The following is a 57671-nucleotide window of genomic DNA, read 5'->3' on the forward strand; positions in this document are numbered from 1 at the left end:
CACGCGCGATTCCGCTGCGCGCGCCGCCGAAACCCTGACCTTTTCCGATACCGGAGCCCAGCCTTGCAGCATCTGATCGACCGCGCCGCGCAGGAGACGTTCCTGCAGACCATCGACGGCGAACGCGTCGCAACCCTGTTCGAGGATGTCATCGATCCGTCGACCGGCACCGCGTTCCAGCAAACGCCGATCGCGACCGCCGCGGAGCTGGACGCGGCGGTCGCGGCAGCGCGCCGCGCCCAGTCTGGCTGGGCGGCGCTTGGTTGGGATGAGCGTGCGCGGCAACTCCAGGCGTTCGCCGATGCGATCGACCGGGAGAGCGAGTGGCTCTCCGCGCTGCACACGATGGAACAGGGCATGCCGTTCGCGCAGTCCGAGTTGTTCGTGCGGACGACAGCCGAGCGGATTCGGGTCATGTCGCGGTTCCGTGTTTCCGATCGGATCCTGATCGACGAGCCGGCGCGGAAAGTCGTCGAACGCTGGCACCCACTCGGCGTGGTCGCGGCGATCGCGCCGTGGAACGGGCCGCTGCTGCTCGGCATGGTCAAGGTCGTGACCGCGCTGATCGCCGGCAACACGATCGTCCTGAAACCGTCCGAACTGACTCCGCTCAGCACGTTGGAACTCGGGCGCATCAGCCTCGGGATATTGCCCCCCGGCGTGCTCAACGTAATCAGCGGCGGGCGTGAAACGGGTGCTGCGATGGTCGGGCATCCGGGGTTCGACAAGGTGTCGTTCACCGGCTCGACCCCAACCGGAATCGCGATCGCCAAGACGTCGGCCGCATTCCTGCGCCCGGTGACGCTGGAACTCGGCGGCAACGACGCGGCGATCCTGCTGCCCGACGGTTCGATCGACGCTCTCGTCGCGGCGGCGGCAATGACGGGATTCAGCAATTGCGGGCAATATTGCGCGGCGATCAAACGCATCTACGTGCCGTTCGACCAAATCGATGCGGTCGCCGAGCGCCTTGCCGCGGCGGCGAACGCTTATGTCATCGGCAACGGTTTCGAGTCTGGAGCGACGCTGGGCCCGATCCAGAACAAGGCCCAGTTCGACAAGGTCTGCGCGATCGCCGAGAATGCTCGCGCCGACGGTGGGGTCATGGTCAGCGGTGGTGCACCGCTCGATCGCCCGGGGTATTTTTTTCCGCCGACCGTCGTCACCGGCCTCACGGACGGATCGCGACTGGTCGACGAAGAACAGTTCGGGCCCGTGATCCCGGTGGTCGGCTATGACGACATCGACGCAGTGGTCGATCGTGTCAACGCCGGGCTCTACGGCCTTACTGCATCGATCTGGACGGCCGACACGGACGCGGGATACGCGCTTGCCGGTCGCCTGATCGTCGGGTCCGTCGCGATCAACCGGCACGCCGCCTTCGATCCAGCCATCCCGTTCCCGCTGATCAAGCAATCCGGCATGGGAATCGATTATGCGGACCACGGCATCAAGGGCACCCTGCGGCTTCAGGTGATCACCACAATCCGGTCGTGAAGCCGAACCGCAGCGCTGCAGGTATACCGATCGGGCCGGGTATCCAGCGCTTCCCGATGCGTAAGTCGTTGAGTGCTCGCGCCAAAAGCCCAGATTAGGCAAGCGTCAGACCCCGATCTGGTTTGGTTACGTTTCGTTAGCCGTCGTCGTCGATCACCGTTGCAACGCTGAAAGCGCGCGGTTTTTTCGAGAGGCGGTAATTTGGATCGGCTGGGGTATCACGGCTTCACGGCCGCAGAATACGACAACGGCTCGCACGATGTTTCCTCGCGGGAACTGCCGGCCGAGATCGCCGCCAGTACAGCTGGCATGGACGCTGCGAGCGCGGCTGCGGAGGCGCAGGGCGACGACGAAGAGGATGCGCGGTACGCCGTCGATCTCAGCCCGCAAATAAACTGGACCGCCGCACCGGACGGCAAGATCGAACGCGTAAGCCCGCGCTGGGCCGAGATCACCGGTACGGAACCGGCGGCTGCACTCGGCGACCAGTGGCTCAAGACGCTTCACCCGGACGATGTCGCGAACACCGCGTCGGCCTGGAAGGCATCGCTCGAGACGCAGGCACCGATCGATGTCGAATATCGGTTGGCGACACAGGCTGCCGGATACCGCTGGGTGCGTGCACGTGCCGCGGCGCGGCTCGATGCATCGGGACGCGTGGTGCGCTGGTACGGAACACTCGAGGATGTCCACGACCGCAAGCTTGCCGAACAAGCGCTGCGGGAGAGCGAGGAGCGCTTCCGACTGGCGGCACAGGCGGCGGGTATCGGCATCTGGGATTACAACGCGGTCGACGATCGCCGCGAATGGTCCGACGAGTTCAAGGCGATGCTCGGGCTCCCGCTGGATACGCTATCCTCGGTCGATACCGCGCTGGCCCGGGTTGTGATCGAGGATCAGCCCAAGCTGCTCGCGCTAATCGACGCAGTTGCGGATGGCAACACCGGACATCGGTTCGAGACGATGGTGCGGATCCGTCGCGCCGATACCGGTGAAGAGCGGTGGATGAAGACGGGCGGATGGCGCATCGAGCCGCCCTCCGGTCGACTGGACCGGGTCCTCGTGACGATCCGCGATGTAACTGAAGAGCGGACCGTCGAGGCGCGTATCCGCTGGGCGGCGGATCATGACGCGATGACCCGTTTGCCCAACCGTGTCGCCTTCGGAGATCGCCTGGAGCGCGCGATCGCTGCGGCCAAGCGGGATCACACGACGGTCGCACTCGTCCTGTTCGACGTCGATCATCTGAAGGAAACCAATGACGGGATCGGTCACGATGCCGGCGATCTGCTTTTGCGGACGCTGGCCAGCCGACTCCAGCAGGTCTTCGGCCCGCAGTGTACGGTGGGCAGGCTGGGTGGCGACGAGTTCGCCGCGATCCTGGACCTCGCGGACGAGGAGGCATTGGTCATCCAGCTGCAGGTCGCGCTGGATGCGCTGCGCGAACCTTTTACGTATGAAGGACGCATCGTCGACTGCCAGGCGACGGCGGGGGCCTCGTTATTCCCCCAGCATGGTGCCGACGCCGCCGAAATGCTGAAAGCGGCCGACATCGCGTTATATGCGGCCAAGGCCCGTAACCGCGGCGGCTTGCTGACGTATCGACCGGACATGCGCGCGGACCTGCAGCGTCGGTCGTCGATGATCAGCGTCGCGCGCGATGCTGCCCGTGACGATCGTATCATGCCCTATTATCAGCCCAAGGTCGTGTTGGGCAGCAACCGCATCTGCGGCTTCGAAGCGCTGCTGCGCTGGCATCACCCGACGCTGGGTGTGCAAGCGCCGGCCACGATCGCGGCCGCGTTCGAAGACCTCGATCTGGCACTGGGAATCAGCGAGCGGATGCTGGCCCGCATCGTTGGCGACATGCGCCGCTGGCTCGACGAGGGCGTCGAGTTCGGACGTATCGCCGTGAACCTGTCGCCTGCTGAATTCCGCCACGAATCCCTCGTCTCCCGTGTCCTCGAACGGTTGCATCGTGCCGGCATCGCGACGTCGCGAATCGAACTGGAGGTGACCGAGACGGTATTCCTCGGTCGTGGCGCGGATTCGGTTGCGGAGGCGCTGAACGCCTTCAGCCGCGAAGGCGTGACGATCGCGCTCGACGACTTCGGAACGGGATATGCCTCGCTCACGCACCTCAAGGCGTTCCCGGTCGACGTCATCAAGATCGATCGGAGCTTCGTGAGCAGTCTGGATAGCGATCCCGACGACGCCGCAATCATCGATGCGGTCGTCGGACTCGGTCACCGATTGGGTATGGAAGTCGTTGCGGAAGGCGTCGAAACGGCGGTGCAGGCGCAGTATCTGCTCGATCGCGGATGCGACTATGGCCAAGGATATCTGTTCGGCAAGGCGCTGCCGTCCGATGGCGTACGGCATTTACTGCGGCACCAATGATCCGCAGAGCACCACCAAAACGGCGTTCGCTCGCCTAGTTTTGATCAAGTCCCGCAGCACGCCGCCTTCGTGGTTTCGGGGATCGACGCGTGCGGATTTGCCCGGCGCCGTCCGAGACTGCGGGGCCGCACGGCAACGCCAATCGTGAGATGCATGCGCCTCGCGCGGCTTCGACAGCCTGACAGGAGGCGCGGTGGTGTGAGCCCGCGCGATCGGGTGGCGATCGACGACCGCTACGTCGGGGGGTGGCCGGCCACCGACATGCCATCTTCAGACGGCAAAAAAATGGCCGGAGCAAACCGGCCGAAGTTCTTAGGAGAGGATGCCTGAAAGGCGCCCTCCTGCTAGCCGAGCGGCGGTGGTAGCGCAAACATAGAATAGGGGGATGGGTGTTGCGTTTTTTGCAACGCGGTCATTCACGGCGTCATGCCGAGCGGGTTTGTTGTCCATCGCCACAGGCGGACTTACCGGATCTGCGAAGACCCGTGCGCCAACCGGTCATTGCATGGGAAATTGGCCTCGTTCTTGTGGCCGGTCGGGCCCTCGCATTCGCCCTGGCCGACGCCGCCCCAACCGATACCGTCCAGCCAAGCCACAAGGGAGCAAGATCATCGACCTGCGTCTCGCTCGTCACCTAAAAGAACGGTCCGGAGTACGTCGCGCCGTTGGTCAGTTGGGCGGTCATCGTTCCATCCCGCGGCGCCTCAGCCTTCCAGTCGAAGACCGCCGATTCTCCGGGAACGCTCGAATCGCGTGTGCTGGATCCCACGGTCGAACACCCAACAAGGAGTTCGCGCCCGATCACGCTGCCGTCTTCTGGTCGGCGGACTTGGCAACCTTATGCGCTCGGCTGACATGCGGCCTAGCTGATCGTTGCAGGCATTCGTCGACCACGGTCTTCGAACAGAGCGGATACGCGGGTGGAACCATAGTGCCGCCGGTTGGCCGTGTCGACACAAGACCGGCGGCGGCAATGAAGCCTGTCGGTGAGTGGCGCGCAAAATGGCTGGCATTCGAGCGTTCACCCGGGGGCGGACGCGATTTCGACGCCACAGAATTGCTGACCTGCAACAATGGCAAGGTATCGGCGCCAGCGGCATGGCCGGGCAAAGCCATCGCCGATGGATCGATACCGCGTGGAAGAGATGTCCGAATTGCTGGTTCGGTGCGACAGACCGAAATGGTGACCCCTACGAGAGGGGTCTATGAGTAGTAAAATCGGCGGAAAACCGTCGTTTTTGTACCCATGCCGGATGGTCTCTGTACCCATCTTTTGTACCCACCGGGGGGAAATTCCGCCGATGTTCGCGACCTCCCTTGAGGACAGATCCTCATCTGCGTCAACCGACTTCGACGTGCGAACACCACGGAGCGACTTCCAAGTCTGCTCCTGGCGAAACCGGGCGTTATTGTGAGGACGGCGGTGCGGAACGGAGTCGAAACGCAAGATGGACCGCCCTCAGCGCAGAGCCCACACGCGGTAACAGCCGCGCTAGTAGATCGACACTGTTACCGATCACCTTGACCAAGTGGTTCACCGGAAGGGAGCGAGCCGAAACTTGCAAGCCGGTCTCGGATCAAGGCTTCGGCTTCGAGCATTATGCGGTCGATCAGCCGCTTTACGCTTGGAATGTCGTCGATCAGGCCAGCAACCATCCCGCAGCTCCAGGCTCCCGCTGATAAATCTCCGTCGACCATCACGCGGGGGTAGACGCCCATGACCTCGTCCCGGATGTCGTCGATGGTGAGTGCGACACCCTTGGTACGCTCGATTTCGACGATGCGGTCCACGCCCGCGTTCGCCAATACCCGTTCGGTGTTGCGCAGCGAACGCATGATCAGGCGAGTGTCGAGTTCTGTGGCGTCGAGAAGCGCCTGTTTCACGTTTTGGTGAACAGGGGCATCTTGCGTCGCGATGAATCGGGTGCCCATATTGATGCCGTCGGCGCCGAGCGCCAGTGCTGCAACGAGGCTCCGAGCGTCCGCCATTCCCCCTGACGCAAGGAAGGGAATAGAAAGCTGGTTGGCCGCAAGCGGCAACAGGATGAAATTTGGAACATCGTCCTCGCCGGGGTGTCCGCCGCATTCGAATCCATCGATACTCACCGCATCGCATCCGATATTTTGCGCCTTGAGCGCATGGCGGATCGACGTGCATTTGTGCACGACCTTGATTCCTGCCGCTTTCAAGGCCTGCATATGCTCGGCCGGATTGCGACCTGCGGTCTCGACGACCCGCACGCCGCCTTCGGCAATCGCAGCGATATACTCGGCATAGGGGGGATCCGAGAATGTCGGAAGAAAGGTGAGGTTCACGGCGAACGGCTGGTCGGTCAACGTCTTGCATCGCGCGATCTCGGACGCCAGGCGCTCCGGAGTTTTTTGCGTCAATCCCGTGATCGTCCCAAGTCCGCCTGCGTTCGAGACTGCAGCGGCGAGTTCCGCCAGTCCGACGAAGTGCATCCCGCCCTGCATGATGGGGGTCTTGATCCCGAGCAGTTCCGTGATTCTGGTCCGCATCGTGTTCGTTCCTCGAGGGTGATGCCTTTGGTCAGGCTCCACGCATGCTCCAATCTCTAGTGCCCGACTCCGCGAAGTTCGACGCTGGCGAGAGCGTAGTCGGGAAAGATCGCGGCTACGATCGGGTGGAAGGCGCTGAATGGTGCATCCACCATCGTAATGGCACTGTCCCCGTCGTGTAAGAATACCGGTCTAGGCGGTCCAACATAGCTTCTGGAGCATGTGTTGAGCTGGCTGCGTGACATCGATCGCTGGTTTATCGCTGAGGTGCTGCCGCACGCGGCAGCCTATCGGGCAAAGGCGGCGTATCTGTGCGGTCGCGACAATGCCGAGGATCTGGTTCAGGACGCCTATGCGCGCGTCCTGAAGGCGCCGGATCATCGTGCTATCGTGACGCCGCGGGGCTTCGTCATGACGATCGTGCATAATCTTGCGCTCGAGCGGCTGCGCCGGGCGAACGTCGTGCGGATCGATCTGCTGGCGTCGCTGGATATGCTGGAGGTCGCAGACCCGGCGCCGGATGCGTTTGCAATCGCCTCCGGTCGATCCGAGCTGCAAAGCCTGCTCGATCTGATCGACGCGCTGCCGCCGCAATGCTCGCGCGTCCTCCACATGCGCAAGGTCCAGGGCATTCCGCCGGCGCAGATTGCCGAAACGCTTTCCCTATCGGTCTCGACCGTGGAAAAGCATATCGCTAAGGGGCTGGCGCTCATCACGAAAGCCAGGCGCGAGAGCGAGGCCCAGGTGGAGGAAGCGTGTCCGGCCCTGTCGATATCCCGCAACGTCATGTCGACCTGACCGAGCAGGCTGCCGGATGGCTGGCCGCGCTCGACGCGGGATCGGCGGATGTCGCGGCCTTCGAGGCTTGGCGCAACGCCAACATCCGCCATGCGGTGGCGTTTGCCGAGGTGGCCGGTACGTGGCGCGATCTCGACGGCGTGCGAGGCGCGCGCGGCGAGATGCAGCCTGCGCACGCCTGGCCGGATACCGTCGAGCAGCCGAACCGGCGCCGGGTCCTCCGCGCCGCCGGCTCGGTCTTCGCCGTCGCGGTGGTCGGCGGCAGTGTCGCCTACCGTGCCGCGGCGCGCGACACGGCGGAGACGCGGGTCGGCCAGCGGATGGCGGTCGCGGTGACGCCCGGCATCACGCTCGACCTCAATACCGACAGTCGCGTCCATTGGCGCGAAGGCACCCCCGCGCGGCTCTGGCTCGATCGCGGGGAGATCGCGGTTCGGCTGGCGGCGGACAATCGCCTGCACTTGCTGACGCCGGGGGGGCAGTTCCGGCTCGATCCGGGGGCGTACAACGTCCGGCTGCGCGGCGCGGGATGTGAACTGGCGGTGCTAGCGGGCGGGGTTTCGGATGGCTCGGCCAAGCGCATCGGCGTGGGCGACGTCGCGCTGATCACCGCGGGACAGGTTAGTATCCAGGCGCGCGACGATCTCGCCACCGTCACCGCATGGCGGCGCGACACGCTGGTGCTCGAGGGCGAGAGTCTCGACTATGCGGTGGCCGAGATGAACCGGTATCTGCCGGACAAGATCGTCATCGGCGACCCTGCGCTGTCGCGCCTCCGCCTGGGCGGGAGCTTCGCGACCACCAGGCCCGTAGAATTCCTGCGCGCGCTGCACAGTTCGTTCGGCATCCGCGCGACCGCCGGCCCGTCCGGGGGGATCGTCCTGACCCGCGCGTAGATTTTATTTTCGGGCGCGATGGCGGTTTGTCCGCGCTCATCAATCCCTGCTTCGACACACGGTTCGATGCGGGGATTACATGTTCAAGTTTCTGACGACGACGGCCATCGTTGCGGTGGGGGTGGCGGCGATACCCGTTGCCGCCATCGCACAGGCGCAGGCACCACGCGTCGCGTTCGACATCAAGGCATCCGACACCGCTGCCGCGCTCAACCATTTCGCGCGTCAGGCCGGCCGGCATGTCAGCTTTCCGTACGACGCCGTCGCCCATCGCCGGGCAGCCGGGCTGCGCGGTCGGTTCACGCGCGGCGAGGCGCTGCGCCGTCTGATCGCCGGACAGGGGCTGACGATCGCCGAGGAAACCGCCTCGCTGATTGCGCTGAAGGCTACCCCTGTCGAACCGCCCCAGACCGCGATCGAAACCGCCGCGACCGAAACCGCTGCCACCGAAGCCGCCGCAGGGCAGGATATCGTCGTGCTCGGCCAGGGTCAGTCCCGCCAGGTCCAGACGGTGTCCGCCAAGGCGATGGCGAAACTGACCGGCGGCTCGTCGCCGCTGCGCTCACTCGGCCGGTTGCCCGGCGTGAATTTCGATTCCTCCGACGCGCACGGGACGTATGAGGCCGCGACGCAGCTCTCGATCCGCGGCTTCCTCACCGACCAGATGGGCTTCACGCTCGACGGCGTGCCGCTCGGCAACATGCAGTACCGCAACAACAACGGCCTTTCGATCAACCGGGCGCTGCTCAGCGAGAACAACGGCGCCGCGACGCTGTCGCAGGGCAGCGGCGCGCTCGGCACCGCATCGACCAGCAACATCGGCGGCACCGTAGATTTCACCTCGATCGACCCCACCGACAAACTCGGCATCGATGTCGAGCAGAGCTATGGCAGCGCCAATTCGTGGCGCTCCTTTGCTCGCGTGAACAGCGGCGACCTGCCGTGGGGCGGACGGCTGGCGGTGTCCTATGCGCATGACCGGCAGGGCAAGTGGCGCGGCTGGGGCAAGCAGGTGCAGGATCAGGTCAATGCGAAATATGTCCAGCCCCTGGGCGATGCGGTCAAGTCGACGACGTTCCTGAACCTGATCGATCGGCGCGAAGACGATTACGGCGACGTCTCGCTCGCGCGCCTCAAGGCTTATGGCTACAAGTTCGACAATATCCGCGATTTCGCGGTGGCCGAGCAACTCGCCACGATCGTCCAGAATGGCGGCACGCCACCGGCGCCGTTCGTGTCGGCGGACGACGCGATCTATCAGGGCGGCGGCGTACGGCGCGATCTGCTGGCATACGAGAAGCTGGACTATGCGATCGGCCCGCGGCTGTCGGGTTTCACCACCGGCTACATCCATCTCGACAAGGGCATCGGCACGTATGCGAGCCCGTACAGCGCGACGCCCGCGGCGTTTGGCGGCTCGCCCGTGTCGGTGTCGGCGCTGCGCTACGCCATCAACCGCAAGGGCGTGATCTCGCGCCTGAAGTTCGACACCGGCGATCACAAGATCGAAGGGGGTATCTGGTACGAGCGCAATGCCTTCGATCAGGGTTCGTATCTCTACGGCCTGCAGAAGGGCGTCGCGCCGAGCGAATTCCAGAAATTCTACACCAACCCGTTCAAGACCAATTTCTACAACGAGTACGTGACGAACACCGTCCAGCTCGACATCAGCGACACGTGGCAGGCGACCAGCGCACTGCGGTTGAACGCGGGCGTCAAGGGCGTGGTCTCGACCAACCGCGCGCACAGCGTCGTCAGCACCAAGCCGATTGACGGTTCGATCCAGGCGAAGAACTGGTTCCTGCCCACCGTCGGGGCGCTTTATACGCTGGACGAAAACAACGAGGTGTTCGCCGATTACACGCGCAACATGGCGGCGTTCGTCGCGTCGACCTCGAGCGGCCCGTTCTCGAGCAGCTCGCAGGCAGGGTTCGATTTCATCCGCAGCGGCCTGAAGCCCGAGATGACCAACACGTTCGAGGCCGGCTACCGCTTCCACGATCGCGATCTGCAGATGTCGTTGACCGGCTATTACGTGAAGTTCTCCAACCGTCTGCTCGCCTCGTCGATCAGCGCGACGCTCGTCGGCAACCAGAACGTGTTGCAGAACGTCGGCAGCGTCTCGTCGCGCGGCGTCGAGGCGGCGGCCAACTGGAAGTTCGCGCCCGGCTGGTCGCTCTACGGCAGCTATGCCTATAACGACGCGACCTATGACGACGATGTCCAGCCGCTCGGCGGCGCGGTCGTCGCCACCAAGGGCAAGCAGGTCGTCGCGTCGCCCAGGAACGTCGGCAGTGCGGAACTCAATTACGACGACGGCACGGTGTGGGGCGGGGTCAATGCACATTACCGCAGCGCACGCTATTACAGCTATCTCAACGATGCGAAGCTGCCCGGCGCGGTCAACGTCAACCTGTCGGCAGGCTATCGGTTCAGCCGTATGTTCGATGTCCAGTTCAACCTGGTGAACGTGTTCGACAAGAAATACATCGCCTCGACCGGCACCGCCGGGTTCGTCACCTCCGATCCGAACGGCACCTATACGACGCTGCAAACCGCCGCGCCGCGCCAGGTATTCGGCACCGTTCGGGTCCACTTCTGATCTTCGCCGCGCATCGCGAACGCCCCCTCTGCCTCCTGTCGACAGGTGCCTCATGGAACGCCGCAATATCCTGAAGCTCGCGCTCGGCGCGCCGCTTGTCCCGTTGGCAGCGCGCGCCGGGGGACTCAAGCCCGCCCGCGACAGCTTCAGCTTCGCGTTCGTGGGCGATTGCCACATCCGGCCGGAACTGGGCGCGGATCGTGCCTGCGCGCAGTGCTTCGAACAGATCTCCGCATCGCCGGTCGATTTCGTGATCCAGGGCGGCGATCATGTCGAGGATGCGCTCGAAACGGGGCGGGCGCGCGCGACGCTGCTGATGGATCTCTATCAGCGCACCGAACGCGCACATCTGCGCAAACCGATCCATCACGTCATCGGCAATCACGACTGTCTCGGCGTGTTCCCCAAGAGCGGCATCGATCCATCCGCCCCCGATTACGGCAAGCAATTCTACATCGATCGTTTCGGACCGCGCTATTACGCCTTCGATCACAAGGGCGTACATTTCGTCGTGCTGGATTCGATCGGCATGACCGCGGACCGGAATTACGAAGGCCGCGTCGACGCTGACCAACTGGGATGGCTGCGCGCCGATCTCGCTGCCCAGCCCAAGGGTATGCGGATCGTCGTGGTGACACACATCCCGCTCGTCACCGCGATGCGGTGTTACGAGCCCGAATCCTGGCTCGATACCCCCCACAACTGGACCTTCGTCGTCAACGGTCGGGAGGTGCTGCGCATCCTGCGCGACTATGATGTGCTGGCGGTGCTTCAGGCGCACAGCCACGTCTACGAGCGGATCGAGCTCAATGGGATATCGTTCATCACGACCGGCGCCGTCGCCGGTGCCGACTGGCACGGATCGTTCCTCGGCACGCCCGAGGGCTACACCGACATTACGATTTCAGGACGCACGGTGGAGAGCCGGTACAGGACCTATGGCTTTACCAGCGTCGATCAGCGGAACGTGCCAATCTGAGCACACCGCGTGAAGGGCTGTATGGGCTGTCCAAACCGTACCTCTCCGCCCGTGCACCGGCCCGAAATCTTCGAGCCGCGTGACCGCGACGATACGCAGAGGTTTTCACAACTGCCTGAGGGTGCGACCGAGCCTGTGGGAAATGCACAGTGATTTTGCGCTGTCGTTTACCATCGTATGTCCTCCGTCTACGAGCAGCGGCTGCCGGCTGTCCGTTTCGGGTCACGGTGAGACGGTCTGACGATATGTGGTATCGGGACCCAAGAGCTTGAGCACTCGAGAGTTTATACATTGCCCGGTCGCCATGGGCGTGGAGAAGGATCCAATTTTTGCGCAACCTGGACTTCACCTCCTGGCAGAGCCTTCTGGCGACGCTGTTTGGCCTTGCCTTGGTCACGCTGCTCGGTGTCGGTATTCGCCTGCTGACGCAAATGACGTTCCAGCAGCGCCGCGAGCGAATGAATCGGCAGATCAACGAGCGTCTGCGCACCTTGATCGCGGCCTACAAGGTCTTGGGTGGATCGTTCACAGGCGACCTCACCGTCGATCCGGCCCACAAACGGGACCTCAGAAGCTCCGAACTCCACGCACCTGCCGAGCCGATGGCCCAACTCGACCTCAGCGCCGAGACCGCTTCGAAGTCCGACCGGACGCGAAGGATCCGGGACGCCGTGGAAGCCGCGCTTTCCGACATCATTCTTCTTGGTACGGAAGAGCATGTCAGGCTCGCCGACAAGGCAGTTCGGGAACTGGTCGCCGGGCATCCGGTGCACACGCATGATCTCGTGGTGTCGCTCCGCAATTTCGTTCGCGAGGCCCTCGACCTCGATCCCATACCCGAAGACCTCAGGATACCGATGCAGGGCCCGACACGGCCAGTGTCATCGGGAGGAGGGGCTAAAAACGCTGGCGGAAGAAACGAAGGCGCGAAAACTGGTGGTGGTGGTGGCGGCGGGATGGGCGCGGGAGGATCGGGTGATGCGCATATTGGAGGTCTGGAAACGTCCCATGCGGACCTGCATCATCAGGCTGACCCAATCCTACCATCAGGCTATGCCCAGTAGAGTCGCATCGGATTGTCGATCAACAGCTTGTGTTGGAGCGCGGGGGTCGTCGCGATGCGCGGTATGACGTCCACCAGTGCACCATCGTCAGGGGCGTGCGTGGTCATGTTGGGGTGCGGCCAGTCGGTGCCCCACAGGACGCGATCGGGGAAGCGCTCGACCAGCGTCCGCGCGAAGGGCACGACGTCGTCATAGCCAGGCGGACCCACCATCGACAGGCGTTCGGGGCAACTCACCTTGGTCCAGACATTCTCATGCTCTTCCATCAGGCGGATAAATCGCCCGAACTCGGGGCCATCGACGGGTTGCGTCACGTCCGGGCGCCCCATGTGATCGACGACGACGATCGTCGGCAACGACGTGAAGAAGTCCCAGCGCTCGGCGAGATCCGCGGCCTCGAAATAGATCACGACGTGCCAGCCGAGCGAAGCGATCCGGTCGATGATCGCGCGGTAATACGCGTCGGGCTTCGGATCGACGAGACGACGGACGAAGTTGAAACGCACTCCGCGCACGCCGGCCGCGTGAAGGTTGGACAGTTCCGCATCGCTCACCGTATCGCGTACGGTCGCGACGCCGCGAGCGCGGTCGCCGGCGGTCCGCAGCGCATCGACCAGCGCGCGGTTGTCCGCCCCGTGACAGGTCGCTTGGACGATGACGTTGCGGGCGAAGCCGAGATGGTCTCGTAGCGCAAACAGCTCGTCCTTGCCGGCATCGCACGGCGTGTATTTCCGTTCCGGCGCGTAGGGGAACACATCGCCCGGCCCGAACACGTGGCAATGCGCATCAACCGCGCCCGCGGGTACGGTAAAGGCGGGCTTGCTCGGGGCGGGGTGATAGCAGATCCAGGCAGGATCCATCGTGAACTCGGACATTACAGCCCCCGTGCGGCGAGCTGCGCGTCGAGGCGTGGGTAGACACGGCGGGCGTTGCCCTCGAATACCTTGCGCTTGTCGGCGTCGGAGATGTCCAGCGCGTCGACATAACGCTTGGTATCGTCGAAATACTGGCCGGTCTCGGGATCGATACCGCGCACCGCGCCGACCATCTCGGACCCGAACAGGATGTTGTCGACGTCGATCACCTTGAACAGGAGGTCGATGCCCGGTTGATGATAGACGCAGGTATCGAAGAACACGTTCTTCATGACGTGCTCGGCAAGGGGCGGGCGCTTCAGCATGTCGGCAAGCCCGCGATAGCGTCCCCAATGATAGGGCACCGCGCCGCCGCCATGGGGAATGATGAAGCGCAGGTCCGGGAAATCCCGGAAGAGGTCGCCTTCGAGGAATTGCATGAACGCGATCGTATCGGCCGCGATGTAATACGCGCCGGTCGCGTGCATCGCCGGGTTGCAGCTGCCCGAGACGTGGATCATCGCAGGAACGTCGAGCTCGACCATCTTCTCGAAGAACGGATACCATGCGCGATCGGTCAGCGGCGGGGAATCGAACTTGCCGCCCGACGGGTCGGGGTTGAGGTTGCAACCGATGAACCCGAGGTCCGTTACGCACCGCTCGAGCTCGTCGATCGAATGCGCGATCGAGATGCCGGGGGATTGCGGCAACTGGCATACGCCGGCGAAGGTTTCGGGGTACAGGTCGATGACCCGCTTGATCAGGTCGTTCGAGCGCCGGGCCCAGATGTGCGCGACCGCCTCGCTCCCGACATGCGGCGCCATCGCCGAGGCGCGCGGTGAGAAGATCGTCATGTCCGCCCCGCGCTCGCGCAGCAGGCGCAGCTGGTTCGCCTCGATCGTCTCGCGGATCTCGTCGTCGGATATGGCGGGGTAGGTCGGGTCTATGTCGCCGCCCGTACCGATCGCCGCGACCTGCGCGTCGCGCCACGCATTGTGGCGGGCGGGAGCGGTTGTGTAGTGGCCGTGGCAGTCGATGATCATGGCTGCGTTCCCAGGATGGCGAGGGTTGCCGTCCGCCTTGTCGGCGACGTGATGCGGGGTATCTAAGCGCGCCAAGCCTGTCAGGCGTATCGAAACGGCTGTCCGTCCATTGCTTTTCCTGAAGTCCACTCGGCGCAGGTGGATCGGAAGATGCTCAGGAACTCATGCTGAAGTTGGGTCGGTCGCCAATCCTGGCGGGTCGTCATCCCGATCTGCCGGCGCAACGACGAGCCGGCTCCGGCGATCTCGCTTAGCAGTCCGGCGCGGTCCTCGAGCAGGAACTGATCGCGTGACATGAGCGTCAGCCAGTCGTCCTCAAGCATTAGCCCGCGCACCACCATCACCGACCCGCACTCGATCCGCGGCCGTGGCGGTTCGAGCCCCTGTTCCTTGAACATCTGTTCCCACCGGCGCCGTACGGGAGCCCCCGGCGCGGCGATAACCCACGGAAAATCCAATAGTCGTTGGAAGACGAAGCCCGGTTCGTCCAGCAGGGGGTGGCCCTTGCGTCCCACGATGACGGGGTCGTCGTCGAACAGGGGTTCCTGCACGACGTCAGCCACTGGCAGGGGGTCGCGCATCGCCCCGACGACCACGTCGATGGCGCCTTCGCGCAGCGCCGAGAGCACTTCGATATAGGGCCCTTCGACGACATCGACAGAGGCCACCGGGTAGAGGCGAGCAAAGCGTGCGAGCGCCTGCGGGAGCAGGATTGCGCGCGCCAGAGGCATGACGCCGACCGTTATCCGCCCTGCGCCTTCCGAATGCAGTGCCGCGAGTTCATCGAAGCCCGACTCCAGTTCTGCGCGAGCCAGTCGGGCAAATCTCAGCAACCGTATCGCCGCCGCGGTTGGCTGTACGGTTCGTCCCTGCCGGGCCAGCAGAGCCACTTCGAGCAACTGTTCGAGATCGCGCGCCGCGCGGTGAACGGCGGGCTCCGATAATCCGGTATGCCTGGCGGCCAGCGCGAAGCTGCCTGCGTGGTCGACCGCCATCAGCGCGAGCAATTGGCCCAGCGTGATCCGCCTTTCGACGTTGGGCAAGGGCGGCAGGCGCGCCCCGCGCCGCACGCTCCGCCCGCCTTGCGCGACATACGCCAGCGCATGCTCAATCCGGCCGGTCATCAGGCGTCCGGCCTCGGTCACGACCACGCCTCCGGGTTGCCGGTCCAGCAGCCTGTGCCCAAGCACCGTCTCGACCTTGGCAACGGCCTGGGTGAGCGCAGGCTGCGACAGGTTCATCGCTTGCGAGGCCGCGCTGATGCTTCCCAGGCGTGCCGCGGTGGCGACCGCATCGAGATGGCGCAGGTTGAGGTCGCGAAGACTTGGCATGCTCAGACCTCAGCACAGCTTATGCCTTGTGCGCAAATCCGTTTTGCGTTTGGACCGTCGTCGGTTCCTAGGGAGGGTAACGAAAAAAGGATCGAGGATCAGAGATGCCCAGCGTCGTCACTCATATCGAACGTGCTGAACCGTCGGTCATCGACGGCCTCGCCAAGGTCGGCGTCGCCACGGTGCACGAGGCACAGGGCCGGATCGGCCTGCTCGGCAGCCGCCTTCGTCCGATCTATGCAGGCGCGCGGATCGCCGGGTCTGCGGTCACCGTCTCGGTTCCGCCAGGCGACAACTGGATGATGCACGTCGCCATTGAACAAGTGAAGGATGGCGACATCCTCGTGGTCGCGCCGACATCGCCCTGTGACGACGGTTATTTCGGCGACCTGCTCGCCACGTCGGCGATATCGCGGGGCTGCCGCGGGCTCATCATCGACGCCGGCGTTCGCGACGTCCGCGATCTCACCGAAATGCGTTTTCCGGTCTGGTCGAAGGCGATCTTCGCGCAGGGCACCGTCAAGGAGACGCTGGGTTCGGTCAATGTGACCTTGGTGTGTGCGGGCGAACGGATCGAGCCGGGCGACGTGATCGTGGCCGACGACGACGGCGTCTGCGTCGTGCGCCGCAAAGATGCGGCAGCGGTGCTTGCGGAGGCGCAGGCACGCGAGGCGCGCGAGACGGAAAAGCGCGATCGGATGGCCAGCGGCGAACTCGGGCTCGACATCTATGCGATGCGCGAGCGGCTTGCCGCCAAGGGGCTGAAATATGTCTGAGCACCCGAACGCCATCCGCGCGATGTGGATGCGTGGCGGCACATCAAAGGGCGGGTTCTTCCTCGCCGCCGACCTCCCCGCCGATCCGGCTGCGCGCGACGCGTTCCTGCTGCGCGCGTTCGGTTCGCCCGATCCGCGCCAGATCGACGGGATGGGCGGCGCCGATCCGCTGACGTCGAAGGTCGCGATCGTGTCGCGCTCGACCGAAGTCGGCGCCGATGTCGACTATCTGTTCCTCCAGGTGTTCGTCGACCAGGCGATCGTCAGCGACGCGCAGAATTGCGGGAACATGCTGGCCGGGGTCGGGCCGTTCGCGATCGAACGCGGTCTGGTCGAGGCAGGGGACGCAAAGACGAAGGTTTCGATCTTCATGGTCAACACCGGCAACCTCGCAACTGCGACGGTGCAGACCCCAGGCGGCGGCGTCACCTACGACGGCGATGCGCGGATCGACGGGGTTCCCGGCACGGCCGCACCTGTCCCGCTCGCCTTCGCCGATATCGCCGGCTCGAGCTGCGGGGCGTTGCTGCCGACGGGCAACGCAGCCGATGTCGTCGATGGCGTCAACGTGACGCTGATCGACAATGGCATGCCCTGCGTCGTGCTGCGCGCGGCCGATGTCGGCATCACCGGCTGCGAGGACCGTGCAACGCTCGATGCTGACGAGACGTTGAAGGCCAGGATCGAGGCGATCCGGCTCAAGGCCGGTCCGTTGATGAACCTGGGCGACGTAACTGATCAATCGGTGCCCAAACTGATGCTGGTCGCCGCGCCCCGTAATGGCGGCGCGATCAGCGTGCGTTCGTTCATTCCGCATCGCTGCCACGCCTCGATCGGCGTGCTGGGCGCGGTCAGCGTCGCTACCGCCTGTCTGATCGACGGATCGCCTGCGCATGGCCTCGCGGTCGTGCCGGACGGGCAATCGAAATCGCTCGACGTCGAGCATCCCAGCGGTGCGACCGGCTGCGTGATCGATCTGGACGAGAACGGCAACGTCGTCGGTGCGGCCATGCTTCGGACCGCGCGAAAGCTGTTCGACGGAAATCTATTCGGCTGAGAACGCCGGCACGTCACAACGAAAGAAAAACGATGACGGACCTAGGAGAGACTACCAGGAAAGCAGGCCGCTTCGGCTTGGTCGGCCAGCTCTGGTTCCAGGTGCTGGCGGGAACGGTGCTCGGCATCCTGCTCGGCCATTTCGCGCCTGCGACCGGCGTGGCGATGAAGCCGTTCGGTGACGCCTTCATCAAGCTCATCCGAATGATGATCGGACCGGTGATCTTCGTCACCGTCGTCCACGGCATCGCCGGCATGAACGACATGAAAAGCGTCGGGCGCGTCGCACTGAAATCGATCCTGTATTTCGAGGCGGTGACGATCCTGGCGCTGATCTTCGGCTTGGTGATGGTCGATCTGTGGCAACCGGGCGCGGGTATGAACATCGACGTCGCGGCGATCGATACCGCCTCGATCAAGACCTATGTCGCGACCGCGCACGACCAGACGATCACCGGCTATTTCATGGGCATCATCCCCGACACCTTCGCCAGCGCGCTGACCGAAGGCCATGTCCTGCAGGTGCTGTTCGTTTCCGTGCTGTTCGGCATCGCGATCGCGGCGATCGGCGAGCGCGGCAAGCCGGTCTACACGCTGATCGACAGCGCCTCGCAAGGGTTCTTCCGGATCATCGGCTACATCATGTATTTCGCGCCGCTCGGGGCCTTTGGTGCGATAGCCTTCACGGTCGGCCAGTTCGGCACGGCATCGCTCTGGTCGCTCGGTGAACTGATCATCGAGTTCTTCGTCGTCTGCGGGCTGTTTACCGCGATCGTGCTGGGCGGGATCGCGCATTGGTGCGGGGTCAGCCTGTGGCGCCTGCTCGGCTATCTGTGGGACGAGATCGTCATCGTCGCCGCCACCACCTCGACCGAAACCGTGCTGCCGCGTCTCATCCAGAAGATGCGCAAGGTCGGTTGCGAGGAGAGCGTCGTCGGCTTCGTCATCCCGGCGGGCTATTCGTTCAACCTCGACGGCACCTGCCTGTACCTGACGACCGTCGCAGTGTTCCTGGCGCAGGCGACGAACACGCACCTCACACTTTGGCACGAACTCTGGTTGATCGCTGTTCTGTTGCTGACGTCCAAGGGTGCGGCGGGTGTTGCCGGCGCGGCGTTCGTGGTGCTCGCGGCGACGCTCAACACGACGGGCACGATCCCGGTCGCCAGCATCGCGCTGATCCTTGGCATCCACCGCATCCTCGCCGAGGGGCTGACGTTCGTGAACCTTGTCGGCAATGCACTCGCCACCATCGTGATCGCGAAGTGGGAGGGCAAGCTCGACGAACGCACGCTCGCAGCGATGATCGGAAATGCGCGGCTACGCGCGAAGTACCCGGTGGCCGCCTGAAGGCCACGCGGCGATCACCGACGAGTGATCGCCGCCACAATCACCGCCCTACGATAACAGCCGGCCGCGTTCGCATGCGGCTCGGCAGGAGACCGTCATGTCCATCGCTATCGCCATCGCGCTGACCGCCGCGGCTCAATCCGAGCCGTCCCAGTCTCAACCGTCTCGGGCGGTCACTGCGCCCACCGATGCGGCCGTACCGACGGCGGACACGAACGACAGCGTAGCGCGAAGCATTCCCGACAGGCGACATCCCCCAATCTTCTACCCCAATACTAGGCAGGGCCCCGCCGACCAGGCTGTGTCCTCCGGTATCGCGCGTTTCCAACGCGACAATCCGATCGGCAAGGAACTGCGTGCGCTGAGGGCCGCAGGGGTCGACCTGGTGTTCGATTTCGTCGGTAACGTCGCCGCCAACCCGGTTGGCGGTGTTCGTCAGGGCAATGCGGAATCGCATTGGGTCTCGACCGCGGCGGACATCGATCTCGAAAAGCTGATCGGGCTGTCCGATACCAAAATCCATATTCAGGGCGCCTGGTTCAGCGGCGACAGCCTCGGTCGCGATTCGATCGGCAACTCGATCAGCTTCCAGCAGACCTGGCGGCCGGTAGCTGGCCCGCGGCTGACCCAGTTCAACATCGAGCATGATTTCGGCAAGCTCAACATCCTCGTCGGGCGCGGGGCGGTGAACAGCTACTTCAACAATTCGCCGTTCAATTGCGTTTTCATGAGCAATACAAGCTGCCTGACGGCGTATGGCGGGATCAGCGACATCGGCATCACCGCGTTTCCCAACTCGTCGTGGACCGCCAAGGTGCGGTACGCGATCGCCAAGCGGTGGTATGTCCAGACCGGCGTGTTCGAATACGACAACGACCTCAACCTGAAGGGCAAGGGCGGCCTCGACTTTTCGCTGGGCAAGGGCACGGGCGTGCTTATCGCCAACGAAGTGGGCTATCAGACGACGTTCGCAGACGAACGGCTGCCGCGCCGTTACAAGGCCGGCGTCTATATCAACACCGACGGCGGCCAGAGCCCGTATTACGACCGCAACGGCGTTTCGTCCGTGGTGTCAGGACTTCCCCGAGTTGCACAAGGTGGCGACCGCGTCGGTCTGTATGCGATGGCGGACCAGACGATACAGCGCGCCGCCGGCAAGAGCACGCGCAACCTCGCGCTGTTCGGGCGGATCTTCTACAATGTTGGCAACGCCGCCCAGCTCGACTGGTTCGCCTCCGCCGGTTTCGTCAAGACCGGCACGCTCAAACACCGTGACGCCGACACGATAGGCTTCCTAGTCAGCAACACGCATTTCAGCAATCAGCAGATCGATTATCTCCGCGATCTACGTACGAAGGCCGGCGGGACCGGTTCGCCGAAGTCGAACGAGATCATCGGCGAGATCAATTATGGATTTGCGGCCATGCCTGGCGTCAGGATATTGCCCAATATTCAATATGTCATCAATCCCGATCCTATTTACGCACCAACCCGTAAAACCGACATTCCGTCAGCGATCGTTCTGGGGTTGCGCTTGGATGTACGCCTTGCGCAGGTTTTCGGCGGTTTGTGACAATCGCCAGATGCGAGAACAAGATCGTACTTTTCTGATCCACGCGTGCACATTGGACGGCGGCGTTTTCTTCGCGCGGCCGTCAGACACCATCGCCTTTCGTTTCGGTCGACCCTTCATGCTGCCAACGTCGATGGCGATCTCAGCCAATTGCGTTGATTTGCCAGCTTATCGTCAGTCACATGCGCTCAGTCGACCGCTCGTCAGCGTCAACACCCGGTCGGCCGCGGCGATCGTCTCCTGGCGGTGGGCGATGATGATGCGCGTGATACCCATCGCGCCGATCGCGGCGTTCACCGCGCGTTCGTGCGCGATGTCGAGATGCGCGGTACCCTCGTCCATCACCAGTATCCGGGGTTGGCGGTATAGCGCACGAGCGAGTAGCACGCGCTGCTTCTGGCCGCCTGACAGGGCCTGACCCATGTCGCCGACCAGCGTCTCGTATCCCATCGGCATGCGCAGGATGTCGTTATGGATCGATGCCGCGGTCGCCGCTGCGAACACGCGCTCCAAGTCGACTGGCGCATCGAACAGCGCGATGTTGTCGGCGAGGCTGCCGCCCAGCAGGACGTCGTCCTGCAACACCGCCGCGATCTGCGACTGATAGCTTCGGCACCCGAACCGCGCGAGCGGCAGGCCATCGACCAGCATCTCGCCGTGATCGGCATCGATCAGACCCAGCAGCAGCTTCACCAACGTCGACTTGCCGCCACCAGACGGGCCGGTGATCGCGACATGCTCGCCGCACGCGATGCTGAGATCGAGACCGTCGAGCACCGGCGGTTCGCTCGGTGCGTAGCGATAGCTGATGTTACGCAGGTCGATCGTGCCCTTCAGCGGCGTCGCGATGTCGGCGTTGGCGCCAAAGCTGCGATCCTCCGGCGACAGCGCGATGTCCGACAGGCGCTCGAGATGCAGGTTGAGCATCCGCAGCGAGATCGCCTGGTCAACCAGCGAGATCGCCTTCTGCAGGAACTGCGTCTTGTACGCGAGATAGGCGAAGACCATGCCGATGCTGAACCCGTCGCCGTTCATCACCATGCCAACCGCGATCCAGAGGGACACGATCGTTTCCAACCCGAATATCAGGACGTTGGCGGTGTTCTGCCACACCTGGATCCGACCGACCCGGACATCGGCGTTGACCGCGTCTGTCAGCCGGGTCTGCCACAGCGTGTGATGCTGTTGCTCGCGGCCGAACAGTCGCAGCGTCGTCATCGCCCGCAACGCCTCGATCAGCATCGTCTGTTCGCGACCGTGCGCGACGATCGCGGCTTCGCGGCCCGAGCGCTCGAACGAGAACGAGACCAGTCGGACCCCGACATAGAGCATGAATGCAATGACCGCGACGGCCGCCAGCAACGGGCTGTAGAAGAACATCAATGCGAGCGTCAGCAGCGCCATCGTACCATCGACGACACTGGCGATCGCATCCTGCGTCAGCATCGTCTGGATCGGGCCGACCGACTGGAAGCGCGATAGGATGTCGCCGACCTGCCGCCGCTCGAACCAGTCGACCGGCAGGCGGAACAGCCGCCGCGCGAGATTGGACGCGAGTCCGAAGCCGAGCGACGCCCCCGCGGTCAGCAGGACGAACGAGCGCAAAAGGGTCGCGCTCGCATTGATCAGCGTGAACAGACCGAAACCGAGCGCCAGCACCGTCAGCAGGTCATGGTCGAGCCCGGGAACCGCGGTGTCGAGCGCGATCTGCATGTAATAGGGCGAGGCGAGGACGAACGCCTGGAGTAGCAGGCTCAGCACCATGACCTGAGCCAGCGCGCGTTTCAGCCCCGACATCTTCTGCCAGAGCTGGCGGAGGCGCAGACGTTCGCGGTGCTCGCCAGGCGCGAAATAGTCGCTCGGCCGCAACTCCAGCGCGACGCCGGTAAAGTGATCCGAGACTTCGGCTATCGCCATCCAGGTCGAACGGCCATCGGGATCGTGGATCAGCGCACGACCGTGCCGGACGCGCTCCAATACGACGTAATGGTTCATGTTCCAGTGCAGCACCGCAGGCAGCTGGAGATTTCCGAGTTGGTCGAGCGGTAGTGTGACCGGTCGTGCGGTCAGCCCGATCCGGTCGGCGATCACAATCAGCGACCGGAGTGTCGCACCGCGGGTCGACGTGGCGAAACGGCGGCGGATCGATCCGAGATCGATGTCGAGCCCGTGATACCCAGCGATCATCGCGATGCAGGCAAGCCCGCATTCGGCGATTTCAGTCTGCCGCACGAGCGTCACGCGCGAGCGGGTGAGCATGTCGAGATTCATCGTCCCGGTCACCGCTGCCGGACCGCATAGACGGGCGCGAACAGCCATTGCAGCAACGTCTGCCGTTCGATGACGATGCGCGCGGTCAGCGTCATGCCCGATACCAGCGGTGCCTGCCTGCCGAAGGCGGACAGCGCGGTCCGATCGAGCGCAACGGTCACCGGATAGACCGGGACGACCGTGCCGTTCGTGCCGGTGCGGTTGATCGTGCTGCCGGCGACCATGAGGACGCGTCCGCGGACCGTGCCGAACCGCTGATAGGGAAACGCGTCGATCGCCAGATGCACGGCCTGCCCGCGCTGGAGGAAACCGATCGACGACGTCGGCGCGGACAGAATCGCGCGCAAGTCCGCACCGTCGGGGACGATCGTCATCAGCGGTGTCTGCGGTGTCGCCGGCTGGCCGGGGCGAGCGGTCAGCGCGGTGACGCGGCCGGCGATCGGTGCGCGCAATGCATAGGACCGGGCGCCGCTGGTACTGGCGGCTTCCTGCGCGACCTGCGCGCGGGTGGCGGCGAGGTTGGCGTTCTGCGCGCGTGCCTGGGCGCCGACTTGAGCGGCGGTGCGCTGTGCTTCGACCAGCGCCGAGCGTTTCGACGCGGCGGTCTGGACGAGTTGCGACAAGCCCTGTTTGCGCGATACCAGCGCCTCTTCGCGAATTTGTAGATCATGCCCGCTGATGAAGCCGCGGACAGCGATGGCGCGCGCGCGGTCGAGGTCGCGGCGGGCGGAGTCGACCAGATCCTTCTGGAGGTCGATCTGCGATCCGAGCTGCGATACTTCGGCGACGAGCCCGGTGCGCTGCGCCGCGAGCTGTTCGAGCTGGGCCCCGGCGGCGGCTGTGGTTGCGGCGGATTGCGCGGCGAGGCTGCTGTCCTGCTGGCCGATCGCCGCCTCGATCCGGGCCGCGGTGGACCGGCCGCTGACGGCGTCCTCCTCGGCGCGGACGATGGCGAGCGTCGTGCCCGCCGCAACATGCTGGCCATCGGCGACCGCGACGTCGGCGAGCACGCCCGCGCGGGTCGGGACGATCAGCGAGACACCCGAGGCGGGCATGATCTCGCCGCTGACGGTCTCGCTGCGCGAATAGGGCGCAAACGCGAGGAAAACGAGTGCGACGAGCACGCTGGCGGTCATCAGATAGCCGATCCCCTGCCATGCGACGGGGACGAATATCGCCACGGTGCCGTGGAGTCGGTCCGCCCTATGCGGCGACGCTTCTGTCCTGAACACAACTTGCTTTCGGAAGGGATCGGTAAGGGAGTTCGGTCGGGTCGCGGCGTCGGTCGGCACGCAGGCAAAGCCCCGGCAGCCGATTATGGCTGCCGGGGCCCTGGACGATACGACCGGCGCCGGCCGGTCGTATCGCGTGGCTTACTTGCCGAACGTGATCGAACCGGTGCGCTGCACGACTTCGGCAGGAACCTTGAACGAATAGCTGCCCGACTTGCCGCCGAACGAATAGTCGGTCGTCAGCGTGCCGTCGGCCGCCGCGGAGAAGGTGACCGAACCGCCGCCGTTGACGAGATCGAGCATGTCGTTGTTGATTTCGGTGATGTTGGTCATTGTACTGTCCTTTGGTTGGGGGAAATTGGAGAACGTACCCGGGGGAAGGCCGCTCTTCTTGCTTTTGCCAAGGATCCGAAAACCCTAAGATCGTGACGCGGCCGGCGGTTAAAGTCGCCCGATCCTGCGCCTGGCAGGCAGATCGCAGCACCGCGTGGAAATTTGTTGCGCGTTTGGTGGACCATCGATGAAGATCGCCGACGAACCGGTCGCGTTCAGTATGCGCAGTCTTCCGGGAAAGCGCGGCAGTGCCGCTCGGCCATGCGACGATCCTGGGCGCGTTCGTACGCGACGCGGCGCGCATAGTTGCGATCCGCTTCGCTTGAGCTTGTCGTGCTCCAGTCGACGACCTTGCCGGTCGCCTTGAACGGCAGCGCGGCCAGATCGGTCGCGGTCCGGGTGACGCAACCGCCCGCGGCGAGCGGTACGGTCATCGCCAATATCAAATAGAATTTACGCATACGATCTCCTGTGACGCTCGCAAGCTACGGGCCGATCGTCGAGCATTCATGGATGTTCGGTGGGCGAATGCCCGAGGCCAGCGCGCTGCGCGCTAATCAGGCGGGGCGGGGGCGTCTCGACGTAATATCCATCGATGTTCAGTCAAACCTACACGCACCGTGTGCATTCATCCTACGAGGCGAAGGTGCTCTTGTTCCCGCCGCCGCCGCCACGACCAAGTCGATCTACCAAGGGAGATACTCGTGAACGTCAGGCGCCACCCAGTCGCTTCGCTCTACCCTGCGGCTACGGGATCGGAATTATGATGGATGGCTCGACCAGCGTTATGTGGGTCAGATACGGCGCAGGGGTCCTCATTTGCCTCGGCTCCCTCCTCGTAATGCTTCGTGCAGCGGTTTCGATGTGGCGCGAGGCTCGCAAAGAAGCGCAGTGCGACCGGAAACAGCGTTGGCAGAGTGACGAGACGTTACCGCAATGACGGACGATTCGATTCAGCTTTGCGCCACGAACGTTGCTCAGTCGGGGCGCAGGCCGCGCATAATGATGTCCAGCGCGCTCTCGGTCCCGTTGTCGTCGAAGCCGTCCTCTGTGATGTCCTTGTTCGCCGCAGCGGTGACCATGCGCATGACGAGGCGCAGATCTGCCGCATTGAAATCGGAACGCACGAGGCCAAAAGCCCGGGCGTTCGCCGCCACCTGCTCGTAGATGATGGCAGCCTCCATTTTCAACGGCGCCAGCAATTCGAGATCGCCCGTTTCGGCCATCATCTGCACGGCCCCGACCACGCCCTGGCTCGAGGCCGCGTGCTGCGTCAGAAGGTGGTGCAACAGGACCGGCGCGCGGCGATGTTCAGTCACGAACTCGGCGAGACGGTCGAGCTGATGGCGAAAGACGGCCGCGACCAGCGCGCTGCGGTTGGGGAAATGGCGATACAGCGTGCCGCGTCCCAGCCCGGTCTCTTCGAGCACCTGTTCGAGCGGTGCATTATACCCGTGGAGCGTGAAGATACGGGCCGCCGCTCCGATCAGTTCCTCGCGATGTAATCGGGCGTCGGTCCGCATTCATCACCCCTGCCACGAGAATTAAACGGACACAACTTGTCCGCTTATTAATGTTGAGCTAATGCGCCGCCGTGGTCGTCACGCAAAGCGCCACGAATTCAGGAGATTATGCGTGGGCCGTCGTCGTAATTATGCCGTTCCGGTGCTGTTAAGCCTCGTGCCGCTGGTATCCGGATGCGGGGAAAAATCCGAGCAGCCGAAGGCGCCGCCACCGCCCGTCGTCGAGGTCGTGGTGTTGAAGACCGAGCGCGTTCCCAACATCGTCGAACTCCCCGGGCGCATCCAGGCCGTCCGTACCGCAGAAGTGCGCGCGCGGACCGACGGGATCGTCCAGCGCCGGGTGTACGAGGAGGGAACCGACGTGGCCGCCGGCGCGCCGCTGTTCCAGATCGACCCGCGCGATTATCAGGCGCAGGTCCAGTCCGCGCAGGCGACCTTGCTGCGCGCGCAGGCGACGCGCGGAAATGCGGCCTCGGTCGTGCGCCGCTACACGCCGCTCGTGACCGAGCGCGCGGTCAGCGGACAGGAATACGACAAGGCGCGCGCAGATCTTACGGAGGCGGAGGGCCAGGTCGCCGAAGCGCGCGCCGCGCTTGCCCGTGCGCGCCTGCAACTGAGCTTCACGACGATCCGCGCGCCGATCGCCGGCCGCGTCGGTCGTGCCGAAGTCACCGAAGGCGCACTCGTCAGCGGATCGCAGGCGACGCTGATGACGCGGGTCGACCAGATGGCGCCGGTCTATGCAGTCTTTACCGCGTCGAGCGCGGCAATCCTCGACGGTACGCGACAGATCCGGGCGGGCGATCTCAGCGTCGGGTCGCAGGCGAGTGTGACGGTGAAGCTGGTGCTCGAAAACGGCCAGGACTACGGGCTGGTCGGTCGGCTCGACTTCACCGCCGCCTCGGTCGATACCGAGACCGGCAGCCAGCTGGTCCGCGCGCGCTTCGCCAATCCGCAGAACCTGCTCAAGCCGGGCCAGTTCGTCCGCGGGCGGATCGAGGCGGGGACGATTCCCAACGGTCTGATGCTTCCCGCGCGCGCGGTGCAGTTGAAGGGCGAACAGGCCAGCGTCTCGATCCTCGGCAAGGACGGCACCGTCGTCAATCGCCCGGTGACGCTGGGCGAGATGGTCGGCAGCCGCTGGATCGTCCGGTCGGGCGTGAAGCCCGGCGAGCGCGTGATCGTCGAGGGCTGGGGGAAGATCCGCCCCGGGCAGAAGGCAAAGCTCAAGCCCGTCGCCGCAAACCAGGCGGGGCGCTGAACCATGGATCGCTTCTTCGTCTATAAACCCGTCTTCGGATGGGTCATCGCCGCGTTCATCGCGCTGGCCGGCATCCTGTCGCTGATGAACCTGCCGGTCGAGCAATACCCCTCGGTCGCGCCACCGTCGCTGACGCTGTCCTACACCTATACGGGCGCCGATGCCGAGACGCTCGACCGCAACGTCACCGCGGTGATCGAGCGCGAGATGAACGGGATCGAGGGCTTCCTGTACATGTCCGCCGCGAGCCGGTCGAACGGCACCGGCCAGGTCATCCTGACCTTCCAGTCGGGCACCGATCTCAACACCGCGCGCAGCCTCGTCCAGAGCCGTCTCAACCGCGCCGAACCGCGCCTGCCGCAGGCGGTGCAGCAGATGGGCGTGCAGATCACCGACAATTCATCGGGCTTCCTGATGATCATGGGCGTCTATTCGACCGACAATTCGCTCTCCGCGCTCGAAGTCGGCAATTATGCCAGCAACAACATCGTCAACGAGCTGCGGCGCGTGCCCGGCGTTGGCGACATCGTCCTGTTCGGGTCGCAATATGCGATGCGGATCTGGCTCGATCCGACCAAGCTGGCCGGTTATTCGCTGTCCGCATCGGACGTGCTGACCGCGGTGCAGGAACAGAACAGCCAGGTCGCGGGCGGTGGTCTGGCCGAGCAGCCGATCACGCGCGAGGCGGAGTTTACGGCCAAGATCGTCACGCAGAACCGGTTCGCCACCGCAGAACAGTTTCGCGAGATCATCGTCCGCGCGGGCCAGGACGGCTCGACCGTGCGGCTCGGCGATGTCGCGCGGGTCGAGCTCGGCGCCGACAATTACGGGTTCAAGGCGCGTCTCAACGGGCGCGAGATCGCCGGCATGGGTGTGCAGCTTGGCGCCGGGGCCAACGCGGTCGCGACCGCCGAAGCGATCAAGACGCGGATGAAGGAGCTCCAGGCGAACTTCCCGCCGAGCATGACCTGGTCGATCGGCACCGACACCACGCCGTTCATCGACGCGTCGATCCACAGCGTCATCACGACGCTAATCGAGGCGATGATCCTGGTGTTCGCGGTGATGTTCCTGTTCCTCCAGAACTGGCGCTCGACGCTGATCCCCGCGGTGGTCGTGCCGATCGCGCTGTCGGGGGCGTGCTTCGGGCTTTACGTGTTCGGCTTCTCGATCAACACGCTGTCGCTGTTCGCGATGGTGGTGGCGATCGGCATCCTGGTCGACGACGCGATCGTCGTGGTCGAGAATGTCGAGCGGATCATGGCGGAGGAAGGCCTGCCGCCGCGGCTTGCCACGGTGAAGGCGATGGGCCAGATTCGCGGTGCGATCATCGGCATCACGCTGGTGCTGATCGCCGTGTTCGTGCCGATGGCGTTCTTCCCCGGCTCGACCGGCGGCATCTACCGCCAGTTCTCCGTCACGCTTGCGGTGTCGATCTTCTTCTCGGCGGTGCTGGCGCTGACGCTCACGCCGGCCCTGTGCGCGACGTTGCTCAAGCCGCACGCGGACGATCACGGCGAGCCGCGCGCGGGCATTCTCGGTGTGCCGAGACGGTTCGGGAATTGGTTCAACGACAAGTTCGGGCGTGCGACGGAGAAATATGCCGGTGCGGTCGGCACGATGACCAGCGCGCCGATGCGCTGGCTCGCGGTGTTCGCGGTCGTCTGCGTCGTGACGTTCGTGCTGTTCACGCGGTTGCCCGGCGGCTTCCTGCCGAGCGAGGATCAAGGCTCGTTCCTCGTCAATTACGACGCGCCGGTGGGCGCGACGATGCAGCGCACCGAACAGGCGGTGATCCAGGGCGAGGCGTATCTGAGCAAGCAGCCGCAGGTCCGCAACGTCATATCGGTGCTCGGCTACAATTTCTTCGGCCAGAGCCAGGGGGCGGCGATGTCGTTCGTCGACCTCAAGCCGTGGGACGAGCGCAAGGGCGATGGCGATACGGTCGAGGCGATCATCGGCGGCGTCCAGAAGGCGGTGTTCGGCATTTCGCAGGCGAGCATCATCGCGCTCAATCCGCCGCCAATCTCGGCGCTGGGCAACGCTATCGGCTTCTCGATGAAGGTCGAGGATCGGTCGGGCACCGACCGCGCCGGGTTGATCGCCGCGCGTGACGCGATCGTCGCGGCGGCTTCGAAGAACCCCCTGCTGGCTGGCGTCCGGCCGGAAGGACAAGGCGATGCACCTGAACTCTATGTAGATATCGACCGGGTCAAGGCGCGGGCGCTGGGCCTGTCGATCGCCGGGGTAAACAACACGCTCGCGATCAATTTCGGGTCGTTCTACGCCAACGACTTCAACCGCGACGGCAACACGCTCCGCGTCTACCTACAGGCGGATGCGAAGGCGCGCATGACGCCGCAGGACGTGCTGGCGCTCCGTGTGCCGGGTCCGGAAAAGCAGATGGTGCCGTTCAGCGCGTTCGCGCGCGTCTCGTGGCGCTCAGGGCCGATCCAGCTCGATCGGTTCAACGGTTATCCATCGCTGACCATTTCGGGTCAGGCCGCTCCGGGGCAGTCGTCTGGCGCCGCGCTCGAAGCGATGGAGGCGATCGCCAAGCAGTCGCTTACCGGGTCGTTCGCGTATGAATGGACCGGTACCGCCTTCGAGGAGAAACAGGCGGGCGGACAGATCGGGCTGTTGCTCGGCCTCTCGATGGTGGTCGTGTTCCTGTTGCTTGCGGCGCTCTACAACAGTTGGGGCATCCCGCTCGCGGTGTTGCTGGTGGTGCCGTTCGGGGTGCTCGGGTCGGTGCTGTTCACGATGTTCCGCGGGCTATCGGCAGACGTGTATTTCAACATCGGCCTGATCACGATCATCGGCCTTGCTGCGAAGAACGCGATCCTGATCGTCGAGTTCGCGATCGACGACGAAGCGCATCACAAGGGTGAAGGCCCGGAGAAGGTCCGCAATGCCACGGTCGAGGCTTCGAAACAGCGACTGCGACCGATCCTGATGACCAGCCTCGCGTTCATCCTCGGCATGGTGCCGCTGGTGATCGCAAGCGGTGCGGGGGCAGCCAGCCGTAAGGCGGTCGGCACGGGCGTGATGGGCGGCATGATCGCCGCGACAATCTTCGGAATCTTCTTCACGCCGGTCTTCTACCTGCTCGCGCGAAAGTATCTGAGCAGGACACGCGATCCCGAAGGCGAGGATTCCCGCTGGGCCGCCGAAAACGACAAACGGGATGGGGACACGGTCCATGCGTAAGATCCTTCTCGCGGCGACTGCCGGCTTCACCGTCGCGCTGTCGGGGTGCAATTTCGCGCCGGCCTACCGCCAGCCGGTGGCGCCCATCTCCACGGCGTTCCCGACCACGCCGCAGTCCGCGTATTCGCAGGGACTGCTTGCAACCGATCTAGGGTGGAACGACTATTTTCTCGACTCGCGGCTGCGGTCGCTGATCGCCACCGCGTTGGAGCGCAATCGCGATCTCGCGCAGGCGGTGGCACGGATCGCCCAGGCCCGTGCGAAATACCGCATCCAGGATTCGCAGCGTTTGCCGACGATCGAGGCCAATGGCGGCGCGAACCGATCGGTCCAGCCGGCCAACGCGCTAGGTGTGCCCGGTGCGGCCGGCGGGGGCGGCACGTCGTCGGTCGACTTCACGCAATATTCGGCCAACGTCGGCGTCGCGTCGTTCGAACTCGATCTGTGGGGTCGGTTGCGCAACCTGGCGCAGGCCGAGCGCGAGGCGTGGCTTGCTTCGATCGAGGGAGAGCGGACCGCGCGGCTCACGTTGATCGGACAGGTCGCCGCGACCTATTTCAACATCCTGACCGGCGAGGATCGGATCGCGCTTGCGGAACGGACCCTGGCGGGCCGGCGCGAAGGCGTCCGGATCGCGCAGAAGCGGCTCGACGCAGGCGTGACGTCGACGGTCGATTTCGATCAGTCGATGCTGCTGCTGACGCAGGCGCAGACCGAACTCGCGGAGATCAAGCGGACCACGGCGCAGTCGCGCAACCTGCTCGACGTCCTGATCGGTGGCCCGTCTAGCACAGTGTTGCCCGCCGCACGGCCTGTGCTGCAACCCAGTCAAGTGCGGGATATCGCACCGGGTCTGCCGTCATCGTTGCTGACGGCGCGGCCGGATATTTTGGAAGCCGAGCATAATCTTCGCGCGGCGAACGCCAATATCGGCGCCGCCCGCGCGGCGTTCTTCCCGACGATCTCGCTGACCGGAGCCTACGGCTTCCTGTCGCCCACGCTGGGCAATCTGTTCAAGGGAAGCAGCGAGGCTTTCAATTACGGCGGCACGCTGAACCTGCCGATCTTCGACTGGGGACGGCGCACCGCGCAGGTGCGGCTCAACCGCGCGCAGGCCGACGAGTTGGTCGCGGCGTATCAGCGGACGGTGCAGGGCGCATTCCAGGAGGTCGCCGATGCGCTTGTCGCCCGCCAGCATTATGCCGAGCAGATCGCCGCGCAGACTCGCACCGTGGAGGCACAACTTCGTTTGGCCCGGACTGCGCGGCTGCGCTACGACAACGGCATCGCGATCTATCTCGAAGTGCTGGATGCCGAGCGTAACCTGTTCTCCGCCGAACAGTCGCTGCTGCAGTTGCGGGCAACGGATCTGCAGAACAGCGTATCGCTATATACGGCGCTGGGTGGTGGTGTGCGGACGGGTTAGATGGAATTGGAACCCGGCTCGCTAAGAAACGGTCCTCGATCAATCCTCCACAATTATCAACGATAGCTCTCGGCGAAAGGACGACCATGGCAAGCCGAGTATTGATCGTGGAGGACGAGCGAGAGATCGCGGAGCTTCTGACCACCTACGCCGAACGCGCAGGATTCGAGGTGCAGCAGGCAGGCAACGTCAAGGACGCGATCCGCCTGCATTCGCAGTTCCAGCCAGATCTCGTACTGCTCGATTTCGGGTTGCCCGGGGGTGATGGCCTCGATGTCCTGACCGCGATCCGTCGACGCGCTGATACCCCAGTCATCATGGTGACTGCATTCGACGACGAGGTGACCAAGCTTTCTTCGTTACGGCTTGGGGCGGATGACTACGTCGTCAAGCCTTTCAACCCGTCGGAGGTGGTCGAGCGGATCCGCGCCGTACTTCGGCGAACGCTGGGCGCATCGGGGCGTCGAACACTGGTGGTCGGCGCGCTGACTATAGATCTGGAAGCACGCGTGGTGACCTGCCAAGGGCAGACCACCGGTGGCCCGGTCCGCGTATCACTAACACCGTCCGAATTCGAGATTCTGGCACACATGGGTCGTCAGCCGCGCCGCGCCTTTTCCCGCGCTGAACTACTCCAGGCGGCATCACCTGACAGCGATGCCTACGACCGGGTGGTCGACAGTCACCTGTCGAAATTGCGCCAGAAGCTTGGATCTGCGGGCTGCGCAGACATGATCGAGCCGGTACGGGGCGTGGGGTATAGGCTATGGTCCGAATACTGAACCGTATTGTCACGCGGATGGTGTTGCTCGCAGCGCTGATGACTGGGCTGACGATGTTCGTCGGGCTTGGCGGCTATTACGCGGCAATGTACTACCGGTTCGACAACGTCGCTCGACACATGCCGCCCAAGGCACGCGCGGAACTCGACTGGCTCGTCCGATCGGGACAGCGCGGCAGCGACCGCTATTACGACCTGTTCAACCGGTATGGCGACGATGGCCCGCGAATTACCGATCTCGGCTTCATCGCCTCGATCGGTCTGATTTCGATTCTCGCCGGGGGGGGCATCGCCACCGTGGTTGCGCGGCGGATCAGCCGACCAGTCACTGCCGTGGCGCGGGCCGCGGCACAGGTGTCTGCGGGCGACCGGTCGGTCCGCGTCGATCCTCGGGGCGGATCTGGCGAGACCGGCGAACTCATCGCGAGTTTCAACCGGATGGCGGCGGAAATCGAGGCGTACGAACGCGAACGGACCGTCCTCACGGCAGGCATCGCGCACGAACTGCGCACTCCGCTGACGATCCTGAAGGGCCGGCTGCACGGACTTGCGGACGGCGTGATCGATCCCGCCAAAGGCGAGGCCGACAGGTTGCTCCGGCAGGTCGAACAGCTCTCCACGCTGGTCGAGGATCTGCGGACTCTGGCCCATGCGGATGCGGGGGAACTGGAACTCGAGCGCAAGCCCATCGATCTAGCAGATGTCCTGCGCGCTGCGGTGGCTGATCTGCGGGCGTCGAGCGCGCTGGTGCCGGTGGCGTGGACGGAGATGTACGTCCCCGCCGTCGTGCTGGGCGACCGGGTACGATTGACGCAAATCTTCACCAACATCCTAACCAACGCCGTGAAGCACGCCCCGCCCGGAAGCCGGATCGCGGTGTCGCTGGTCAACGCGAACGGGCGGTGCGTTGCGAGCGTGATCGACGAGGGCGACGGCTTTGCGCCCGAGGACGAACACCGGCTTTTCATCCCGTTCTGGCGCGCCGGCGCAGACAAGCGTGCGGGCAGGCCCGGTAGCGGCATCGGCCTCACGCTCGCAGCCAAGATGGTCGAGGCCCATGGCGGTAGGATCGCCGCCAAGAACCGTGCCGATCGATCGGGCGCGTGCTTTTCGGTCTCCATTCCCGCGGCGTAAGGGGTCAGAACGTCGCGACGACTTGCGGAAGGTCGATCGTCGTGCGGATGCCGGGCTGCGCGGCACACACCGCGGCGACCGAGTTGACGGCGCGGTGCGCAGTGTAGCCGGGCATCACCGCCGCATAATCCTCCATCGCGACGGGGAAGGTGATCGCGACCTCCATCGGCGTGTCGCCGGCGACCGAGACGTGCCAGCCGGTCTCGCGCAGCGTCCAGTCGCGGTCGAGGTCGGTGGCGCAATACCAGTGCGCGCGGAAGCGGAGGACCGGTTTGCCGTCGTGCAGGCCGTTGATCGTGATACGTTGGGCAGCGACGGTGCCGGCCTTCAGGACACCTGCGGCGATGGGCGTGTCCTTGGTCACGACCGCGACCTCGCCCTCGACACTGGTCGTATCGAACGGCAGGCCGATCGCATCGGCGACCTGGTTCAGTGACGCGAGGAAACTGTCGCGGACATGCGCGAGCTTGGCGTCGTCCATCGGGCCGGGTGCCGCGCCGAAACCCATGACGTCGAAGATCATCGCCGGGCTGTCGCGGCGGGATACGTCGGCGAACTCGTCGATCGTCAGGCAATCGAGGCGGCGTTGCAGCGACAGCAACGGCAGGACGAGCGCTTCGGTGACGAACCCCGGGCTGCTGCCAGTGCTGTAGATCGAGGTTCCGCCGGCTGCACACGCGGCCTCGATCTGCGCGAGGATCGCCGGGTCCATGGTCGACGGGTGGTGGAATTCCGACCGCGTGGTGACTACGTTCTTGCCCGATGCGAGCAACGCGCAGACTTCGTCGTAATCGCAGCCCTGCCGCATGTAGAGCACGCAGTCCGCGTCGAGGCTGAGGATGTCGTCGATCGCGCTGGTCGCGATAATGCCGGTATCGGAAAGGCCGCACAGGTCGCCAGCGTCACGTCCGGCCTTGTCGGGGGAGCCTACGTAGATACCGACCAGCGCCATGCGCGGGTGCGCGATCACGCCGCGCAACGATTGCCGGCCGATGTTGCCGACCGACCATTGAATCACACGAAGGATCGGTTCGGGCATCGCTCTTTTCCCTTATTGCGGTCGCCGGTGCTGTCAGTCCCCTTGGCGAAGGCGGGGGCCCTTTGGGGGACAGTTTTTGTGAGGTCCGCGCATCGTTACTACGGCCTCTCCAACTGGGCCCCGGCCTCCGCCGGGGGGCATGGTTTCTGCATCAGCGTAGACGACCAGCCGCGCATTTACGCAGCGGCCAAACTCGGACCCTGATCATTGCAGGGCTGATCCCGAAGCCGGTCGGAGGTTGTCAGACGTCCGTTCCAATGCCGGCATCCGCTTATTGTTCTCCCGCGAAGGCGGGAGCCCAGTCTGGGCCCCGCCTTCGCGGGGAAACAGGGTTTGTTTGCCGGATGACTATAATCAGAGCCGAATGCCCATCGGCCCTAAAGCGGCTTGCTCATCAGATAGGGCAGCGTGGAAGACGCGATCGACGACCGTTTCCCGCCGGGATGGATAACCGTGACACGCCCTAAGCCCGGTGAGACGACGACGCCGACGACATCGTCGACCCATTTGTGCAACGCCGCACGGCTCCATTCCAGTTCGCTACCGTCGATCGTCGCGACGCCGGAGGCTTCGAGTTCCTCCTCGAGTTCGATCACGCGGTCGGTGACGGCGCGGAGCGCTTCGTCTGGTGCTTTGGTCATGCTTGCTCCCTTGCGGCCCGCCGTTGCTCCAACGACGGGCCGGTATCGCCTCTGATCAGAACGGCAGGTTGTACATCCGCACCGCGTTGGTCTCGAGCACCTTCTTCTTGATGCTGTAGTCGTAACCGCCGAGCGACTTCTGGATGTGCTTCTGCACGCCGGGATAGAGCGAGGTCGGATGCGGGAAGTCGGTTTCGAACATCATGTTGTCGAAGCCGATCGTCTCCAGCAGCAGCTTCGGGCCGATCGTTTCGAACCAGAAGGTGCCGAAGAAGTGATCGTGGAAATACTCCCACGGCGTCTTCCGCAGCACGCCACCCGCGCGGTTCGGCAGCATCTCCTGGAACTGGTGCTCGAGCGCCTCGACCGCGAACGGAATCCAGCCCATGCCGCTCTCAATCAGGCCTATCTTGAGGCCGGGATGCTTGTCGAGCCGGCCGCTGACCATCCAGTTGCCAAGCGTCGCCACGTTGCCGATCGAGAACATCGTCGCGACCACCGACAGCGTCTGCTCGAACGCAAACCCTTCCCATGTCAGCGTCGTCGGATCCATCGCCGCGTTCAGGTGGAAGTTGATCGGTGTGCCCGTGCTGCTGCACAGGTCGAGGAAGTCATCCCAGTATGAATGCATGTACGAGGGAACACCGACGCGCTCTGGCGTGTCGGGCAGCACGAAGCCCTTGAGCCCCATGTCGATGCAGCGACGCGCTTCCTTGTCGAGCGCGGCTTTGTCCCACAGCGGCAGATGCGCCATCGTGAACAACCGGTTGCCCGAGACGCGCTGCCGCTCGACGGCCGCGTCGTTGTACATCTTGATGATCTCGACCGCGAGCTCGTTGTCGCCGAGCGACATCAGCGACCCGGCCTGCGTCACGCCGGAGTTATGGTAGCAGATCTGCGCATAGACGCCCATGTCGTCCATCGCCTGCAACCGCGGCTTGACCTCATGGCCGCCCGGATGCGCCTCGTCCAGCGTCGGGAAGGCAAGGCGGCCGAGCAGCTTGTTGTTGTCCTTGCTGATGACGTTGCCGCCCATCGACCCGAAATCGCGGTCGCCGACGAACCAGCGGTCAACGTCGTTGACGCGGCGGACGACGGGAACACGGTCCTTGAACTTGGCGGGTGCCTGCGAGGTGAAGAGATCGGGCGCTTCGGTCAGATGCGTGTCGGTGTCGACGATCTTGATGCCGGCCAGATCCTCGGCAAGTCCGCCGGACTGCGTGGCATAGTCGACCTCGCGGATCACGCCGCCACGGGTATAGCCTTCCGCCGACCAGTATTTCCGTGCGTCGCTAGCCAGATCCTTGGTGTCGTTATCCGCCATGATGTCCTCCATCCAATCCGTTTTTTTCGGTCGATCCGTTGATCTGGTTCGTACCGGCTTTGTCTCGGGCTTATCTCGGGCGTCTCGTTGGAAACGCAGTATCAGTGACATACGCGCATCGCCGGGTGGCTATCCACCCTGAGACGGTGGTGCCGTGCAAAGTCCGCCCCGGCGATGGACCGGCAATTGGCCGCTGGGCGGGCACCGTGCGGGCGATGCCTGCCGGGCTTCATTGACGGCGTAAGGACCGCCCCGCAAAACGCCGACCATTCCACGGAGCAAGACGCATGACTTTCACGCTGACGGATCGGACGCTGCTGCGCGAGCAATGCTATGTCGACGGCGCATGGATCGGGGCCGGTGCGATCGACGTGACGGATCCTGCGAGCGGTGAGGTCCTGGGTGCGGTTCCGTCGCTGGGCGCGGACGAGACGCATGCCGCGATCGCTGCCGCCGAGGCTGCACTGCCGGCGTGGCGCGCGAAGACGGCCGGCGAACGATCGAAGCTGTTGCGGCGCTGGTTCGAGCTGATGATGGCGGCGCAGGACGATCTCGCGATGATTCTGACGCGCGAGCAGGGCAAGCCGCTCGCCGAAGCCAAGGGCGAAATCGCCTATGCCGCGTCGTTCGTCGAATGGTTCGCCGAGGAAGCCAAGCGCCTCTATGGCGAAGTGATCCCGAGCCACCGCGCGGACAGTCGGATCGTCGTGATCAGCCAGCCGGTCGGCGTGGTCGCCGCGATCACGCCGTGGAATTTCCCGGCCGCGATGATCACGCGCAAGGCGGCACCGGCGCTGGCGGCGGGGTGTACGATGGTCCTCAAACCGGCGACGCAGACGCCGTTCAGCGCGCTCGCGCTCGCGGTACTGGCCGAGCGGGCGGGGATACCCAAGGGCGTGTTCAACGTCGTCACTGGATCGTCGCGCGTGATCGGCGCCGAACTGACCGGCAGTCCGGTGGTGCGCAAGTTGAGCTTCACCGGGTCGACCGAGGTCGGCAAGACGCTGATGGCGCAGTGCGCGCCGACGATGAAGAAACTGTCGATGGAACTGGGCGGCAACGCGCCGTTCATCGTCTTCGCCGACGCCGATCTCGATGCCGCGGTCGAGGGAGCGATGGCGTCCAAATACCGCAACAGCGGCCAGACCTGCGTGTGCGTCAACCGCATCCTCGTCCAGCGCGACGTCGCCGAGGCGTTCGAGGCCAAGCTCGCCGTGGCGGTGGCGAAATTGAAGGTCGGACCAGGCACCGGCGAGGGCGTCGCGCAGGGGCCGCTGATCGACAACGCTGCGGTCGCCAAGGTGGAGGAGCATATCGCCGATGCGCTCGCAAAGGGCGCGCGGTTGGTCGTGGGCGGCAAGCGGCATGCGCTTGGCCACAGCTTCTTTGAGCCGACGATCGTGTCGGGATGCACCACCGACATGGCGCTGGCGAGCGAAGAGACGTTCGGGCCGCTCGCCTCGATCTTCGTGTTCGACACCGAGGACGAGGCCATCGCGCTCGCCAACGATACCGAGGTCGGGCTGGCGGCGTATTTCTATACGCGCGATCTGGCGCGGACATGGCGCGTCGGCGAGGCGCTGGAGGTCGGTATCGTCGGGATCAACACCGGCATCATATCGACCGAAATCGCGCCATTCGGCGGGATCAAGCAATCGGGCATGGGCCGCGAAGGTTCGCGCCACGGGATCGAGGATTATGTCGAGCTCAAATATCTCTGCATGGCCGGGCTCTGAGCCGCAACAACACGAGGATATGAGATGGATTTGAACGGCGTAGCGGCGATCGTCACGGGCGGCGCATCGGGACTCGGCAATGCGACCGCGACGATGCTTGCGGACGCCGGCGCGAAGGTCGCGATCTTCGACCTGAACGAGGAGGTCGGCGCGGCCGCGGCAGAGACCCTGGGCGGCGCGTTTTTCAAGGTCGACGTGTCCGACGATGCGAGTGTCGCCGAGGCACTGAAGGCGGCGGAAAATCTGCACGGCCCGGCGCGCGTGCTGGTCAATTGTGCCGGCGTGGCGCCAGCGATCCGGATCGTCGACAAGCATGGTGCGGCGCATCCGCTCGCCGCGTTCCGCAAGACGGTCGAGGTCAATCTGATCGGCACGTTCAACATGATCTCGAAGTTCGCCGCGCGGCTGATCGCGGCCGGGATCGACGGCGAAGAGGCCGGCGTGATCGTCAACACCGCGTCGGTCGCGGCGTATGACGGGCAGATCGGGCAGGCGGCCTATGCGGCGTCGAAGGGCGGTGTCGTCGGCCTGACGATCTCGGCGGCGCGCGACCTGGCGCAGCATCGTATCCGCGTCGTCACGATCGCGCCGGGCATCTTCCTCACGCCGATGCTGATGGGCCTGCCGCAGGCCGCGCAGGATTCGCTCGGGACGCAGGTTCCGCATCCGAGCCGGCTCGGCAAGCCCAGCGAGTACGCGCAGATGGTCGGTGCGATCGTCGCCAACCCGATGCTCAACGGCGAAGTGATCCGGCTCGACGGCGCGATCCGCATGGCGCCGCGCTGAGAGGGGCGCTGACGACGACACATTTCCCGGGAGAGCAGACGATGACCGATTTCGTGACGGCCGATTGCGGCATCCGGCAGCTGCACGCGCGTTTCGTCGACGCGGTGTGGCGACAGGATATGGCGGTCTTCGCGGCATGCTTCGCGACCGACGGCATCTGGAAGATCGCCGGTATGGTCATGACCGGCCGCGACGAGATCGCTGCGGCTGCGGGCAAGCTGCTCGGTCGATGCGAGCGGATCCAGCTGGTCGTCGGTCAGCCGATCCTGGAGGTCGGAGAGGGTACGGCGATCGGCCGGTTGCAGGTCACCGAGTTCGCCAAGAAACATGACGGTACCAGCGCGATCACCTTCGGCACCTATTACGATCGGTACGTCGACGAGGACGGGGCGTGGCGGTTCCAGTGGCGGCATTGGACGATGGCGTATCACGGCCCGACCGACCTGAGCGGCGACTATGTCGTCCCGCCCGATTATGGCGCGTTTCCGGGTATGCCTGGGCCGGACGAGCCTACGTTCGTGCGCAAAGCGTAGACGATATTGCGATCCTCCCCCGCAAGGGGGAGGTGGCTGGCACTTGCCAGACGGAGGGGGCGGTAAACGCATACCTCCGTTCCGTGTCCTCCCCCTCCGTCGCCTTCGGCGCCACCTCCCCCTGGCGGGGGAGGATCGGAAGCCGATGCGCCTTGATCCCGATCTGCAAACCCATCGCTCCCGCGGATTCTCCCCCCGCCGCTTGGTAATGGACAGCGATGTTCATTAGGGTTGGTGCAACGAGAAAATCCGGGAGTGGATATGACCTGCCTGCCATCACGGACGCCCTCGGCTGACGAGATCGATATTCCCGCGCTGAAAGCACGCTATGCGCATGAGCGCGACAAGCGCACGCGGACCGAGGGCCAGGAGCAATATGCCCGCCCGACCGGCGACGTGGTCGAGGATTACGTCACCGATCCGCACCAGCCGGTAACGCCGCGCGATGCGATCGCCGAGGATACCGATGTCGTGGTGCTCGGCGCAGGCTGGTCCGGGATCATGGCGGCCTATCAACTGGTCAAGCAGGGCATCACGGATTTCCGCGTGGTCGACACGGCCGGCGACTTCGGCGGCGTCTGGTACTGGAACCGCTATCCCGGCATCCAGTGCGACAACGAATCCTATATCTATTTGCCGTTGCTCGAAGAGACCGGCTTCATGCCGTCGCGCAAATTCGCCGACGGTCGCGAGATCCAGGGCTATGCGCGGGCGATCGCGGATAAGTTCGGCTTCGCCGACAAGGCGCTGTTCCATACGCAGACCAACGGGCTTCGCTGGGACGCCGAGATCGACCGGTGGCACGTCTCAACCAACCGCGGCGACGAGATCCGCGCGCGCTTCGTCATCATCGCCAGCGGTGTGCTCAACATGCCGAAACTGCCCGGCATCCCCGGCATCGAAAAGTTCAAGGGCAAGATGTTTCACAGCGCGCGCTGGGACTATGACTATACCGGCGGCAGCTACGAGAACCCGGTGCTAGACAAGCTGGCCGACAAGCGCGTCGCGATCGTCGGTACCGGCGCCACCGCCATCCAGATCGTGCCGTATCTGGGGCGTTACGCCAAGCAGGCCTATGTCGTGCAGCGCACCCCCTCCAGCGTCGACGAGCGTCCCAATCCGCCGACCGACCCGGACTGGGCGAAGTCGCTGCAGCCCGGTTGGCAGAAGGCGCGCCAAGTCAATTTCCACCGCGCGGCGATGGAGGCGTTCCACCCCGGCGACGAAGACCTGATCTGCGACATCTGGACCGAGATCAGCCGCAACCTCGCCGCCGAACTCGCCGAGGAGGGCTGGCCCGCGCTGACCCCCGAGCAGTTCATGGCGAAGCGCGACGTGGTCGAGTTCCGCGTGATGGAACGGCTCCGGCGCCGGGTCGACGACCTGGTCGAGGACCCGGCGACCGCGGAGGCGCTGAAGCCCTATTACCGGTTCCTGTGCAAGCGCCCGCTGTCGAGCGACGAATATTACCCGACCTTCAACCGGCCCAACGTCGAACTGGTCGACGTCTCGCTCACCAAGGGCGTCGAGGCGATGACCGAGAAGGGCTTCATCGCGAACGGACGCGAATACGAAGTCGACTGCATGATCTTCGCCAGCGGCTTCGAGGTCACGAGCGATCTGGAACGGCGCTGGGGCATCGACACGATCGAGGGGCGTGACGGCGCGTCGATCTACGATCACTGGCGCGACGGGCCGCGGACCTTTCACGGCGTGATGACCGCGGGTTTCCCCAACCAGTTCTACATGGGGTATATCCAGGGCGGGTTGAACGCGTCGGTGACCGAGCAGAACGGCCGCCAGGGTTATCACATCGCGCACATCATCGGCGAGGCGCTCAAGCGCGGCACGCTCGTCGTCGAGCCGACCCAGACCGCGATGGATGCGTATGTCACGCATTTCGAAGGCAACGAGATCGATATGTCGGCCTTCTCGCGCGAGTGCACGCCGAGCTATTTCAACAACGAGGGCGAGGGGGAGGGCAAGGCCAAATGGCGCCTGTTCCGCGCCTATGCGCCCGGGTGGGACGCGTTCCAGACGCTGCTGACGACATGGCGCGACAAGGGCGATCTGGAGGGGCTGTCGCTGACCGCATCGAGCGCGAAATCGCACGGGCGGTGAATGGTGGCGCGGGCTGGACTTCGGATGCCGATGTCCGAAGAACCGGCCTTCTGAGGGAAGGATCAGTCCTGTGAACATCGCCGTCGAAGAACTCGCAGAACCACTTACCTATCCGGTCGAAGCGTTCCTGTCGCGCGAGTATGCCGAGGCCGAGAAGGAGAAGCTCTGGCCCAATGTCTGGCAGATGGTCGAGCGCGTCGAGGACTTTCGCACAGTCGGCGATTTCGTCACCTACAACATCTGTGACGACTCGATCATTGTCATCAAGACAGGTGAAGACAGTTTCAACGCGTTCCACAACGTCTGCCCGCATCGCGGCCGGCAACTGATCGATACGCCCGACGACGTCCACAGCGTCCGCGGCAACCGTCGCAATTTCGTCTGCGGTTTCCACGGCTGGACGTTCGACCGCGACGGTAACAACATCTTCGTGCTCGATCCGCAGGACTGGAAGGGTGTGTTGACCCCCGAGCGAACCTGCCTGTCGCGCGTCCAGGTCGACACCTGGGGAGGCTGGGTGTGGATCAACATGGATCCCTATGCCACGCCGCTTGCCGAGTTCCTAGGCGAAGCGGGGCGCCTCCTGTCGCATTTCGAGATGGATAAAATGCGCTACAAATGGCGCAAATGGACGGTCTATCCGAGCAACTGGAAGACCGCGCTCGAGGCGTTCATGGAGCCGTATCACGTTGCGGGCACGCACACGCAACTGCTCGATTACGCAGAATTCTACGCCTATAGCGCGGCCTATGGTCTGCACGGCGTCAGCGGTTTCGACCAACGCGATGCTGCCGACCGGATGAGCCAAGGGTCCAGCGTGACGCGCGCTGGCAAGGGTGCCGATGCGCGCATCTCGACCTACGAGCTGATCAAGGAAAACTACGAGACGCTGAATTACGCGGCGTCGACCGAGACGCTGGTCGTCGCCGCAAGCCGGTTGCAGCACGAACTGCCCGAGGAGACACCGGCGGGCGAGGTGATCGCGCACTGGATGAAATCGGCCAAGGCAGACGATCTAGCGCGCGGTATCGTTTGGCCGGAAATCCCGCCCGAAGTTACCGCCGAGGCTGGGCTCGCCTGGCACGTCTTTCCCAACATGTCGGTGCTGCAGGGGATCACCTTCGCGCTCTGCTATCGCGCGCGGCCGTTCGGTGACGACCCGAACATGTGCATCTTCGAATCCTACGCGATCGAGCGCTATCCCGACGGCGAAGAGCCCAGGACCGAATGGGAAAATGCCGAGCCAACCGCCGAGAACTGGGGCGCGGTGCTAGCGCAGGATTTCTCGAACATGCGCTGGGTGCAGAAGGGCATGAAATCCCGCGGCTTCCGTGGGCCGCTGCCCAACCCGCACCAGGAACGCAAGATCACCAATTTCCACCGCAATCTGGCCGCGTTCATGGGAACCGGCGAACCGAGGTTATTGCCATGAGCTACGACGACCCGAAGCCCAAGCCCGCTCAGCCGATATCGCTGCTGCCGGGCCAGGCCGCGCCGACCAATACGGCAACCTCCGAACTCTCGCTGAAGGCGGGCGGGACGCCGGTCTACAAGCGTGTCCTCGATCTGTTCGAGGCGGAAGGAATCAAGACGCTGTTCGGCATCCCCGATCCGAACTTCGTGCATCTGTGCCTGGAGGCCGAGGCGCGCGGCTGGACGGTGGTATCGCCGCATCACGAGGCGGCGGCCGGCTTCATGGCCGAGGCGGCGTCGCGGATCACCGGCAAGCCGGCCTTGTGCTTCGGTACGCTCGGGCCAGGGCTCGCGAACATGATGCCCGCGATCCAGTGCTGCAAGGTCGAGAACTCGCCGGTGATCTTCCTGGGCGGCCAGCGCGCACGCGTCACCGAGCGGCGAGTCCGTCGCGGTCGCATCCAGTTCGTCCGGCAGGAGCCGATGATCGAGGATTCGGTCAAATATTCAGGGTCTATCGAATATGCCGACCAGACCGACGAGGTGATCCGCGAGGCGATCCGTATCGCGATGTCCGGCACGCCGGGGCCAACCTACGTCGAATACCCCAGCCACATCATCCTCGAGGAACTCGACGTGCCTCCGGTCCTGCCGCCGCACCGCTATCGCCTGGTCAACCAGGGCGCCGACGGCGATCGGATCGCGGAGGCCGCCGAGTTGATCCTTGCCGCCAAGAACCCGATCCTGCTGGTCGGCCATGCGGTCTACACCAGCCAGTCGGGCGCGAAGGTGAAGGAACTCGCCGAGCTGATGAACTGCCCGGTCATCCAGACCTCGGGCGGGACCAGCTACATCAAGGGGCTTGAGGACAAGACCTTCCAGTACGTGTTCTCCGATGCGTCGATCGAGGCGGTCGAGGAGTCGGATCTGGTCGTCGCGCTCGGCACCGAACTTGGCGAGCCCGTGCATTTCGGTCGCTGGCGTCACTGGCATGCGGGCGAGGGGAACCGCAAATGGATCTACGTCCAGCAGGATCCGACCGCGATCGGCGTCAACCGTGCGGTCGATGTGCCGCTGGTCGGCGACCTCCGCGCAGTCGTGCCGCAGCTGACGCGCGCATTGGGTAAGGGGCGCGAGGCTGGTGAACAGCTCGCCAAGTTCATGCGCGACGGCAAGGCGGAACTCGACAGCCTTGCCGAGGAAACGCTGACCAAGAGCGACGGCACTGGCAATACGCAGGTCCACACCTCGCGTTTCATCGTCGAGGCGACCAAGGCGTTTCCCGAGGGCGGCATCATGATCCGCGACGGCGGCGCATCGGTGATTTTCGGCTGGACCTATAACCAGTGCAAGCCGAACGACGTGATCTGGAACCAGAATTACGGGCATATCGGCACCGGACTGCCGTATGCGACGGGCGCGATGCTCGCCGATATCGCGGAGACCGGGGTGACGCGGCCGGGGATGCTGGTGACGTCGGACTCGTCGTTCCTGTTCCACATCGGCGAGCTTGAGGTCGCGGTGCGTCGCAACCTGCCTCTGGTCTGCGTGGTCGCAGTCGACTTCCAATGGGGTCTCGAGGTCGGCGTCTACAAGCGCACCTTCGGGCTTGGCACCGCGGAGACCGGTACGCACTGGAGCAACAAGGTGCGCTTCGACAAGATCGCCGAAGGGCTCGGCGCGTATGGGCAGTATGTCGAGACCGCGGACGAGATCGGGCCGGCGATTGCGCGCGCCTATGCGCATGGTGGCCCGGCGGTGATCCACGTGCCGATCGACCCCAAGGCGAACTCGGAAGAGATGCCGAAATACGACAAGTTCCGCACCTGGTACGCCGAGGGCACGCAGTAAAACTCGGGGCCGATCGATATTCAGGTTGAGACCGCCACACCGGCTCTTCCCCCGTCATGCCGGGCTCGTTCCGGCATCCACGGTTCCGCAGGAGCGATAGAATTTGGCTCGCGGAACCGTGGACCCCGGAACCAGTCCGGGGTGACGGATTGATTTTGAAAGCTGTCGTGACTCAGACGATCTGAATTTCGATCCACCCCGCCTCTTCCTTGAAGGGGAAGTAATATCCAGGAGAGACCCATGCACGAGTATCTGAAGTTCTACATCGATGGCGCGTGGGTCGATCCGGTCGAGCCCAAGACCGCGGATGTCATCAACCCTGCCACCGAAGAGCTTGCCGGGGTTATCGCGTCGGGCTCGGTTGTGGACGTCGACAAGGCGGTTGCCGCCGCACGTCGCGCGTTCGCGAGCTGGTCGCAGACGACGCGCGAGCAACGCCTCGACCTGCTCGGGGCGATCCAGGCCGAATACGCCAGGCGCCAGACCGAGCTCGGCGACGCGATCATGGAGGAAATGGGCGCGCCGGCCTCGCTCGCGCACGGCTTCCATGTCGGGCTCGGTGCCGGCCACCTCCAGACCGCGATCGAGGTGCTGCGGGAATTCAAGTTCGACGAACAGCGCGGTGCGACGATGATCGCGCGCGAGCCGGTCGGCGTGTGCGCGCTCATCACGCCGTGGAACTGGCCGATGAACCAGACTTGCGTGAAGATCTTCCCCGCGCTCGCCACCGGCTGCACGATGATCCTGAAGCCGCCGCAGCTTGCGCCGTTCTCCGCGCAGATCCTCGCCGAGATCCTCCACGACGCGGGCGTACCGGCCGGCGTGTTCAACATGGTGCAGGGTTCCGGCAGCGTCATCGGTACTGCGCTGTCGACTCACGCCGATGTAGACATGGTCTCGTTCACCGGCTCCGAACCGGTCGGCGTGCAGATCCAGCAGGATGCTGCGACGACCGTGAAGCGCGTCGCACTCGAGCTTGGCGGCAAGAGCCCATTCGTCGTTCTCGACGACGACGCGATGGCGCAGAACGTGGCGGCGGCGACCGGGGGCATGATGGGCAATTCGGGCCAGACGTGCAGCGTCGGCTCGCGCCTGCTGGTCCCGGCGGCTCGGCTCGACGAGGCGGTCGCGGCGGCCAAGGCGGCGGCGGGGGCCGTGACGGTCGGCGATCCCAAGGGCGAGTTCGCGATGGGCCCGGTCGTCTCCAAGGCGCAGTACAACAGCATCCAGGACTATATCCAGAAGGGTCTCGACGAGGGTGCCACTCTCGTCGCCGGCGGGCTCGGCAGGCCCGACGGAATCGACAAGGGCTGGTTCGTGCGGCCGACCGTATTCGTCGGCACCAACGACATGGTCGTCGCGCGTGAGGAGATCTTCGGGCCGGTGCTCGTCATCATAGGCTATGACGACATCGACCAAGCAGTCGAGATCGCCAACGACACCAGCTTCGGGCTCGCCGGCTATGTCAACGGCACCGACCTTGATCAGTGCCGCGCGGTCGCGCGGCGGATGCGGACAGGGTGGATCAGCATCAATGGCGGGTTCGATTTCCACGCGCCGTTCGGGGGCTACAAGCGCAGCGGCAACGGCCGCGAATGGGGCGAATTCGGCTTCGACGAATATCTCGAAGTGAAGTCGCTCCTCGGTTACGTCCCGGCCTGATGGCCGCTCTGCTCAGCCGCTACAGCGCGCCCGCCGCCGCAACCGCCGCGCCCGGCTGGACGCTGTCGCGCACGACGCCGCCGAGCCGCCTGTACGGCGCCAACGGCCTGCGTACCGGGGCGGACGGGCGGCTCTATGTTGCGCAGGTGACGGCGAGCCAGATCAGCGCGGTCGATATTGAGACCGGGCTCGTCGAGGCGATCAGTCCGATGGGCGGCCGGATCGTCGCACCCGACGACATCGTCTTCGACGAGGCGGGCAATCTCTATGCGACCGAGATCACCGAGGGCCGCGTCTCGATGCTGGCGCCGGACGGCAGCGTCCGGGTCATCCAAGGCGATATGCCGGTCGCCAACCCGATCACCTGGCATCAGGGCCGGCTGATCGCGGGCGAATGCCGGGTCGGTGCGCGGATCATGGAGCTGAGCCTCGACGGCGGCGCGCCGCGCGTGATCCTCGAAGGCGTGCCGATGGCGAACGCGTTCGAGGTCGGACCCGACGGCCTGCTGTATTTCCCGGTGATGGGCACGAATGAAATCTGGCGAGTCAGCCTCGACGGCGGCGCGCCCGAGGTGGTCGCGGGCGATCTCGGCGTACCGGATTCGGTCAAGTTCGATTCCAAGGGCCGCATCGTCTCGACGCAGGTCGCAAGCGGGCAGGTACTGCGGATCGATCCGGTTGCCGGTACGCGCGAAGTGCTCGCCGATCTCGGTCCGGGTCTCGATAACGTCAGCTTCGTCGGCGACCGGATCTTCGTCACGAGCATTCCGGGCGAGATCACCGAGATCCTCGGCGGCGGCAAGACGCGGTCGGTCATTCCGCGCGGGTTGCAATGGCCGCTCGGGCTCGCGGTCGGTGCGGACGGCGTGCTGTTCGTCGCCGATGGCGCGTTCGGGTATTCGCTCGCGCCCGGTGGCGCGCTGACGTTGGCTGGCATGATCTTCTATCCCGGTTGCCCCGGCTACCTCCGCGGTGCGGTTGCATCGGCGCCCGGTGAGTGGGTCGTGACGACGGGGCTGGGCGCGGTGGCGCGATATCGGCCTGGCGCGGGCGAAAGCGACCTCATCGCGACCGGATACGACCAGTTGATGGGTGTCGACATCGCCAGCGACGGCGCCCTGGTGTTCGCCGAATATGGTACCGGCCGGCTGTTGTCCGCGGACGGGGGCGACGTGACCGAACTGGCGATCGGGCTCGACAAGCCGATGGGTGTCGCGATCGGAGGCGACGGCAGCGTGTACGTCGCCGAAACCGGGGCAGGGCGGGTCGTGAAGATCACGGGTGGTAAGGCCGCGACGGTGGTCGACGGGCTGTACGCGCCGCAGGGACTGGCGGTACGCGGCGATAGGCTGGTCGTCGTCGACGCGGTTGCAAAGACGGTATCCGAGATCGACCCGGTCGCAGGCACGTCGCGGATCATCGCCGCGAACCTGCCGGTTGGAGCCCCAGTCGGGATCGCACCAAAATTCCTCGGTCCGATCGGCGACATGGCGGGGCCGATGATCCCCTTCGCGGACGTCACGGTCGCCGGCGACGGCGTGCTCTACGTTTCCGGCGATGCCGAGGGTAGCGTGCTGGCGCTGCGCCAGACGGGATGATGCGATATGATGGATATCGAGTTCGACGAACGCCTGGGGATCCTTCGATGCATCTCGCGGGGGTCGACATCACTCGCGGACATCGAGGCGTTCGGTCGCAAGGCGACATCGCTACAGGCACGGGCACGGGCCCGGCTCGGCAACTGTCTCATTCTGGTCGACGCGTCGGAGACGCCGGTGCACACCAAGGAAGCCGCGGCGCATTTTTCCGAGATGGCGGCGACGCGGTTCAAGGCGGGTGATCGCACGGCGATCCTGATCGCCTCGGCACTGGCCAAACTCCAGTCGCAGCGCATGACCACAAAAGACGCCACCGCGTATTTGACCTCCGAAGCCGAGGCGCTGGCGTGGTTGCTGGATAGTGGCAAGGTCGCTTGATCCTGCTGGATCTCACTCCAGCGCCGGCAATGCCTTGACCAGGTCGAGCACGCGGCCCGCCAGCTCGGGCCGGCAGATCAGCAGATCGGGCAGATACGGGTCGGCGCAGTTATAGACGAGCGCTGACCCATCGGCGCGACTGACATGGAGCCCTGCCGCTTGCGCGACGGCGATCGGGGCGCAATTGTCCCATTCATACTGGCCGCCGGTGTGAAGGTAGATGTCGGCCTCGCCGCGTACGACCGCCATCGCCTTCGCGCCCGCCGAACCCATCGGCACCAGCGTCGCACCGACCGCGTCCGCGACCGCCACCGCCTCGCGCGCCGGACGCGTGCGGCTGACCAGCATGCGAAGGGGATCGCCCGCCGGTGCGAGCGGCTTGGGCGCGCCCGATGTCAGCGTGAGACCAAGCCCCGGCAGCGCCACCGCGCCGACCGTCGCCACCCCGTCGATCGCCAGCGCCACATGCACCGCCCAGTCGGTGCGGCCTTCGCCATATTCGCGGGTGCCGTCGAGCGGATCGATGATCCACGCGCGGCGCACCGAACAGCGATCGCCATTGTCCTTTTCCTCTTCCGACAGGATCGCGTCGTCCGGTCGCGCTGCACGCAGCGTCCGCATCAGGAAGGTGTTGGCCTGCGCGTCGCCGGTCTTGCCCAGATCCTTGCCGGTCAGACCGCTGTTCGCCTGCAACCCGAGCAGGATTTCGCCCGCTTCGGTCGCCAGCCGCTCGGCGAGACGGACGTCGCTTTCAATCACGCTCATTTGAGGGGCATGATCTTGCGGACGATGAACTCGGCGGCTTCGGCCGGGGTCATCTCGACCGTGTTGACGCGGATTTCGGCGTTGAGCGGCGCCTCGTACGGGCTGTCGATCCCGGTGAAGTTCTTCAGATCGCCCGCCCGCGCCTTCTTGTATAGGCCCTTCACGTCGCGACCTTCGGCCACCTCGAGCGGCGTATCGACGAAGATCTCGATGAATTCCCCCTCGGGCAACATAGACCGCACCAGATCACGTTCCGCACGGAACGGCGAGATGAACGCGGTGAGGACGATCAGCCCGGCATCCGCCATCAGCTTCGCCACCTCGCCGACGCGGCGGATATTTTCGATCCGGTCGGCCTCGGTGAAGCCCAGGTCCTTGTTCAGGCCATGACGGATGTTGTCGCCGTCCAGCAGGAAGGTGTGCCGGTTCATCAGGCTGAGCGACTTCTCGACCTCGTTGGCGATGGTTGACTTCCCGGCACCCGACAGCCCGGTGAACCACAGCACCGCGGGCTTCTGGTTCTTCAGCGCGGCATGCGCGTCACGTCCGGTGTCGGTCGCCTGCCAGTGGACGTTCTGCGAACGCCTGAGGCTGAAGTGGACCATACCCGCCGCGACCGTCGCATTAGTAATCTTGTCGATCAGGATGAACCCGCCGAGCACCTTGTTCGGTGCCGCTGGACCTTGAGCGCCGCCCTGCGCGTACGGCTCGAACACGATCGCGCGATCCGTGGTGATCTCGGCGACGCCGATCGCGTTCAGCTCCAGCGTCTTGGCCGCCAGATGCTCCATCGTGTTGACGTTGACCTGGTATTTCGGCTCGCGGACCGTGGCCGACACCATCTGCGTGCCAAGCTTGAGCCAATAGGAGCGGCCGACGATCAGCGGTTCGTCGTCCATCCAGACGATCGTCGTCTCGAACTGGTCGGCGGTTTCGGGCGGCGCCTCCGACGCGGCGATCACGTTGCCGCGCGAGCAGTCGATCTCGTCGGCGAACGACAGCGTGACGGACTGCCCCGCCACCGCTTCGGGAAGATCACCGTCGAGCGTCGTGATACGACTGATCGTCGAGGTCTTGCCGCCGGGCAGAATGCGGATCGCATCGCCGGGCTTGACGATGCCGGCGGCGACCTGTCCCGAAAAGCCGCGGAAGTCGAGGTTGGGGCGGTTGACCCACTGCACGCCCATGCGGAACGGCTTGGCCTGATCGTCGTCAACGTCGACATCGACGGATTCGAGATGCTCCATCAACGTCGGCCCGGTGTACCACGGCATGGCGTCCGACTTCAGCGAGATGTTGTCGCCCTTGAAGCCCGAGATCGGCATCGGCGTGAAACTAGTGATGCCGATGCTCTTCGCGAACTCGGTATACTCCGCGAGAATCTCGTCATAGCGCGCCTGGTCGTAACCAATCAGGTCCATCTTGTTGATCGCGAGCACCAGGTTCCGGATGCCGATCAGATGCGCGAGATAGCTGTGGCGCTTGGTCTGCGTGAGCACGCCCTTGCGCGCGTCGATCAGGATCACGGCGAGGTCGGCGGTCGATGCGCCGGTCACCATGTTGCGGGTATATTGTTCGTGGCCGGGGGTATCCGCGACGATGAACTTGCGCTTTTCGGTCGAGAAGAAGCGGTACGCGACGTCGATCGTGATGCCCTGTTCGCGTTCGGCCGCCAGACCGTCGACCAGCAGCGCGAAATCGATCTCCTGCCCTTGCGTGCCGACGCGCTTGCTGTCCGCCTCGAGTGCTGCGAGCTGGTCCTCGAAGATCATCTTCGAATCATACAGCAGGCGTCCGATCAGCGTCGACTTGCCGTCGTCGACCGAACCGCAGGTGATGAAGCGCAGCATCGTCTTGTGCTGGTGCTGGTCGAGATACGCGTCGATGTCCTCGGCGATCAACGCCTCGGTCTGATACACCGAATCCTGGGTGGCGATGTCGCTCATCAGAAATAGCCCTCTTGCTTCTTCTTTTCCATGCCCGCGCCGCCGGCGTCCTTGTCAATCGCGCGGCCCTGTCGCTCGCTGGTGGTGGTCAGCAGCGTTTCCTGGATGATCTCGGACAGCGTCGACGCCGTGCTTTCGACCGCGCCGGTGAGGGGGTAGCAGCCGAGCGTTCGGAAGCGGATGGAGCGTTCAACGGGAACTTCGCCGGGGGCGAGTGGGAAGCGATCGTCGTCGACCATCAGCAGCATGCCGTCGCGTTCGACCGTCGGCCGCATGCCGGCATAATAGAGCGGGACGATCGGGACGTCGTTGAGCTGTATATATTGCCAGACGTCGAGCTCGGTCCAGTTCGAGATCGGGAACACCCGAATGCTCTCGCCCTTCGATTTCCGCGCGTTGTAGATGTTCCACAATTCGGGCCGCTGGTTCTTCGGATCCCAGCCATGCGTCGCGGTGCGGAACGAGATGATGCGTTCCTTGGCGCGCGACTTCTCCTCGTCGCGCCGGGCACCACCGAAGGCCGCATCGAAGCCGTGCAGATTGAGCGCCTGCTTCAGCCCCTCGGTCTTCCACATGTCGGTGTGCAGCGCGCCGTGGTCGAACGGGTTGATCCCGCGCGCGATCGCCTCGGGATTCTGATACACCAGCAACTCCATGCCGGCGTCGCGTGCGGCCTTTTCGCGGAGTTCGTACATCGCCTTGAACTTCCACATCGTGTCGACGTGCAGCAGCGGGAAGGGCGGCGGCGAGGGATAGAAGGCTTTCCGCGCGAGGTGCAGCATCACGGCCGAATCCTTCCCGACCGAATAGAGCATCACGGGGCGCTCCGCCTCCGCGACGACCTCGCGCATGATGTGGATCGCCTCCGCTTCGAGCCGCTCCAGATGTGTCAGTGTCTTGGCCATGATATCGTGTCTCCGCTGGGCTGCTTGCCCGGCGCCGGGCGATCCCGGCAATCAATGCATTCTTCGGCGGGGAAGCGTGCGCTATCCCGCTGCGGGCTCCGAAGTGATGCGGGCGTCGGCGTCGGCGATCTCCGCCTTCAGCCACATCGTTTCGCTGAGGTTCGAGCCTGCGGACGTCGCGGCGAGGCATTCGAGCGCCGCCTTCTTCACCCTGAGCGCATTCGCATCGGCCGGCTCGGCGGACAGCGCGATGTCGACGAGATGGAGCGCCTCGAGCGGCTTTCCCGCTGCGACGTGCGCCTTCGCACGCGCGACCAGGGCCGAGGCGCCGGCGAGTTCCGCGAGATCGGCGTCGACCGCGGTGCGGGGCACGCCGTACAGGCCGGTCGTGCCGTCCTCATAATGGAACCAGCCGGCATTTTCCTCCCAGATCGCGCGTACGACCCATGACGTCTTGCCGTGGAATTCACCGATCTGGCCGTCTGCCGGCAGGGTGATGTCCTGCATCAGCTGGTGGACGGTCTTGCCCGCGTTCATGCCGGCGATCGTCTCGCGTTCGATATGGGTGACCGCGGCGCGCATCGCATCCAGGTCGGCGCGAATTTTCGCCGCACCGCGGATCGGTTCGCCGTGGCCTGTCACGACCAGTTCAGGCTCCAGCGCGCGCACCGCGTCGAGCGACTTGAGATAGGCGCGGATGAGACGCGGACGGTCGCCGCGGATCGTCACGAGGTTGGGCATCGCGCGCCACACCGGGCCGAACAGGTTGCCGGTGAAGATCGTCCGTTCCTCCGGCAGCCAGACGAAGACGGCGCACAGCGTCTCGCCGCCAGGAGTCTTGTGGACCTCGAATTTGCGACCGCCCTGTTCGAAGGCTTCGACGTCGGTCACTTCGATGTCGGGCACGATCTTGGGTGGGATGGGCGGGGGGGCGTTGCGGCGCGTCATCGATGCCCATAATTTGCCCGAGCGGCGCCCGAGGAACGGGGCGAGCTTGTCGAAATACTCGGCGGTCTCGGTGAAGCCGGCGCCGGCGATGACCTGCGTGCCGTCCTCGCGCTGTTCGGGGAGCGCGCCGTAGTGGTCGGCATGGCTCTGCGTTAAGATGATCCGCGTGAGCGGGCCGGTGCGATGCGGCGCGAACAGCGTCTTGTTGCGTTCGCCGTTGCCGATGAAGCCGGTGTTGACGAGCAGGTCGCCGTCCTTCGTCGTGACGAGATAGGCGCTCGATATGTCCTTCACCATAAAGATGCTGTCGGTGATCGCCTCGGCGTCGGTCTGGCCGGCACCGGCCATTACCAGCGCGCCCAGCGGTGTCTGCTTTTCGCTCATGAACCGGCTCCTTCGAAATAGATCATCACTTTTGCCGAGGCGGGCGTCGCGGCGATCTTCAGGCCGTCGAGTACCGCGTCGAATGGGAGGCTGTGGCTGATCATCGCGGCGATTTTTTCCTCCAACCGCGGCATCGCGGCGATCACGTCGGGGAATTCGGTGGGGTAACCGACCGCGGTGGTGATCGTCATCTCGCTGGTCAGCATCGGGCCGGCGGGCAGTTCGATCGGCTTCAGATAGGCGGCGGTGATGACGTGGCGCGCGTGACGCTTCGCCATCCGCACGACGTCGCCGAGGATCGAAGGCGCACCGGCGGCGTCGATATAGGCGTCGGTGCTTGCGCGCTCGCGGCCGAAATATAGTTCCGCGCCGTGATAGGCTTTGACCTGCGCGACGAGATCCTCGCGTGCCGGATTGATCGTCCGCGCACCGAGGTCGCGTGCGCGCGCGAGCCGTTCGTCGGCGAGATCGACCGCGATCACGTCGCAGCCGCGATCCACCGCCCACATCACCATGCCAAGGCCGATCGGGCCGCAGCCGAAGATCACAAGCTTGCTGCCCGCGGTAACCTCGGCTCGATTGATACCGTGGAGCGCGACCGCGAGCGGTTCGCACATCGCCGCGACGTCGTAGGGAATGCCCTCGGGGATCGGCAGCAGGCTGTGACCGAGTTGGCCTTCGCGAACCAGCAACTCCTCGGTGAACGCACCCTCGGGGCCGCCACTGCCGATGAAGCTCGGCGTGTTCATCGGGTTGACGATGACCGCCTGGCCGATGGTCAGGCCTTCGACCTCGTCGCCGACGTGCATCACCTCGCCCGCGCCCTCATGGCCGAGCGCGGTCATCGTGCCGGCCACGGGGATGCCGCCATTCTTGATGTACGAAAGGTCGCTGCCGCAGATCCCGCAGGCCTTCATCCGGACGACGACGTCCTTCGGACCGTGTTCGGGACGCTCGTAGGGATCGAGCCGGACGTCGTCTATGTGATGGATGGTCAGGCGGCGCATGCCGTGTCCCCGATCAGAAGGCGTAAGGCGGATAGATGGCGCTGCCGCCGTCGATTACGATCGTATCGCCGCTGTGGAAGCGCGAGGCGTCGCTGGCGAGATAGGCGCCGATGCCCTCGAAATCCTCGATCGTGCCGGGGCGACGGATCGGCGTCTTGGCGGAGAAATGCGCGTCGACCGCCACGATCCGCGCCTGCATCTCCGGGCTGTGATCGGCGTCGCTGCCGATGCTGGTCTTGGTGTAGCCTGGCGCGATCGTGTTGGCGCGGATTTCGTATTTGCCGAGCTCGGCGGCCATCCCGCGCACCGCGGCGCCCATCCCGCCCTTCGACGCGGCGTAGTTGTTGATGCCGGGAATGCCGTGGAACATCGACAGGCTGCCGCAATAGACGAGGCTGCCACCGGGTTCGCCGGCTTCGGCGCGCGCGACCATCGCTTTCGCCCCTTCGCGCAGGGTGAAGAACGCGCCGTGGAGGTTGACCGCGAGCAGATCATGCCACTCGGCCGAGTCAAGCGTGAGCACCGATCGCGATTTGGACGAACGGCCGGAATTGGCGAAGACGCAGTCGATCCGTCCGAAGTCGGCGAGCAGTTTGGCATAGCCGGCGACGATCTCGTCTTCGGAAGACACGTCGACCTGATAGGTTTCGACACGGCCCGTGCCGGCGTCTTCGAGTTGCGCCTTGGCGGCGGCGTTCTTGTCGGCGTTGCGTGCCCAGATCGCCACGTCGCCGCCCATCTTCGCAACGCCGAGCGCAAAGCCCAGGCCGATGCCGCTGTTGCCTCCTGTGACGAGCGTTACCTTGCCTGTGCAGTCGAAAAGAGTGTTCGCCATCACATCCTCCTGCCACGCCCTGGTTTGCCCGGGCTGGTCCTTGCGGCCAATGTGCGGGTATCGTGCGCGATCCCGCAATCGACCTGCCTGTCGACGGCCGGCCAATATGTCGCTAAACAGCCAAAGGTCGACGCGGCGATGCTGCGCGGTAGGATCTCATGCTGCGCGGGAGAACGGGCAATGGAGACGGATACCTATACGCAGTCCGCATTCGAGGCGGAGTTGCCGATTCCGCGCGGGATGGCGCGGATCATGCGGTTTTCGAACGACCAGCCGACCAACCACGTCTTCCGCCGCGGCGCGCATTACTGGCTCGACCTGTGCCTGACGCCGCGTCCTGAAAAGGCACGCGGCTGCTATTCGGAGCGGTGGGGGCCGCACCGGTTCGAGCGGCTGGGCGAGATCTTCCTCGTGCCGCCCGGCGAGGCGCTGCACGTCCGCACCGACGCGGGCGACAACCAGGCGTCGATCGCGTGCGAGATCCACGCCGACTCGGTCGATCACTGGCTCGAGACACCGCTCGAATGGACCGATCGCCGGCTGGAGGGCGGGCTAGATATCGTCCACCCGTATATCCGATCGTGCCTGTCGCGGCTTGCCGAGGAGATGCGGCATGGCGGTACCGGCAGCGCGGAACTGGCGGCGATGATCGCCGGGCAATTGGCGATCGAACTGGCGCGCTATCTGGAGGCAATCTCGGAGAGCCCGATCACCGGTGGGCTCGCGTCGTGGCGGTTGCGATTGATCGACGAGCGGTTGCATCGGAGTGGGTCGACGCCGTCGCTGGGCGAACTGGCAGATTTGTGCTCGGTCTCGATCCGCCAGCTTACGCGCGGGTTTCGATCGAGCCGCGGGTTCACGATCGGCGACCATATCGCGCAGACCCGGATCGAGATGGCCAAGCGCGCACTGGCCTCCGACGACAGCATCAAGTCGATCGCGTTCGCGCTGGGCTTCGCGTCGCCGTCGAGCTTTTCCTACGCGTTCGGTCGCGCGACCGGGGTGACGCCGTTGCGGTTCCGCCAGCGGCATTTGCGGGGGCGGGAGTAGGGGCAAAACCTACCGTTCAATACTCCCCCGCCAAGGGGAGGTGGCTTGCGCTTGCCAGACGGAGGAGGCGGTAAACGACACATCGGTCGCGTGTCCTCCCCCTCCGTCGCCTTCGGCGCCACCTCCCCCTGGCGGGGGAGGATAAGATTGCGCTGTCAGCCCTCCGCCAAGGCGATCAGTCGTTCGCTCTCCCGCCACAAGCGTTCCACGTTCGCGTCGTCCAGCGCGAACGGGTTGGGGGGCATCTGCGTACGCTGATGGTAATAGCCACCGGTCGATCGTCCGGGGTCGTCGGCGGTGGCGAGCCAGATCAGCGCGTCGGCACCGGCCTCCGGGCTCATCGTCGGACGCGTGCGGATGTGCGCCTGCGTCGTCGCATCGGCGTGGGTGATGAAGTTGGTATCGACCGTACCCGGATGCAGCGATTGGACGACGATGCCGTCGTCCGCCAATCGCGACGCCAAGCCGCGCGCGTGCATCACGTTGGCGAGCTTGCCCTGGCAATAGGCGCGACCGGCGAGGAACGCGTCGAACAATTGTAGATCGTCCCAGTGCAGGCCGGGGATCATCTCGCCGCCGTCAGACGAGGTGTTGACGATTCGAACGCTGCCCGCGGGCGCATCGCGTGCCGCTGTGCGCAACAACGGCAGCAGGCGGTTGGTGAGCAGGAAGGGGCCGAGGTGATTGCCCGCGAAATTCTCCTCGAGGCCCTCAGGCGTGACGACCATGCGGTTCGCCATCCCGCCGGCGTTGTTGATCAGCACGTCGATGCGGGGCGTGAGCGCGGCGATCCCGTCCGCCGCGCGCGTCGCCTCCGCCATCCGCGAGAGGTCGGCGCG

The 57671-nt window shown here is 64.8% G+C and carries 46 protein-coding genes (2 of these 46 running past the window's edge); 27 read left to right on the forward strand and 19 right to left on the reverse strand.

The window, feature by feature from the left end:
- The 3 genes from AC3D24_RS19730 to AC3D24_RS19740 form a co-directional block, all read left to right on the forward strand.
- A protein-coding gene (locus AC3D24_RS19730; protein WP_489032748.1) for a cupin domain-containing protein crosses the window boundary here: on the forward strand, positions 1 to 38 show its final stretch. The gene continues 514 nt to the left of window position 1, outside the view; 38 of the gene's 552 nt are visible here — the last part of the coding sequence; the start codon falls outside the window, past its left edge; the stop codon is at positions 36 to 38.
- Positions 39 to 63: 25 nt separating this feature from the next.
- Positions 64 to 1497: an aldehyde dehydrogenase family protein gene (locus AC3D24_RS19735; RefSeq protein WP_489032750.1), complete on the forward strand. Its 1434-nt coding sequence runs from the start codon at positions 64 to 66 to the stop codon at positions 1495 to 1497.
- 201 nt (positions 1498 to 1698) lie between these two features.
- On the forward strand, positions 1699 to 3897 hold the full coding sequence (locus AC3D24_RS19740; protein ID WP_489032751.1) for a sensor domain-containing protein: 2199 nt from the start codon (positions 1699 to 1701) through the stop codon (positions 3895 to 3897).
- A gap of 1509 nt (positions 3898 to 5406) precedes the next feature.
- Here AC3D24_RS19740 and AC3D24_RS19745 read toward each other — a convergent pair.
- Positions 5407 to 6417 carry an NAD(P)H-dependent flavin oxidoreductase gene (locus AC3D24_RS19745; RefSeq protein ID WP_093400167.1) on the reverse strand — a complete coding sequence of 337 codons (1011 nt, stop codon included), beginning with the start codon at positions 6415 to 6417 and terminating at the stop codon, positions 5407 to 5409.
- Positions 6418 to 6642: 225 nt separating this feature from the next.
- Here AC3D24_RS19745 and AC3D24_RS19750 point away from each other — a divergent pair, with 225 nt between their 5' ends.
- The 5 genes from AC3D24_RS19750 (at position 6643) to AC3D24_RS19770 (ending at position 12756) form a co-directional block, all read left to right on the forward strand.
- Positions 6643 to 7215, forward strand: coding sequence for an RNA polymerase sigma factor (locus AC3D24_RS19750; protein ID WP_093400168.1), 573 nt, complete (start codon positions 6643 to 6645; stop codon positions 7213 to 7215).
- A complete protein-coding gene (locus AC3D24_RS19755) occupies positions 7173 to 8111 on the forward strand; it encodes a FecR family protein (RefSeq protein WP_489032752.1) in 939 nt (312 codons plus the stop codon). Before AC3D24_RS19750 ends, AC3D24_RS19755 begins: the two co-directional genes overlap by 43 nt.
- Positions 8112 to 8190: 79 nt before the next feature.
- Entirely contained in the window at positions 8191 to 10713 is a 2523-nt protein-coding gene (locus AC3D24_RS19760; RefSeq protein WP_489032754.1) for a TonB-dependent receptor, read from the forward strand.
- A 52-nt stretch (positions 10714 to 10765) separates the two neighbouring features.
- On the forward strand, positions 10766 to 11692 hold the full coding sequence (locus tag AC3D24_RS19765) for a metallophosphoesterase family protein (protein WP_489032755.1): 927 nt from the start codon (positions 10766 to 10768) through the stop codon (positions 11690 to 11692).
- 329 nt (positions 11693 to 12021) lie between these two features.
- On the forward strand, positions 12022 to 12756 hold the full coding sequence (locus tag AC3D24_RS19770; RefSeq protein WP_489032757.1) for a hypothetical protein: 735 nt from the start codon (positions 12022 to 12024) through the stop codon (positions 12754 to 12756).
- On the opposite strand, the gene AC3D24_RS19775 is transcribed toward AC3D24_RS19770, so the two are convergent.
- The 3 genes from AC3D24_RS19775 to AC3D24_RS19785 all read right to left on the reverse strand — a co-directional run bounded on the left by AC3D24_RS19775 (position 12744) and on the right by AC3D24_RS19785 (position 15984).
- Positions 12744 to 13631 carry an amidohydrolase family protein gene (locus AC3D24_RS19775; RefSeq protein ID WP_489032759.1) on the reverse strand — a complete coding sequence of 296 codons (888 nt, stop codon included), beginning with the start codon at positions 13629 to 13631 and terminating at the stop codon, positions 12744 to 12746. The two genes, AC3D24_RS19770 and AC3D24_RS19775, sit on opposite strands and share 13 nt — an antisense overlap.
- Positions 13631 to 14653 carry an amidohydrolase family protein gene (locus tag AC3D24_RS19780; protein ID WP_489032761.1) on the reverse strand — a complete coding sequence of 341 codons (1023 nt, stop codon included), beginning with the start codon at positions 14651 to 14653 and terminating at the stop codon, positions 13631 to 13633. Before AC3D24_RS19780 ends, AC3D24_RS19775 begins: the two co-directional genes overlap by 1 nt.
- 80 nt (positions 14654 to 14733) lie before the next feature.
- Complete coding sequence (locus tag AC3D24_RS19785; RefSeq protein ID WP_489032763.1) at positions 14734 to 15984, reverse strand: LysR substrate-binding domain-containing protein; 1251 nt, start codon at positions 15982 to 15984, stop codon at positions 14734 to 14736.
- A 104-nt stretch (positions 15985 to 16088) separates the two neighbouring features.
- Between AC3D24_RS19785 and AC3D24_RS19790 the strand changes: the two genes are divergently transcribed.
- The 4 genes from AC3D24_RS19790 to AC3D24_RS19805 all read left to right on the forward strand — a co-directional run bounded on the left by AC3D24_RS19790 (position 16089) and on the right by AC3D24_RS19805 (position 20739).
- A complete protein-coding gene (locus AC3D24_RS19790) occupies positions 16089 to 16760 on the forward strand; it encodes a 4-carboxy-4-hydroxy-2-oxoadipate aldolase/oxaloacetate decarboxylase (RefSeq protein ID WP_093400175.1) in 672 nt (223 codons plus the stop codon).
- Positions 16753 to 17817, forward strand: coding sequence for a 4-oxalomesaconate tautomerase (locus AC3D24_RS19795; RefSeq protein WP_489032765.1), 1065 nt, complete (start codon positions 16753 to 16755; stop codon positions 17815 to 17817). The genes AC3D24_RS19790 and AC3D24_RS19795 overlap by 8 nt, the downstream gene beginning before the upstream one ends.
- Positions 17818 to 17849: 32 nt before the next feature.
- A complete protein-coding gene (gene dctA / locus AC3D24_RS19800) occupies positions 17850 to 19166 on the forward strand; it encodes a C4-dicarboxylate transporter DctA (RefSeq protein WP_489032767.1) in 1317 nt (438 codons plus the stop codon).
- A 97-nt stretch (positions 19167 to 19263) separates the two neighbouring features.
- A complete protein-coding gene (locus AC3D24_RS19805) occupies positions 19264 to 20739 on the forward strand; it encodes a carbohydrate porin (RefSeq protein ID WP_093400178.1) in 1476 nt (491 codons plus the stop codon).
- Positions 20740 to 20913: 174 nt separating this feature from the next.
- On the opposite strand, the gene AC3D24_RS19810 is transcribed toward AC3D24_RS19805, so the two are convergent.
- The 5 genes from AC3D24_RS19810 to AC3D24_RS19830 all read right to left on the reverse strand — a co-directional run bounded on the left by AC3D24_RS19810 (position 20914) and on the right by AC3D24_RS19830 (position 26098).
- Positions 20914 to 23058: a peptidase domain-containing ABC transporter gene (locus AC3D24_RS19810; protein WP_489032769.1), complete on the reverse strand. Its 2145-nt coding sequence runs from the start codon at positions 23056 to 23058 to the stop codon at positions 20914 to 20916.
- The gene (locus AC3D24_RS19815; protein ID WP_254784525.1) at positions 23019 to 24191 is read right to left on the reverse strand and encodes a beta-barrel domain-containing protein; all 1173 of its coding nucleotides are present in this window, start codon (positions 24189 to 24191) and stop codon (positions 23019 to 23021) included. The genes AC3D24_RS19810 and AC3D24_RS19815 overlap by 40 nt, the downstream gene beginning before the upstream one ends.
- 192 nt (positions 24192 to 24383) lie before the next feature.
- Positions 24384 to 24575 (reverse strand): hypothetical protein, encoded by a 192-nt coding sequence (locus tag AC3D24_RS19820; RefSeq protein WP_093400179.1) that lies wholly within the window; start codon positions 24573 to 24575, stop codon positions 24384 to 24386.
- Positions 24576 to 24790: 215 nt separating this feature from the next.
- The gene (locus AC3D24_RS19825; RefSeq protein WP_093400180.1) at positions 24791 to 25036 is read right to left on the reverse strand and encodes a hypothetical protein; all 246 of its coding nucleotides are present in this window, start codon (positions 25034 to 25036) and stop codon (positions 24791 to 24793) included.
- Positions 25037 to 25552: 516 nt separating this feature from the next.
- Entirely contained in the window at positions 25553 to 26098 is a 546-nt protein-coding gene (locus tag AC3D24_RS19830; protein WP_093400181.1) for a TetR/AcrR family transcriptional regulator, read from the reverse strand.
- A gap of 112 nt (positions 26099 to 26210) precedes the next feature.
- Between AC3D24_RS19830 and AC3D24_RS19835 the strand changes: the two genes are divergently transcribed.
- The 5 genes from AC3D24_RS19835 (at position 26211) to AC3D24_RS19855 (ending at position 33910) form a co-directional block, all read left to right on the forward strand.
- Positions 26211 to 27359: an efflux RND transporter periplasmic adaptor subunit gene (locus AC3D24_RS19835; protein WP_489032772.1), complete on the forward strand. Its 1149-nt coding sequence runs from the start codon at positions 26211 to 26213 to the stop codon at positions 27357 to 27359.
- Positions 27360 to 27362: 3 nt separating this feature from the next.
- Positions 27363 to 30569 carry a multidrug efflux RND transporter permease subunit gene (locus tag AC3D24_RS19840; RefSeq protein ID WP_489032774.1) on the forward strand — a complete coding sequence of 1069 codons (3207 nt, stop codon included), beginning with the start codon at positions 27363 to 27365 and terminating at the stop codon, positions 30567 to 30569.
- A complete protein-coding gene (locus AC3D24_RS19845) occupies positions 30562 to 31995 on the forward strand; it encodes an efflux transporter outer membrane subunit (protein ID WP_489032775.1) in 1434 nt (477 codons plus the stop codon). Before AC3D24_RS19840 ends, AC3D24_RS19845 begins: the two co-directional genes overlap by 8 nt.
- Positions 31996 to 32081: 86 nt before the next feature.
- On the forward strand, positions 32082 to 32777 hold the full coding sequence (locus AC3D24_RS19850) for a response regulator (protein ID WP_093400185.1): 696 nt from the start codon (positions 32082 to 32084) through the stop codon (positions 32775 to 32777).
- The gene (locus AC3D24_RS19855) at positions 32762 to 33910 is read left to right on the forward strand and encodes a HAMP domain-containing sensor histidine kinase (protein ID WP_489032777.1); all 1149 of its coding nucleotides are present in this window, start codon (positions 32762 to 32764) and stop codon (positions 33908 to 33910) included. The genes AC3D24_RS19850 and AC3D24_RS19855 overlap by 16 nt, the downstream gene beginning before the upstream one ends.
- 4 nt (positions 33911 to 33914) lie before the next feature.
- On the opposite strand, the gene AC3D24_RS19860 is transcribed toward AC3D24_RS19855, so the two are convergent.
- From AC3D24_RS19860 to AC3D24_RS19870, 3 genes are all read right to left on the reverse strand, one after another.
- Positions 33915 to 34949 (reverse strand): NAD(P)H-dependent amine dehydrogenase family protein, encoded by a 1035-nt coding sequence (locus AC3D24_RS19860; protein ID WP_093400187.1) that lies wholly within the window; start codon positions 34947 to 34949, stop codon positions 33915 to 33917.
- Between the two features lie 377 nt (positions 34950 to 35326).
- Positions 35327 to 35590, reverse strand: a complete 264-nt coding sequence (locus AC3D24_RS19865; RefSeq protein WP_093400188.1) for a hypothetical protein — start codon at positions 35588 to 35590, stop codon at positions 35327 to 35329.
- A 55-nt stretch (positions 35591 to 35645) separates the two neighbouring features.
- Positions 35646 to 36914, reverse strand: a complete 1269-nt coding sequence (locus AC3D24_RS19870; protein WP_489032779.1) for an amidohydrolase family protein — start codon at positions 36912 to 36914, stop codon at positions 35646 to 35648.
- Between the two features lie 287 nt (positions 36915 to 37201).
- Between AC3D24_RS19870 and AC3D24_RS19875 the strand changes: the two genes are divergently transcribed.
- The 9 genes from AC3D24_RS19875 to AC3D24_RS19915 all read left to right on the forward strand — a co-directional run bounded on the left by AC3D24_RS19875 (position 37202) and on the right by AC3D24_RS19915 (position 48992).
- The gene (locus tag AC3D24_RS19875; protein ID WP_489032780.1) at positions 37202 to 38650 is read left to right on the forward strand and encodes an NAD-dependent succinate-semialdehyde dehydrogenase; all 1449 of its coding nucleotides are present in this window, start codon (positions 37202 to 37204) and stop codon (positions 38648 to 38650) included.
- Between the two features lie 24 nt (positions 38651 to 38674).
- Positions 38675 to 39436 carry an SDR family NAD(P)-dependent oxidoreductase gene (locus AC3D24_RS19880; protein WP_489032782.1) on the forward strand — a complete coding sequence of 254 codons (762 nt, stop codon included), beginning with the start codon at positions 38675 to 38677 and terminating at the stop codon, positions 39434 to 39436.
- A 41-nt stretch (positions 39437 to 39477) separates the two neighbouring features.
- Positions 39478 to 39969 (forward strand): nuclear transport factor 2 family protein, encoded by a 492-nt coding sequence (locus AC3D24_RS19885; RefSeq protein WP_489032784.1) that lies wholly within the window; start codon positions 39478 to 39480, stop codon positions 39967 to 39969.
- Between the two features lie 261 nt (positions 39970 to 40230).
- Positions 40231 to 42090, forward strand: coding sequence for a flavin-containing monooxygenase (locus AC3D24_RS19890; protein WP_489032786.1), 1860 nt, complete (start codon positions 40231 to 40233; stop codon positions 42088 to 42090).
- A gap of 70 nt (positions 42091 to 42160) precedes the next feature.
- Positions 42161 to 43522 (forward strand): aromatic ring-hydroxylating oxygenase subunit alpha, encoded by a 1362-nt coding sequence (locus tag AC3D24_RS19895; protein WP_489032787.1) that lies wholly within the window; start codon positions 42161 to 42163, stop codon positions 43520 to 43522.
- The gene (locus AC3D24_RS19900) at positions 43519 to 45354 is read left to right on the forward strand and encodes a thiamine pyrophosphate-binding protein (RefSeq protein ID WP_489032789.1); all 1836 of its coding nucleotides are present in this window, start codon (positions 43519 to 43521) and stop codon (positions 45352 to 45354) included. The genes AC3D24_RS19895 and AC3D24_RS19900 overlap by 4 nt, the downstream gene beginning before the upstream one ends.
- Positions 45355 to 45594: 240 nt before the next feature.
- Positions 45595 to 47016, forward strand: a complete 1422-nt coding sequence (locus tag AC3D24_RS19905) for an aldehyde dehydrogenase family protein (protein WP_489032791.1) — start codon at positions 45595 to 45597, stop codon at positions 47014 to 47016.
- Positions 47016 to 48614 carry an SMP-30/gluconolactonase/LRE family protein gene (locus AC3D24_RS19910; RefSeq protein WP_489032792.1) on the forward strand — a complete coding sequence of 533 codons (1599 nt, stop codon included), beginning with the start codon at positions 47016 to 47018 and terminating at the stop codon, positions 48612 to 48614. The genes AC3D24_RS19905 and AC3D24_RS19910 overlap by 1 nt, the downstream gene beginning before the upstream one ends.
- A gap of 6 nt (positions 48615 to 48620) precedes the next feature.
- A complete protein-coding gene (locus AC3D24_RS19915) occupies positions 48621 to 48992 on the forward strand; it encodes a hypothetical protein (RefSeq protein WP_489032793.1) in 372 nt (123 codons plus the stop codon).
- 12 nt (positions 48993 to 49004) lie between these two features.
- Here AC3D24_RS19915 and AC3D24_RS19920 read toward each other — a convergent pair whose 3' ends face one another.
- The 6 genes from AC3D24_RS19920 to AC3D24_RS19945 all read right to left on the reverse strand — a co-directional run bounded on the left by AC3D24_RS19920 (position 49005) and on the right by AC3D24_RS19945 (position 55782).
- On the reverse strand, positions 49005 to 49757 hold the full coding sequence (locus AC3D24_RS19920; RefSeq protein WP_489032794.1) for a 3'(2'),5'-bisphosphate nucleotidase CysQ: 753 nt from the start codon (positions 49755 to 49757) through the stop codon (positions 49005 to 49007).
- Positions 49754 to 51703: a sulfate adenylyltransferase subunit CysN gene (gene cysN, locus AC3D24_RS19925; protein WP_489032795.1), complete on the reverse strand. Its 1950-nt coding sequence runs from the start codon at positions 51701 to 51703 to the stop codon at positions 49754 to 49756. Before cysN ends, AC3D24_RS19920 begins: the two co-directional genes overlap by 4 nt.
- On the reverse strand, positions 51703 to 52608 hold the full coding sequence (cysD, locus tag AC3D24_RS19930; RefSeq protein ID WP_489032796.1) for a sulfate adenylyltransferase subunit CysD: 906 nt from the start codon (positions 52606 to 52608) through the stop codon (positions 51703 to 51705). The genes cysN and cysD overlap by 1 nt, the downstream gene beginning before the upstream one ends.
- A gap of 81 nt (positions 52609 to 52689) precedes the next feature.
- Complete coding sequence (locus tag AC3D24_RS19935; RefSeq protein ID WP_489032798.1) at positions 52690 to 53940, reverse strand: MBL fold metallo-hydrolase; 1251 nt, start codon at positions 53938 to 53940, stop codon at positions 52690 to 52692.
- Positions 53937 to 54947, reverse strand: coding sequence for a zinc-dependent alcohol dehydrogenase (locus AC3D24_RS19940; RefSeq protein WP_489032800.1), 1011 nt, complete (start codon positions 54945 to 54947; stop codon positions 53937 to 53939). Before AC3D24_RS19940 ends, AC3D24_RS19935 begins: the two co-directional genes overlap by 4 nt.
- 13 nt (positions 54948 to 54960) lie before the next feature.
- Positions 54961 to 55782, reverse strand: coding sequence for an SDR family NAD(P)-dependent oxidoreductase (locus tag AC3D24_RS19945; protein ID WP_489032802.1), 822 nt, complete (start codon positions 55780 to 55782; stop codon positions 54961 to 54963).
- 180 nt (positions 55783 to 55962) lie between these two features.
- On the opposite strand from AC3D24_RS19945, the gene AC3D24_RS19950 reads away from it, so the two are divergent.
- Positions 55963 to 56832 carry a helix-turn-helix transcriptional regulator gene (locus tag AC3D24_RS19950; RefSeq protein ID WP_489032803.1) on the forward strand — a complete coding sequence of 290 codons (870 nt, stop codon included), beginning with the start codon at positions 55963 to 55965 and terminating at the stop codon, positions 56830 to 56832.
- 155 nt (positions 56833 to 56987) lie between these two features.
- Here AC3D24_RS19950 and AC3D24_RS19955 read toward each other — a convergent pair whose 3' ends face one another.
- Positions 56988 to 57671, reverse strand: the 3' portion of a protein-coding gene (locus tag AC3D24_RS19955) for an SDR family NAD(P)-dependent oxidoreductase (protein WP_489032804.1). 177 nt of this gene lie beyond the right edge of the window; only the last 684 of its 861 coding nucleotides appear in the window; its start codon lies off the right edge, out of view — the gene reads right to left on this strand; it ends in the stop codon at positions 56988 to 56990.

This window comes from Sphingomonas sp. SL1004 (assembly GCF_057815015.1).

What these genes read in the sequence shown, in the direction of transcription:
- cysD (WP_489032796.1), bottom strand. Translation starts at nt 52,608, where the DNA reads ATGGCCAAGACACTGACACATCTGGAGCGGCTCGAAGCGGAGGCGATC.
- AC3D24_RS19795 (WP_489032765.1), top strand. Translation starts at nt 16,753, where the DNA reads ATGTCTGAGCACCCGAACGCCATCCGCGCGATGTGGATGCGTGGCGGC.
- AC3D24_RS19860 (WP_093400187.1), bottom strand. Translation starts at nt 34,949, where the DNA reads ATGCCCGAACCGATCCTTCGTGTGATTCAATGGTCGGTCGGCAACATC.
- AC3D24_RS19790 (WP_093400175.1), top strand. Translation starts at nt 16,089, where the DNA reads ATGCCCAGCGTCGTCACTCATATCGAACGTGCTGAACCGTCGGTCATC.
- AC3D24_RS19830 (WP_093400181.1), bottom strand. Translation starts at nt 26,098, where the DNA reads ATGCGGACCGACGCCCGATTACATCGCGAGGAACTGATCGGAGCGGCG.
- dctA (WP_489032767.1), top strand. Translation starts at nt 17,850, where the DNA reads ATGACGGACCTAGGAGAGACTACCAGGAAAGCAGGCCGCTTCGGCTTG.
- AC3D24_RS19870 (WP_489032779.1), bottom strand. Translation starts at nt 36,914, where the DNA reads ATGGCGGATAACGACACCAAGGATCTGGCTAGCGACGCACGGAAATAC.
- AC3D24_RS19840 (WP_489032774.1), top strand. Translation starts at nt 27,363, where the DNA reads ATGGATCGCTTCTTCGTCTATAAACCCGTCTTCGGATGGGTCATCGCC.
- AC3D24_RS19780 (WP_489032761.1), bottom strand. Translation starts at nt 14,653, where the DNA reads ATGATCATCGACTGCCACGGCCACTACACAACCGCTCCCGCCCGCCAC.
- AC3D24_RS19810 (WP_489032769.1), bottom strand. Translation starts at nt 23,058, where the DNA reads ATGGCTGTTCGCGCCCGTCTATGCGGTCCGGCAGCGGTGACCGGGACG.
- AC3D24_RS19745 (WP_093400167.1), bottom strand. Translation starts at nt 6,417, where the DNA reads ATGCGGACCAGAATCACGGAACTGCTCGGGATCAAGACCCCCATCATG.
- AC3D24_RS19875 (WP_489032780.1), top strand. Translation starts at nt 37,202, where the DNA reads ATGACTTTCACGCTGACGGATCGGACGCTGCTGCGCGAGCAATGCTAT.
- AC3D24_RS19910 (WP_489032792.1), top strand. Translation starts at nt 47,016, where the DNA reads ATGGCCGCTCTGCTCAGCCGCTACAGCGCGCCCGCCGCCGCAACCGCC.
- AC3D24_RS19825 (WP_093400180.1), bottom strand. Translation starts at nt 25,036, where the DNA reads ATGCGTAAATTCTATTTGATATTGGCGATGACCGTACCGCTCGCCGCG.
- AC3D24_RS19880 (WP_489032782.1), top strand. Translation starts at nt 38,675, where the DNA reads ATGGATTTGAACGGCGTAGCGGCGATCGTCACGGGCGGCGCATCGGGA.
- cysN (WP_489032795.1), bottom strand. Translation starts at nt 51,703, where the DNA reads ATGAGCGACATCGCCACCCAGGATTCGGTGTATCAGACCGAGGCGTTG.
- AC3D24_RS19845 (WP_489032775.1), top strand. Translation starts at nt 30,562, where the DNA reads ATGCGTAAGATCCTTCTCGCGGCGACTGCCGGCTTCACCGTCGCGCTG.
- AC3D24_RS19865 (WP_093400188.1), bottom strand. Translation starts at nt 35,590, where the DNA reads ATGACCAAAGCACCAGACGAAGCGCTCCGCGCCGTCACCGACCGCGTG.
- AC3D24_RS19850 (WP_093400185.1), top strand. Translation starts at nt 32,082, where the DNA reads ATGGCAAGCCGAGTATTGATCGTGGAGGACGAGCGAGAGATCGCGGAG.
- AC3D24_RS19915 (WP_489032793.1), top strand. Translation starts at nt 48,621, where the DNA reads ATGATGGATATCGAGTTCGACGAACGCCTGGGGATCCTTCGATGCATC.
- AC3D24_RS19920 (WP_489032794.1), bottom strand. Translation starts at nt 49,757, where the DNA reads ATGAGCGTGATTGAAAGCGACGTCCGTCTCGCCGAGCGGCTGGCGACC.
- AC3D24_RS19765 (WP_489032755.1), top strand. Translation starts at nt 10,766, where the DNA reads ATGGAACGCCGCAATATCCTGAAGCTCGCGCTCGGCGCGCCGCTTGTC.
- AC3D24_RS19785 (WP_489032763.1), bottom strand. Translation starts at nt 15,984, where the DNA reads ATGCCAAGTCTTCGCGACCTCAACCTGCGCCATCTCGATGCGGTCGCC.
- AC3D24_RS19890 (WP_489032786.1), top strand. Translation starts at nt 40,231, where the DNA reads ATGACCTGCCTGCCATCACGGACGCCCTCGGCTGACGAGATCGATATT.
- AC3D24_RS19805 (WP_093400178.1), top strand. Translation starts at nt 19,264, where the DNA reads ATGTCCATCGCTATCGCCATCGCGCTGACCGCCGCGGCTCAATCCGAG.
- AC3D24_RS19945 (WP_489032802.1), bottom strand. Translation starts at nt 55,782, where the DNA reads ATGGCGAACACTCTTTTCGACTGCACAGGCAAGGTAACGCTCGTCACA.
- AC3D24_RS19905 (WP_489032791.1), top strand. Translation starts at nt 45,595, where the DNA reads ATGCACGAGTATCTGAAGTTCTACATCGATGGCGCGTGGGTCGATCCG.
- AC3D24_RS19940 (WP_489032800.1), bottom strand. Translation starts at nt 54,947, where the DNA reads ATGCGCCGCCTGACCATCCATCACATAGACGACGTCCGGCTCGATCCC.
- AC3D24_RS19760 (WP_489032754.1), top strand. Translation starts at nt 8,191, where the DNA reads ATGTTCAAGTTTCTGACGACGACGGCCATCGTTGCGGTGGGGGTGGCG.
- AC3D24_RS19900 (WP_489032789.1), top strand. Translation starts at nt 43,519, where the DNA reads ATGAGCTACGACGACCCGAAGCCCAAGCCCGCTCAGCCGATATCGCTG.
- AC3D24_RS19950 (WP_489032803.1), top strand. Translation starts at nt 55,963, where the DNA reads ATGGAGACGGATACCTATACGCAGTCCGCATTCGAGGCGGAGTTGCCG.
- AC3D24_RS19820 (WP_093400179.1), bottom strand. Translation starts at nt 24,575, where the DNA reads ATGACCAACATCACCGAAATCAACAACGACATGCTCGATCTCGTCAAC.
- AC3D24_RS19885 (WP_489032784.1), top strand. Translation starts at nt 39,478, where the DNA reads ATGACCGATTTCGTGACGGCCGATTGCGGCATCCGGCAGCTGCACGCG.
- AC3D24_RS19935 (WP_489032798.1), bottom strand. Translation starts at nt 53,940, where the DNA reads ATGAGCGAAAAGCAGACACCGCTGGGCGCGCTGGTAATGGCCGGTGCC.
- AC3D24_RS19855 (WP_489032777.1), top strand. Translation starts at nt 32,762, where the DNA reads ATGGTCCGAATACTGAACCGTATTGTCACGCGGATGGTGTTGCTCGCA.
- AC3D24_RS19775 (WP_489032759.1), bottom strand. Translation starts at nt 13,631, where the DNA reads ATGTCCGAGTTCACGATGGATCCTGCCTGGATCTGCTATCACCCCGCC.